A 57,671-nucleotide genomic window follows, 5' to 3' on the forward strand; every position below is an offset into this window, starting at 1 on the left:
AGAAACTGAAGCAAGGCACACCGTAGAGAGGAGGCCGAACCCATGGCCGAGAGTGCGAGAGAGAAGCGAATCCAGAACGAATTGCGTGTAGTCGCGAGGATCATCGAGACGCAACGTGTCCGCCTCGAACGGGGCGACGTGCTCAATATCCAGACGACGGATGGCTTTCTGACCGTCTATCAGGACGACACCTCAGACACCCCGAAAACTGTTACACTAATAGATAAGTTCGACTTCCGCGTCAACCTGAAGATCGCGGATCTACTGAAGGGGAAAATCGTCTGACGGAGGGGTAAACGTTATGAGGAAACTACTTGCGGGTACTTTAGGAATCAGCTTGTTTTTACTTGGAGCTTGCTCAAATTCCAATGAGTCTTTAGTTCAACGTGATATTGAACACATTGAGAAGGTCATGACAGCCGAAGAGGATGATTATTTGCTGATTGTAAAAGAAGAAGATGGTGAATTCGAAGAGTTTGTTGAATTCGTAAAAGAGGTAGCGAACGAAGAGAACCAACAAGTCACACTCTATAATACGTTTCAGCCAGATGGCGAGGAACTTGTCGATCGTGGTAACTTTGAATATACTGACGAACTAAAAGGTGCCGTTCTATACTCCATTCAAGATGGAAGCGTCACAGATGAAATCAATGTTGGAATGTTGACGGCGAACAATTACGAACAACAGTTAGCGGACTTCTTTACTAGGACTCAGTAGATTGGGGGTCTTTCAATGGCTGATTCCGATTTAATCACCAAATTACAGGAATACGAAGACGTACTCCAAATAAGTAGTATGGTCAATGACGCACTGCGCTCAATGGGATGGATTCTTGTCAGAGGACTATCAGTCTTGATTGACGGCCTTGAATCAATTACGGATCAAATCCTATTAACCAATACATTCTTCAATAATGAACAAGTGGTTGAATTCGTTCTTACGATTCAACCTTTTTTGTATGTTCTTTTAGCAGGAAGTTTCTTGTTCACTGGGTACTTGTTGATTTTTCAAAAGAAATTTGAACGTGAGAGTTTTTTGATCAACCTGTTCATCACACTATTGATCTTAGGTTTACTTTCACCAACTATGAGCCAAATTCAGGAGTTCTCTGATGAGGCAATCGCAGAAATCGGAACAGACTCGCTTTACGACGGGGAAGCCTCATTATCTGAGAGTATCTTAAAGCGGAATGTACATGATTTGATTGAGCACGATTCGAAGAATTTTGATGCTAATACAGGCGAATCATTAAATGCCATTCCGACTGAGTTGATTGATAATATCCGAATTAATGAGATTTTCGACAAGAACAACTATGACTTATCGGCAACCGGAAACAAATTGGCCGAGTCCTATATTCTATGGAACGGAAAAGAGACAAGTCTCGGTAAACTCGACCAAGGTGGCGTCGAATGGAACAACCAGTATTACTACCGCTATCAGCCGAACTGGTTGACCATCTTCGTGACACTCGGAATCATGGGCTTCACGCTGTTCTCGATTGCCTACAAACTGGCTCGTCTCTCGTTCGAGCTTGCCTTCAACTATGTCCTAGCGATCCTCGTTGCACCGTCCGATCTGCACAGTGGCCAAAAGACGAAGAAGGTCATCCAGAGCATTTTGAACACGTTCCTCGTGATCATTCTGATCTTCGTCTCCATCAAGCTGTACACGATCGGGACCGCCTATCTCGCGGAGACGTTGGACGGGTTCGCCTATCTGATCGCCCTCATCGCCTTCTCGGTCGCATTGATCGACGGGCCGAACATGGTAGAGCGGCTGTTCGGGATCGATGCCGGTCTCAAACGGGGCTGGGGTGTCGCCCTCGGCGCCTATGCTGCCGGTAAAGGCGCGACCTCGGCCGGTGCCCATGCGGTATCGAAGGTCGCGCGGGCCACACAAGGCGCACCAAAGATGCCCTCGCTCCATGAGGCCGCGACGACGCGGATGGATTCAAACGCCATACCGCAGAACGGTTCACCGCTTAGTGCAACAGGCCAATCTTCACAGCGGATGGACACCGAGAGACAAAACGATCCAGATGGTGTTGCTCAGACGAATCAAACCGCAAGTCGTACTCAACATGACCAAGATAAACCGACAAATCCGAAGGACGTTGCGCAACCAATCAGTGGTCAAGAATCAGAACCGGAAGCGCACAGTTCTCCACATGTCAAAGAAACGTTGGGTCGCACGTCTCCCGAATCAATCCATGCGACGAACCCTGAATCAAATGCCGAACGTGGGTCCGACCATCAAACAATATTATCGGAGACGCAAAGACCGGAATCGATTCACGATCAGTCGAGCTCTGGGCATTCTCCAATCCCGGCTTCGTCGACTCTTGAACCGGTCACTGGATCTATCGATACCACATCCGGATCAAGCAATCGTCACAATGAATCTCTAGCCCGAAACGACGGGACGTCACCGACAACTCATGAGGCAACACATTTAAACGATTCATCCTCGTCTTCGGCATCTGCGACAGACTCGAGTGATACGACAACAGAGAAACGCCAAGGACGCGCCCGCCGGACCATCCATCAGGAGACCGCGCTCGACGTCGAGACCGAGGTCATCGAACAGGTGCGTGAGAATCAGACGCACCGTCATAGCCGGCACCAGGAAGAGTCGCGACGGATCTATCCGACCTCGCCACCGAAACCTGACAACATGAAGAAAAAGGAGTGATGACCCATGCGCAAATACCGGATCCCGAACGAGGTCACGACCGAACTGAAGATCAACAAGATGCTCTATCTGCACGACTTCCTGTTCCTCGTCGGGCTCATCGTGCTCCGGCTCGTGACGCTCCCGTTCATCCCGTCGGTGCTGCACATCCCGTTCACGGTCTTCCTCGTCGTCTTCGGTCTATTCATGGTGCTCAGACCGGCGACGAACCCGCAGAAGCGGATGGTCCATGCGCTCTACTACGCGCTCATCAAACGGAAAGACACCTATCTCGCGCTCGACGCGCACACGAAAGGACGTGAGTGAGATGGCGTTCATCGAAGACACGCTACAGGGACCGAGACCTACGGGCACCTGGCTCGACGAACAGGACGTGGTCGAGAAACGGAAGGTCAAAGACAAGGTCGTCGTCAAACCGACGGTCGCCCAACTGATGCCGGTCGTCGACATCACCGGTACCGAGTCGTTCGAGATGCGCGACGGGACCTATCTCGACATGGTCCAGCTCACCTCGAAGGACATCTATTCACTGAACGAGGAGGAAAAAGACCATGACGTGTTCTCCCTCGCCTATCTCCTGCAGGCGTACACGCACCCGCTCAAGGTCGTGCCACTGAACACGCCACTCAGTCTCGAGCGGCAGAAGATCAGCATCGAGCGACAGATTCGACAAAATCAGACACCGGCCTACCTGCCCTTCTTGTTGAAGAAAAAGCAGGAGCTCGAATACCTCGAGGAGCATCGCACCAATCGCGATTATCTCCTCTTTTTTTATGCCGACGACGAGCGGACGCTACGCGAACGGAAGACACACCTCTATAAACTGCTCCGCCGCTCGAACCCGATGCGCGAGCTGACGCTCGACCAGAAAGTCCATGTGCTCTATCAACTGAACAACCCGAACACGAAACCGCAACTCGACGCCTGAAGAAAGGAGTGACGCGCATGTGGCAGCGCCTGCGTGACAAGTTATCCAAACAATCGGACCCGGAGACCGTCAAGATCGAGAAAGGTTACAATCCCGACGTCATCGCCAAGATCCAGCCACAGGGCGGCATTAAGTTCGACGCCAACTTCGTCCGGCTCGGGGACGGCTATCTGTCTTGCCTCCATGTCTACAAATATCAGTCGCTCGTCTATGACTACTGGCTCGAACCGATTCTGAACATGCCGGGCGTTCTGACGACGCTCGACATCGGGACGGCCGACAAGCGTGAAATCATCCAGACCATCAACAAGTCGATGGCCGAACAGAACACGCGCTTCGAGAACGCAAAGGACAACATCGACCGCATCGACGCCCGGGAGACATACAAGGAGCTGAACGAGCTCTATGAACAGATCACTCAGGGCGAGACGATGAAATATCTGCATCTGCGCCTCTATGTGAAGGCGAAGACGCTCGACGCGCTCGAGGTGAAGGTGCAGGAAGTGATGGAAGAGCTCGAGGCCCGGAACTTCCGCTCGACGATTTTTCTGAACGAACAGGAATGGGAATGGCAGAGCCTGTTCACGAGCTATGATCAACAACAAAAGCTCCCGAACCGGCGTCGTGGGAAAGAGATCCCGTCCCTCTCCATCGCCGGCGGCTATCCGTTCCACTTCACGTCGCTCCAGGACGCGACCGGCACGTATTACGGGACGACTGACACGAACGGTAGCGTCATCTTTGACCTGTTCCACAAAGACAAGCAACGCAAGTTCTACAACGCGCTCATGATCGGCAAGATGGGATCCGGGAAATCGACACTTCTCAAGAAGACGGTGCTCGACCAGGCGATCAAGGGAAACAAGATCCGCATCCTCGACGTCACGGGCGAGTTCTCCGACCTGGTGCGGCAGCTCGGCGGGAAAGAAATCGCGCTCGACGGGTCGGCCGGTCTCATCAATCCGCTCCATGTCTATAAGACCGTGACAAATAACGACGGCAGCGCCAACGAGGCGCTCTCGTTCATGCAGCACCTGTCAAAGATGGCCGTATTCTATCACTACACCAACCCGGCGGCGACACAGGAAGAGACGAACGAGTTCGAGATCCTGCTTCGTGATCTGTACGTCCGGCACGGACTCTGGGACGAACAGGGCGAACTGCCGATCACGACGCATCCGGCAAACCAGTATCCGACGTTCTCGGACTTCTTAAAACTCGTGCGTCTTGAGCTCTACACGGACGACACACGTACCTCGATCAAGGAGGCAATCAGCCCGAACCGGGTGCGGCGCCTCGAGAACATCGAGCTCGCCGTCACGAACCTCGTCCATAACTATGGCAACATCTTCGACGGCCACTCCTCCATCGACCGGTTCGACGAGGAGCTCATCGTCTCGTTCCCGCTCCGGAACCTGACGAGCCTACGCGACGAGGTGTTCCAGGCGCAGGTGTTCTCGCTGATGAACATGCTGTGGGACGGGATGATTGCCAACGGGTCGAGCCAACTGAAGGCGTATAACCAAGGCGTGCTCCGGACCGAGGAGGCATGCAAATATCTCATCGTCATCGACGAAGCGCACCACTTGATCAACACACGCGACATCGCCCAGCCGGCTATCCTGTATCTGCAACGCTGTATGCGTGAGGCGCGCAAATATTTCGGCGGCATCTTCTTCGTATCGCACTTGATCACCGACTTCGTGCCGGCCGGATCGAAGTCTGAGAACGCCGAGAACGTCAAGTCGCTCTTCCAGCTCACGCAATACAAGATCATCGGCGAACAGGACGCGGAAAGCATTCCAATCATCCAGACGGTGTTCGATGGCCAACTCTCGAATTCTGAGATGCGAATCATCCCCTCGCTCGAGACGGGCCGTGTCGTCCTCAGCATTTCCGGCGTGCAGAACCTCATCTTTGACGTCGATGTCGCACCCGAAGAACTCGTCTTGTTCGGTGGGGGTGCCTAATGTGGGCGGCCACGAAATGGACGGCCCGCTTCGCCGTCACAGCGAAATGGCAGCTCGCGACGCTCAAGTGGCGAATCCTCCTGCTCGGCATCGCGGTACTTGTCTTGTTCCTGGTCATCCTCGTCGTCGGCATCCTCGACACGCTCTCAGGTGTCCAGAACGAACAACCGACCGACGTCACGTTCGACACGGCCGGCGGTCTCCAAGTAAGCGACCAGGTGCTCCAATATCGGGGCCTGGTCGAATCGGAACTGTCGAAGCACGGACTGACCGAACAGACGAACCTCGTGCTCGCGCTTATGATGCAGGAGAGCGGCGGACGCGGGAACGACCCGATGCAGGCGAGCGAATCGAAGTGTGGACGAATCGGGTGCATCACCTCCCCCGAGGAGAGCATCGTCTACGGCGTCGAATATTTCGCCTCCGTCTTCGAACGGGCGAACCGGGACGTACAGCTCACATTACAGAGCTACAACTTCGGCGGCGGCTTCATCGATTATGTCCAGGAGAACGGCGGACGGTACTCGAAAGAGCTCGCCATCTCGTTCTCCCAAATGATGTACCAACGCGTGAAACACACCGGCATCTACCGCTGTCATCGTCCGAGCGCGGTTCAGCACGGTGCCTGTTATGGGGACATCGAATACGTCGACGCGGTGTTGAAATACCTCGCGCCGGTCGCCGTCGCCGACGGGGTCATCACGAAAGAACTGTTGTCGGGGTTATGTTCCCCGCTCGCCATCCCGCTCAACGTGACATCGCGTTTCGGGTGGCGTGTCGTCTTCGGACAACGGGACAACCACACCGGTATCGACTTCAGTTGCACCCCGTCCGACACGATCCACGCGGTCAAGAGCGGCACCGTCATCTATAGCGGGAACCGCGGGCCGTACGGAAATCTCGTCCAAGTCCGGCACGACAATTACATCACGGCGTACGCGCACCTGAGTCGTCTCGGCGTCCAAAGCGGGCAACAGATCGACGCTGGGCAAGCGCTCGGTTACTGCGGCACGACTGGCCGATCGAGCGGGAACCACTTGCATTTCGAGATCAAGACGAGCGAATGGTCCGGACACATCGACCCCGGCCCGGTCTTCGGTTTTTGAGTCATGCATGTATGGAAAGGAGGAGAAAGGATGAACTTCACCGCACGTCACCTCGCGTATCTGTTCGGGGTACTGTTTCTTATTTCACTCGCGGCGAACGCCTTTTTCTATCAACAAGCGACGGCTGTCACGAGTACTTCAGACGCGAGTGAGACGAAAAATGAGAGCGTCACTTCCCTTGAATCGGCAACCTCCGAGGATACGTCAGCGGACACCGAACAAGTCGTCGCTTCGAAGGAGACGGAACGAATGGAGGAGCTGACAACACGCGCGACGCGCTTCGTCGAGTACGCCTTCACCATCACGAAGGACAGTTATACGACCCAGAAGCGACAGGCGAAAGAGGTCATGTCGGATGATCTCGCGGCCACATTCTTCGACGCTGACGGCATTGATGTCGGCACGTTCGAGACGACCGTCCGCGACGTCGAGGTGTTCCCTTCTGTCTCCGGAGAAGATTGTCTCGTGCGATTCGAACAGGACCTGTTGATCACCGAGACGGGTTATGAAGAGACGACGCAAGAACTGTTGGCCTTGACGTTCGAGTCCATCAATGGACATCTGGTTGTCACCGAGATGGAAGACCTGACATCGGAAGGAGGGATCTAGATGCGGCGACAAACGCGACGACGTCTCACCCAGAACGTCTCCCGGTTCTACCTCGGGCTCGGCGTGTTCTTTGTCATCGGTTTCCTCTTCTTCGGCACCTCATCGTTTTTCTTTGCCGAAGAATCACTGGTCAATGAGACGCCGATTAACGAGCCAATCCGACTCTCAAACGGGGAGACCGTGACACTCCACGCGTCCAGTTACGATACGAAGACGAAGACAATGCGCATCCGACTCTCGCTCGATGACGCACCGGGCAACACAAACAATCATGTCTTCCGCTACGTCTATAAGGCACGTCCGGATTCCGAGAAGGAAGTTGATTTTCTCTACGACCGGAACGACCAATATGTTCTCGAGTTGAAGGACGTGCCGAGCGACTTCGACCAGCTCGCCGTCCGGATTTACGGATTGAATGAGTCACAATCAATATCAATCGACACACTCACATCCGAGGAACGGGAGAACGGTCTTTTGACGTCCCTCTATGCCGACCGTCGGACCATCGAACAGGCGAGCCACACATCATCTGACGAGACAACTTTCACGAAACTATTCGTCGAGGACGGGCTCGTAAAAACCGAGCGCCAGTTAGAAAAAGCGCAACAGGCGGTCGAGGCGCAGCGGCAACAGATCACACGGCTCGACCGTGACAAAAAGGAACTTGAGGACGAACTCCCCTATCTTTCGCTCGACGAACAGGTCGAACAGGAGAACGAAATCTTCGACCTCAGCCGGAAGCGCGACGAGCTCACACTCGAACTCGATAAACTCGAACAGTCGGTCCAAGCGCTCGAAGAAAAGCACGACAAACTGCGCGTGCGGCTCCGGGAACTGTCGATTTAAGTGGCACATTTCGTGCCAAATCGCTGGTTTTACTGGCACATTTCGTGCCATTTTTGGACTTTTGGTGATATCACGGAAACCCTAGGCTCTGCCTGGGCTATCACGGGAAGTGATAGCAGTTTCCCCTTATGCTCTTTGAACGAACTTTTAGGACCTCGGCAATATACAGCCTCCAGAAAGGTGGTCAGGCAAATGGATCTGTTACTCCGCGACATCGACCCCGTCACCGTGAAACAAATCGATGACTGGGCGAAGGAACACAACCGCTCCCGGCAACAATATTTGAAAGAACTGCTCGCCTCCTGGTGCGCGAACGGTATCCAATCGACGCAGTTCGAACGGCTTGAACGACAGCTTGAAGCGAACACACTCCACCTGAAACGTAGCGCGGATGAGCTCGCCGAAGTGACCCGATTGTTGAACGAGGTGATGCAGGATGCGTGAGACACCGGGCGTCGTCATCAAATCGAAGTTCAAGGTGCCGGGCACGAAAAAGAAGTCGCGTCGCTACACGACGTACCTCGACTACATCAATCGACCGGACGCCAAAGACAGCCGCGAACGGTTCGAGATGTATCATGACTACATGGAAGACGAGACGAAATCGAGCGGTCTGTTCACACGCGAGGACGACCGGTTGGACGACGAAAAGCGTCACGCCGTCCGCGACATCTTCAAGAACGCGCAAGAGAACGGGAGCATCCTCTGGCAGGACGTCATCTCGTTCGACAACGCCTGGCTACTAGAGACCGGTGTGCTCCACGACGACATCGTCGATGAGAAGCGGTTGGTCCAGGCGACACGGAACGCGGTCGATTCAATGCTCCAAAAAGAGAAGATGGTCCACGCCTACTGGACCGGTGCCGTCCATTACAACACCGACAACATCCATGTGCATGTCGCCATCGTCGAGACGAGCCATATGCGTGAGCGCGGAAAACGCAAACCAAAATCGATCGAGCTGATGAAGTCGAAGGTCATCCATTCCCTCGCTGACCGGACGAAAGAACAGGAGAAGCTGAACGCGTTCATAAGAGACGAACTGGTCGCCCATAAACGGAACCGGAAGATCCAAACGCTCCCGAACCGTGTCCTGCATCCCGAGCTCGTCCGTCAGTTCAAGGACATCTATGAACGCTTGCCGGAAGACAAACGACAGTGGCGCTACAACATGAACGGGATGCAACCGCTCCGTGAATCGCTCGACCGTCTGACTGACAGTTATATCGACATTCACTTCAAATCTGAGTTTCAAGCCTTCAACGAGCGGCTTGAACAGGAAGTGTCGTTCCATCGTCGCAGCTACGGCGACACGGAGAAGGCCGAGCGGTACCAGATGACAAAACGACAGAACCTCTACGCCCGGATGGGGAATGCCATCCTCTCCGAGATGCGAGACTTGTCAAAAGAACAAAAGACACTTGAAAAAAATGAAGCCCCTAAACATCCGGTCCGACGCGTATTCAATCAACAAAAGATTTTCAACGAATCACTCTACCGGATCGAGCGGCACATGAACGACGAGTTCGAACACTTGAAGAACCAACGCGCTTTCGAACAGCTGGAACGGGACATCGAATATGGAAAGTGAGGGAGGACGATGGAAGAGTTGAGACAGATCCGCCTCCGCTTGAAACCGGAGACGGTCGCGTATTTAGAAGAGTTCGCCGAGGACAAACGCTTCGGCCATCTCGGTCAGGTCATCGACCATATCATAGAAGAACATAACCAACTGGCCGACGAGAAGTGGGACATGCAGTTCCTTACCCGCTCGATCAGCGCACAGGTCTCTCATCATGTCGAGGAGTTGATGAACGAGCAGGTGTCGACGGAACTCGAGCGGATTCGCCTCGCCGCGAACCGTTCCGACCGCCACGGGCAGATCCTGACAGAGCTTCTGCAGGCGCTGATGCAGACCGAGGGCATCGAGGACATCATGACGACCGACCAATTCAAGCCGACGTTCCTCGCGACGGCGGAACGTGTCGTTCAGGAACGTATCGAGCAACAAAAACAGAAGAAGGACACACTAACTTTTGAGAGAGGATGAATCCTATGCGACCACTTGACCGTCCCTTCACGATGGGACAACTGTTGACGCTTCAACCCGATACCGTCACGGTCCTCATCTATGGAAAACGGTACGACATCCCGGTGTCCGTTTCCGAGCATCAACTTTTGACCGCCATCGCGCAAGACGAGATTATCTTGCTTCCCGTCAATTTCGAGCGGACACGGCTGTTACTCGACATCCCGGAAACGTCGCCACAACTCGAACGTGAACTGAACGAATTTGCGGGTAGTGATGAATCTGTCACCGACTTGTTGAAGGAAGGAGTCTGACACGATGGCCAACATCAAGACGAACGAAGAACGGAAAGCCGAGCTCGAAGCCTTGACCGAACAGATGGGACAACAGATCGACAGCTACTTCGAGAGCCCAGAGAAGATTCGAGAACATCTGCAGTTCCTCGGCAAGTTCCATCAATACTCGATGCGGAACGCGGTCTTGATCGAGTCACAGTTCCCTGGCGCGAGCGCGGTCGGTTCTTATTCGTTCTGGGAGAAGCAAGGCGCGCAGGTCCAAAAAGGTGAGCGTGGCATCAAAGTGTTCGTCCCGAACCCGGTGACGTACGCCTTACACAAAGATGAATGGGTACCGCTCAGCAAGGCGCCGAAGCCAGTCAAAGACGGCGTGAACCAAGGACGCATTCCGTCACGCAAGATGATGTACTTCAAAATCGGTCACGTCTTCGAATACACGCAGACCGACGCACGCGAGAAAGGAATCGAGGTCTCGGACATCTTCAAACGATATCATCGGGACGGCGGGCTCGAGAACGAACAAGACATCCGTGATGCCTTGAAGACGCTCGCGGATGCCCGGAATGTGACACTATTGGAGGAACCGCTCGACGAAATCGGGACGGCGAAGGGCTGTTACTATCCGGAGCTGCATGCGATTGCTTTGAACCCGCGGAACACATCGATCGAGGACATCAGCGTCCTGATTCACGAGCTCGCCCACGCGGAGCTGCACAACCAAGAGCGGAACCTCGAACGGGACAAACCGCTCACGGTACCCGAGAAGGAGTTCCAGGCCGAAATGGTCGCCTACGTCGTCTCGAATCAACTCGGGTTCCCGACGGACGACTTCTCGCTCTCTTACTTGGCCGGTTGGACGAAAGACAAGGAACTTTTAGACAAGGAACAATTGTTGCAGGAGGTCCATCAGACTTCCGCGACTTTCCTCGACCATATCGAATCACATTTAGAAAAGGTGCACACTTTAGAGCACGAGAAGGAACAGACTCCACTAGAATACTTCGAGCAACTGAATCAGCGTATGGGATGGAAAGACGCTGACCTCAGTCTCTATGAACGAGTGCATGCCGTACAAAGTGTGTTCCCAGAGGAGGTGGAGCCCTATTTGAACGCAAAAGCGACCCGCGAGACGAACCTGAAGATGGATCGTGTCGATGAGCCACTCATGTATATTCACGATAAAGGTTTCGGATTCCAGTCATTCGGTGTCGCAAACAATCACGATTTTAGTGAAGAAAAACTTGTCGCATACACTGTCGCACTACCCAATCAGTCATTGGTCAGCGGTCACTTTGATCCCGAGAGAACCGTACATCCCTTACACGATTTGGAAAAGGGCAATCGATTAGAGAAACCAATTCTAAAGTCCCTCGAAGAACGTTGGCATGATGTACTTCTAGACGAAGAAAAAAAATCTTTATCAAGAATAGCCATGTTAAACATTGAACGTCTAATTGAGTTTTAGACGTATGAGTTTCAAACCTCATACGTCTATTTAAGCTTTAAAAAATGGGGTTAATTACTTTAAAAGATTTCCTGTAAACACCCATCCTGTGCACTCTACTCCTTGACTATTCATGTAGACTATCAGAGACCAGTTTCTCTTTTTCACTAGAATCATAACCGGACGATTGAAGGGAATAGAATCGATTCTTCCACTTTCTTTAAAGTAAGAACGATACACTTGTGTTTCACGATTTGTTACACGTATCATGTCTAAATATTGTTCATGTTCCTCAAACTCACTGGATACTTCTTTTTTCAAATCTTTGATATTTTGTTTAGGATTTTCAGTAGAGTATTCAAATTGATTTAAAACGAAGTTTTTAGTAATTTCTAATGCTGCAGGCTCAATGAAAATTCTAAATATAAGATAAAAGAAGACCCACAGAAACGCTTGTTTTTTCTTAAAACCATCGAATAGTTCTGATAAGTTATTTATTTTTACATTTAAAATCGTCAGGATATTTTTTAGAACATCATTTAATTGACTTTCAGAATCTGAAGATTTTTCATTATCCAGTGTTGAATATTCATTTATAATCTTGTTCAAGTTTTGATCATCGATGTTTTGTAAACTATCTTCAGTAATAATTGTCTTAATCAGACTCGATATATCCACTTTTTGAAAGTCTAATATTCGGGCGTTTATCGTTTTCATGATACGTTGACTTTCAATGATGCTCGTGACCATTCTCGATGTATCGAGTTTGCTCAAGGCACGTTGCGTATTCACCATGGTCTCTATTATTCGGGCGTCTATCAATTTCATGGTACGTTGACTTTCAATGATGTTCGTGACCATTCTCGATGTATAGAGCTTACTCAAGACATGCTGAAGATCGTAAAAAGTTTGTCCGATTTGTCCAACTTGGTATATATTTTTTTGAGTCATTAGATTCTCTCCTTATCCCCACTCCATTTCAATTGCTGAAGCACCAAAATCTGTTTTTTATTTTTTATTCTTACAAGTAAACTTCATTCATTCTTTGTATATATGTTCCACCCATGCATTCAGGACTCTCATCCTTTTTAAAGATTCGTGCATGGATTATTCATAGAATGATTCACGTGATAAAAACATGAAACCTTCGCTCTCAATACATTGATCACATTTTAAATATCACTAAATTAAGTAAAAAAATACATAAAATAATTCATAAAAAATAAATTTGTTAATTGATGCTATTTTTTATATATAATAATCTAAGAGGTGATTGAATGAATAAGTTTGATAGAGAAAATATAGGGTTATGGTATTTACCATCAAACCCAGAAGAAAAGTTAACAGGTACATTAACCATTGAAGATAATAAAGAATGTGAGTTGAAAATGGCTCATAATTTTAATGGTTTATCTGGATTAGGAATAAATAAACTACCAATAATTCATGGCGTGTTGTCGAATGGAAGTAAAGTAACACTTGTAGATTCGTTTAAATCTAGCGAACAATGGGGATTTCCCGGGTTTCCTGTATCTGTTTGGAGGTCTAGTCTTGCTGTTATTGGCGGGCATTACGATAGTATTGATGAATTAGTTATTTCGGAAATTCAAACTGATTATACAGCATTAAATTTTTGGCTTAACAACAGGCCGTTTCAAATACACCCACTGTCAGAATCAAACGAGTTATCAATGCATTATAGAATGCCTGAAGTAATTAGAATTGAAGGTTCTAACTCAAATATAGAGTTCACATACAAAACTGATTTCTCTGGAGATCAATTTAGTGAATTCGCCGTTAAACAAACGGAATTTGTAAAATTTTCATTTAACAAGGGTGTTCTCTATAATGAAGCTCTAGATGTAGTAAATGATTTTTCCAATTTTTTAACTCTCTGCATTGGCGAATCAATAGATTCTAATAACTATTTCTCTAAGGATGCTGACGGGAATCCAATTACTCTATTATTTCAAAAACGCGAAGAAGAACATAATACAATCAAAGATCATGAGATAATTATTAAATTTTCTTACATTAAAGATTCATTTGAAGAGTGTCTTAAAGCATGGAATACAAAAAAAGAATTATTAGAGCCAATTATTTACTATTTCGTCGAAGCACATGAAAAAGCCTTTCACGTACCGACATCGTTTCTTAAAGTTGTACAGGCTTTAGAGGCATTCTCAAGAAGAATGCGAAATAATAAAATATGGACAGACGAAGAATTTCAAGAATTAATCACAAGAATAACTTCCGACTTACAAGAGGATGATCAAGCACTTGTTTCAGGTGCAATTTCAAACGAACCTCGACTAAGAAAAAGATTACAATCAATTTTTTCAGAAGTGAATAGTATCTTTGAAATTCCCTCAAATAAAAGAAGTTCTTATATTAACAAGATTGTTGATACCCGAAACTATTACACTCATTTTGATGAACGATTAAAAGACCGCACTCTTGATGTCGAGAAAATGTACTATGTATCACAGTACATGAAGTTTGTATTAAGAATCCTTTTGCTAAGGGAATTAGGAATAAATGAAGAATTAATTAAGCAGAGATTGATGCAAAACCATGAATTTCTAAATATTAAAGAAAATTTAGTACCTCCACAGCCTGTAGAAATTGTTTTAGATAATACAATGGAAAACTAACAATCTAAATTCTTTAATTTAAAAGAATACCATTATATGAAAAGACATTCTCTACCCTAAGAGAATGTCTTTTCATATTCACTTGTGTCTTCTCTTCACTTTATCGAGCCGAATCTTCTCAATCAAGGCTTGGATGATCTGTTCATCTCTCCCCGCAAAATCTTTGTTGAAGGGAATCCGCTCCCCTTCGAACATGAAGTAGTCAAGCAGGTATGGGACTCGCGGTGTCGCGTATCTGTGTAGTGCAAAATACAGCCGGCTTCAGCCAATCATGAGCTACCACTGACTATACCCGTATCTTCGGGGCCATGACAATGACAGGTTGGTGGGAGAATGACTTTCCCATGCTTGATAACATCATTTTGCTTCAAATATGGCAGAAGCGTCTCTCTGTCCATTGAAGAACAATTCCTCTCCCCTCCTACAGTCTACTTCGTTGTAACATTTTTTTGATTAACACTTGGTTATCTGTTCGGATTATAAAAATCGTAAAAAGGCTTGTATACATTTCGATATCGAAATGTATACAAGCCTTTTTATTTGATAACCAGCTTTTACACCCTTGTCCTATTGGTCTAATGGGATAGTTCGATCAAAGAATCAAAATTTCACGGTGTGATTAACAGTGTTACCGAATTGAAATCTTCGTGATTATTGCATTTAAAATGAGCCACTTGTGCATTCTTCTGAGCCACCGAGTGCGGACACTATTCCACTTATACTCTTGATGCCTTTTCTCCCCTATACTTGAGATGCATGCCGTCGGCATGACATTGAAGTATGGGGGTTTTGTTTTGATAGATGGTCGCAAGATACTGGAACTTCATTTTGATGGGATCAGTCAACGCACGATCAGTGCGAGCACGGGACATTCGAGGAACACGGTGAGCGATGTGATTCAACGCGCCACTGAACGTGGCATCGACAGCTTAGAAGATAGGATGACAAAAAAATGGCTGTATGAGTTCTTGTTCCCTGAGCGTGAACCGATAGAAAAGGGTTACCACCCTGTCGATTTTGAGATGATCCATAAGGAGCTACAGAAGAAGAACGTGACATTGAAGCTGCTTCACCATGAATACTGCAGCACGGCGAGAGACGCAGGTAGAATCCCGTATGCCTATCGCTCCTTCACAGAGAAGTATGGATCATGCGCAAAGAAGTACAAGCTGACCATGCCCATCCGTCGTAAGCCGGGCGAGGTCTTGGAGGTCGACTGGGCCGGAGCGACGCTGAAAATCATGGACAGTGCCGCCGGCGAGGAGATTGAGGCCTATGTCTTTGTCGCTGCGCTTCCGTACAGCCAATATTTTTACGCCGAGGCCTTCCTCGACATGAAGTCGCAATCGTGGCTGACTGCGCACGTACACGCCTTTGAATACTTCGGCGGCGTCACCGAGACGCTGGTCCCGGACAACCTCAAGACCGGAATCACGAAGCATCGTCGAGGCGACTCACAGGTGAATGAGGCTTACCGTGAGCTGGCGGACCATTATCGGACGGTCGTCGTGCCTAGCCGTATCCGCCAATTTACCAAACGGTGCCAAAGCCCCGACCAACCTTCATATTGCCTCCCTATGATTAATGTGCACACCTAATGGTGTGACATCGTTACATGGGAGGTTTTTTATGCTTCGGTATTTAGCTATTCTAAGACTCAGGGAGCAAGGGCTGAGCCTGAGAAGTATCGCGGCTAGCACTGGAAACTCGCGTCAGAAAGTGACGGAGGTGATTGACCGGGCGACAGACAAGGGCTTGATGGGACCTTTCGATGATGACATGACCGACAAGTGGATTGAAGAGTTCTTATTCCCTGAGAAGACGCTTGAATCTTCCGGTAGACATCCGATCGATTTTGACTATGTACACAAGGAATTGGCAAAGCCGAACGTCACCCTGTCGCTCCTGCATCACGAGTACGAGATGGAGTGCCGCACAAACAAGCGCATTCCTTACTCCTATCGGAGTTTCGTCCGACATTACAGCGCCTATGCGAACAAGCATAGGGCTACGCTCCGGATTCGTCGCAAACCAGGGGAAGTGATGGAAGTCGACTGGGCCGGTTCAACCACGTTCATCATCGATCGGGACACAGGAGAAAAAGTAAAAGTATACATATTCGTAGCGACATTGCCCTGTAGCCAATTGTCTTATGCCGAGGCGAGTCTCTCGATGGACTTGTCTGCATGGATTACGTGCCATAACCATGCCTACAGCTATTTCGGTGGGAGCACCCAGATTCTCATCCCTGACAATCTGAAGACCGGTGTCACGAGAAACACGTCACGTGAACTCATCCTCAACCCGACATACCGAGAGATGGCTGAACATTATGGGACGGTCGTCATGCCCGCGCGTGTGAGCGCACCTAAAGACAAGCCGAGTGTCGAGGGTTCCGTCGGTGTCATCTCCACTTGGATCATCGCCGCCTTGAGGAACTCCCACTGTTTCAGCCTAGAGGAGTTGAACCGCGAGGTCCATGAAAAACTAGAAGAGTTCAACCGTCGTCCGTTCACCCGGAAACCCGGCAGCCGTTTTTCCGCATTCGAGGAAGAGGAAAAGTTCGCGTTAGCACCACTGCCGAAGCATTCGTACAAACAATCGAGTTGGCGGGACGCGAAGGTCCGCCCGGACTACCACATATCCGTCGAGAGCATGTTTTATTCGGTGCCCTATGAATATATCAACTGTCAGGTCGCGGTGCGACTGACCGAGCAATTGGTCGAGGTGTATTTCAACGAGATGCGGATTACCTCCCACAAACTGCTGGTTGGACGCTTCGGACAATTATCGACCAACCGCGATCACATGCCCGACAACCATAAGCTCTACATCGACCAGACCCCGGAGAACGCAAAAGACTGGGCAGACGAGATCGGTCCGAACACATTAAAAGTGATCGATTTCCTTCTTGGCACTGCTCAGACCGAGCGATTGGCACTCCAATCTATCTTCACGCTGAAGAAACTGGAGCGACGTTATTCCAAGTATGAGATCGAGCGCGCCTGTAAGATGGTCGTCTCCATAACCAACAGACCGACGGTCAAGGGCATCCAGAGCATCCTGTCGAACAACAAGAAGAGCGACGCCGAGCAGGAGTTGAAACGCAAGACGGAAACTGCCAACAATCACTATAGCTTCATGCGTGGTGCGGCATACTATGGGGGAGCTGATAAAGATGAATGAACAGACGATTGCCAAACTGATTGAGATGAAGATGAACGGGATGGCCGAAGCCTATGGGGAACAGTCATCCAATCGCGATTTTCAACGCATGGACTTTGATGAACGACTGGCACTACTCGTCGATTTTGAGCATTCCAGACGAAAGAACGGCAAGCTGCACCGGCTGATTCAGGCTGCCTCGTTCATCAACTCGAATGCCTGCATCGAGGACATCGAGTACCATGCCGACCGTCGATTGAACAAAGAGCAAATCCTTAAGTTGGCAAGCGGAACTTACATCTTGGACGGCCACAATTTGATTCTGAAGGGACCGACAGGATCCGGGAAGACCTATCTCGCGACCGCCTTCGGGGTCTCGGCCTGTCGCCAGTCGTTCAAAGTGAGATACATTCGTCTGCCTGAACTGTTGGACGAACTGACACTGGCGAAGCTCGCGGCCGATGGGAGCTACCGACGACTCCTCAAAAAGTATACAAAAGTCGACCTACTCATCCTCAATGAATGGCTATTGACCGACTTGACGACTGACGAGGCGACGATCCTCCTCGAGATTTCGGAGTCGCGCCATAAGACCCTCTCCACCATCTACTGTTCTCAGATCGACCCAAGCGGATGGCATCTTCGATTAGGAACCGAGACCATCGCAGAGGCAATCCTTGATCGGATCATCCATGACTCTTATCAAATCATGATCGACGGTGAAATATCGATGAGGGAACGCCATGGGATATCAGCACGCTGACCGTCCGAGCCATCCAAGTGATGGCTCTTTTCTTCGCACTAGGTGGCTCAGTCGTCCGCAATCGATGGCTCACAATGCCACAATCCCTTGTCCAACGGACTTTGAGTCACATGATGGTCGACATATGTCACTGAGTGGTACCGAACATGGCATTTGATGGTAAATAAAATGTCAGAGGCGGTAAAAACTCGTGGCCGTAATCAACCAGGAGACGTTAAGAAAGTTGACCGAGATGAAAATGACCGGGATGGCAGAGCAATATGAACTACAGCATGAGATGAAGGAGTACGCTGAGTTGGACTTCGATGATCGTTTCAACCTGTTGGTCGACCAGGAATACTCAAGACGCCGGTCGAACAAGCTCGAACGGCTCATCAAGCAGGCGACCTTCTCCGACCCGTCCGCGTCGATCGAGCATATCGAATACCATCCGGACCGGAGGTTGGACAAAAAACTTATTTTGGAACTCGCTGTAATCAACACTGTTAAAATCCCTTATATCAACGTATTAAAAATCCCTCAAATTAACGGATAATGATTCTGACAACCTGAAAATGGAGTGTGAGACATGATCCGAAGTGAGGGATTTTTTATGATTCGTGAATTAAGAAGCAAAGGATGGACAATCAGAGCTATCTCTGACGAGACGGGATATGATCCTAAGACAATCCGAAAGTATTTGAAGATGGAAAATGCACCTATGAAAGTGAAGCGGAGAAAGAGGAAAGGAAAACTCGACCCCTACAAAGACTACATAAACGAACGTATCAAAGAAGGTACAACCAATTGCGAGGTTCTGTTCGATGAGATTCAAAAGCTAGGCTATGAGGGGAAAATGACGATTCTGAGAGAGTACGTGAGACCTTACAGACTTCAGCCTAAAAAGCAGGCTACCATCAGGTTTGAAACGCCGCCTGGACGACAGGGACAGATGGACTGGAGTGATGTCGGGACGTATGAAGTAGACGGTGAAATGCGTATGGTGTATGCCTTCTCCATCATCCTCGGATATTCAAGGATGCGATACATCGAGTTCACGACCGACATGACCCTGGAAACTCTGATGAAGTGTCATATGAATGCGTTCGCCTTCTTCAATGGCGTACCGCAACAGATTCTCTATGACAACATGAAAACTGCGGTCATCAGTCACAATCCAAACGGTATCAAGTTCAATCAGAAGTTCGAAGATTTCTTGGCCTATTATGGGATTACTCCGAAGGCGTGCAAGCCCAGACGGGCACAGACGAAAGGGAAGATTGAGCGCTCATTCGGCTATATGAAACAGAACTTTTTCAAACGACGTATCGGAAAGACATTGGAACAATTGAATCGTGACGTCCTCGAATGGCTACAAAACACGGCCAATAAAAAGAAAAACGATACGACAAAAGAGTCACCTGAGAAACGCTTCGAGGTTGAACAAGGTTTTCTAGCACCAGGACATTTGAAGCCGCATTATCCGGTCCATCGCTGGGAAACACGTCAAGTAAGCAAAGACTGTTTTGTGTCCTACCAAGGACGACAGTATTCAGTTCCGTTCCGGTTCGTCGGACAGCATGTACGAATTAGAATCACCCTCGACCATCATCTCGAGGTCTACGCTGATGGCGAACAAATCGCCCAACATCCGATTGCCTCCGGGAACTTGAAGTATCAATTAAATTTAGAGCATTACAAAGGGCTAGAAACGACTCAAAAAGGTTTGCCGACCCGTCGTCTCCAGCCCGATATTCCTGAAGTGGAACGTCGTTCCCTTCAAGTGTACGAACAGTTCGAAAGGAGCGATCACGAATGAACACGGACCTTCTCACTGAACGCTTAGAAAAAGTTGGATGGCAATTGTCGGCCAACCAGCTTGAAGGAATCCTTGAAGATGCCTCCAAGGATAATGTAGCATATTCGGACTTTCTAAACAGTATTCTGATGACGGAAATCGAACACCGTGAATCAACAGAGCTATCGAAACGAATAAAACGTGCCAGACTCCCCTATTTTAAGACGCTAGAAGACTTCGACTTTGCGTTTCAGCCGAGCATCAATGAAAAGCGCGTCAGGGAGGTGATGACCTGTCGGTTCATCGATAACGGCTTCAATGTATTATTATTGGGCCCGCCAGGGGTGGGAAAGACACACTTGGCAATTTCAATCGCTGCGGAAGCTGTCACGAAAGGTTATCGGACTTCGTTCATTACCGCGAACGATTTTGTCGAGGAGTGTCAAAAAGCCGAGAAATCTGGCTTTCTTCCTCGTATCATCAAAAGGTACTGTCGATCCGAGCTACTCATTCTAGATGAAATCGGTTATTTTCCGTTCGACCCCATCAGTGCGAATGCGCTGTTTCAAATCATCTCAAAGAGATATGAGAGAGGCTCGATCATCTTGACTTCAAACAAGTCATATATTGAATGGGGAAAAATATTTGGTGACGAGGTTTTGGCAACCGCAATTTTAGATCGCCTTCTTCATCATGCGACCACTTTTAACATTCGGGGAGATTCATATCGGATGAGGGAAAAGAAACGGGCCGGCATCCAGCCGACCCATGTCGATAGTTTCCAAGAGTAACGTGTAAAAAGGGGATTTTTAATCCGTTATTAAGAAGGAATTTTAAACCGCTGTTGACACTCGCCTCGGGCAACTACATCAAGAAGCATCATAACGTCATCCTGATGGGGGCGTCGGGTAACGGGAAGACGTGGCTGGCGAACGCATTGGCTGTTCAGGCCTGTCGCCAATTCCATAAGGTGAAGTATATCCGGTTGCCTGAACTATTGGACGAGCTCGCGGTGGCGAAATATGAGGCGGACGGCAGCTTCAGAAAGTTGATCCATAAGTATCGGACGATTGATCTCCTGATTCTTGACGAATGGCTCCTCACCGAGCTCCCGCAGGAGCATGTGATGCATCTGTTAGAAATCGTTGAGGCACGGCTGAAGCGTTCCTCGACCATCTTCTGTTCTCAGTTCGCACCCGAGGGGTGGCATTCGAAGCTGGGACAGGCCCAAATCGCGGACGCGATTCTAGACAGGATCGTACACGACTCCTATAAAATCCTGGTCGACGGCGAAACCTCAATGAGGGAACGCCATGGGTTAGGGATAAGCTAAAATTTTGGCCATCGATGAGTCGATGGCCCTTTTCTTCATAATTGACTGGCTCAGTACCGCATTTGGTGGCTCAGTTGTCCGCACTAGTGGCTCTCTGTCTCCGCAATACTCATCTTCGTGGGAAGGTAGGCTTTCACGTAAGAAAAGAACACTATCATTCATAGGATAGCTTCCTGACAGACAAGGTAAAAAAACACTAAAAAGTTATAAAATTAGTCTGATTAATTACTACTTCGTCTGGATGCTCTGTTAGCTCTTGCTGACATTCAAACGACTAATACTAGAAGCAAAGCGTATCACGTACAGCAGTTTGGATTGGAAAGAGGTCTCAGATTGGGCAGGGCAGTTAATATCACCACAGCTGCTTGAGTAATCTAGTAAGCGTAAGCGATAACAGTTACTGCCATAAGAACCATTCTTACTTAGAATGTGTGGTGCCACACAATTCCACATAAAGGAAGTCCTATTTGAACACAAAAGCGGCCCTCGAGACGAACCAACAGTTGGATCGATTCATGGGACCGCTCTTATGTATCCAGAAAAAAGGAGTTGAATGCTAGTCATTAGATGTCGCCAACAATAACAATTTCACGGAGAAGTCAATTACCGTCTCTACAATCCTGCCACTAAACCCGAGTTTGATCAACCGACACGTGAAAAGCACGACATGATTGAAATCACTCCTGGATAATCCTTATATGACCGTTGACATGGTCATATCCTTTTTCGAACTATTTGGTGAATACAAATTACAGCTGGCGCTCCATCTCGATGAAGGTATAAACGGAGTTGTTTGTCTCTTGAGAATACTCCTTCGTTTTTGAGAAACCTAGTCTACTATACACCTTTTGAGCTCTCACATTGAAATCTACCACACTCAGACGGATTATTGAGATATTATAATTTTTTTTAATAAATTCGATTATCAGACCAAGGAATTCCTCACCTAGACCTCTACCCGTATACTCTGGTTTAATTCCGATACCCATTTCAATCACATCTTCAGATGGATACAAGGCAAAAAAGCCAAAAAGTTCATCATTATTCAGCACCTGAAAATAATTGTCTGCCCTTAATTCAGGATTTGTAATTTCTTCATAGTCATCCGGATCCTCTGTCATATTATAAAAGGAGTATCGATCCGGATACTTCCAATTATCAGCAATTTCCTTAGCATTTTCATGGTTCAATTTTTCTATCATGAATTGCATGTTCATCCTCCTAGACTCATCACGCCAGAATAAAAATCTTTAATTAGAATCAACTTTTGAAATATGGTCTACTAATTCTTCAATGGTTTGGTTAGAGAAAATAGCTGTCGGTGAAATATTGATATTACTTTTCTTTAATCTTAGAGCAATTCTCAAACTAGAAATTGAATCTCCACCTAGATCAAAGAAATTATCACTCAACTTTAAATCATCTCTCTGTAAGATGTCTTTCCAAGCAGTCATGACAATATTTTCAATGCTATTTTCATCCTCACTTAAAATCTCCAAATTTAATTTATTCTCTAGCATTTTATCAATGTTCTCCTGAAACCTTTTTAGGAACGATTGGATTTTATATCGTTTCGTTTCATCGTTGAACATAAAGCCTATTTCAGTTTTGTCATTCAGCGAAACGATAAAGCTGCTATTAAAATTACTACCAGCTCTGTAATCGATATCAGAAACCCCCATGTTACTGAAAAGCTCATTGTTGATTGGGTAATCCTGAAAAACAAAGATATTTGAAAACATTTCACTGTTCTCTCTCAAGGTCCTCTTAGTAGATTTCAAGACCCTATTCAAGGAAACATCTCCATGCTTCACTAGATTTTTTAGGTATTCATGTACCTCATCGAGTAATTCATCAAAAGTCGAAAGCTTTCCGAAGTTCACTTTCATAGGTAAGGTATTCAGCAGACAACCTATAACGTTCAGCTCATCCAGTTCTAAATTTTGTCTACCTGAATTCGTGACCCCCACCACCGTCAACTCTTCCAGGTTCTCCTCATGAGTAATCTTAGCATAAAGGGATAGGAAGACCGCATTAGGTGAGACATTCTTTTGTTTCGCATATTTCAAAACCTTATCCGTGATATCGGTGCTCAGATATACACTTTCTGTTCTTGCCATATCAAGAATCTGATTCTCTGCCTTAGGCTTTTCAGGAATTTCCATAAGATAATCTTTCCAGAACTCTAGGCTTTTTTCGTTAGTTCGATTTTTAATAAGATATTCTCTAAATTGATCATTGACACCGGTATGGATATCTTCACCTTGAACGAGATTATCATAGTGACTAAAAATTCGGTTCAATAAGAACGAACTGCTCCACCCGTCTAGTAGCATATGATGGTAACTGATGACTAGATTAGTAGCTGCTCGTTCTTTAATAATATAAAACCTGATTAAATATGAGCTTGGGAACGTGAAAGAATCATTCAAATCTTTCTCAAGAATTTCTTCTAGAGATAAAGAACCATCCTCATATACTTCAATAACCTTATCATCATCTACGACTGGTTTCTGCACCGGAACCTCGTTCTCATCAAAATAAACCTTGTTGTTCAGCACACGATATTCATTCAAAGTGGTCAAGATACTATTTACTAAAGTATCTTTATTAATTCTATTATCAATTTTAACCACCATTTGTTGATGGTATATACCTTTAGAATTACTGGTTAGAGTTTCCCACAGCATGCCTTGTTGAATGTCACTTAATGGGTACTCCTCAGCGTCTTCTATTTGGATGTTCTCAACAGTCCCTGAATCTTCCTTCTTCAATGTTTGAAGTGTATCAATAAGGTCAAAGATAATTGGAGTCTCGAATATCGCACTCGTTTTCATATCTAATCCCATTTTCTTAACTTCCACCGAGACTTTAATTGCCCTAATCGAATCTCCCCCAAGGCCGAAGAAGTTATCTGTCGGGCTTATGTGATTAACTTTTAAAATCTTCTTGAATATATCAATTATTTGGTTTCTTTTATCTTCATATTCATCACCAATTAGTGATTTACTGTCAAATTTCCCATTTGAAGTAATCTGATAATCGGTCAGAAAATTAATCTCTGAAGGGACCATATACTTAGGTAATCTTCTTCTGAGTTCTTTGATGATCATTGACTCATCAAAATCTTTTTCTTTACCTAATACTACAAACGCAGATAGATAATCTAATTGAGAATCATCCAGTTGCTTTACTAGTACCTTACACTGAATCGCTTTGGTTATATCGTATATTTCTTTTTCAATCTCTGATAACTCTATCCGATAGCCATGATATTTAATCTGGTTATCTTCTCGACCAATGAATAAATAATCACCCGACTCGAGTCTCTGTACAAAGTCACCTGTTTTGTAATATAGAACCCCTTCTATTCTAACAAAGCGCTTATTAGTCTCTAAAGGATTGTTCTTGTACCCTTCAGAAACCCCATCTCCTGTAATATACAACTCTCCCTTGTTCGCCTCTTTGACATTCTCATCGAAAATCTTAAACTCAAAATTAGATGTCGGTTTACCTATAGGGACAGCCTCAGTACTGACCTTGTCGTCGTACTCAAATATCGAACTTGAGATTGTAGCTTCTGTAGGTCCATATTCATTAAAAATTTTACATTCATCCGAGACGACATTTTTTATCCTTTTTGCAAGATTTGTCGTAAGTTGTTCCCCTCCTAAGACTATTGTACGTAAGGAGGTAAGATCTTTGTCAAAGGCCTCGATATAATCAATCATATGCATTATTTGAGAAGGTGTCAGATTGACAACGGTTATTCTGTTCTCAGAGATGAAGTTCAGAAAGTCCTCAGCATTCACAGCTGTTTTATCATCCATCACATATAATCTTCCCCCTGTTAATAGGGTTTCGAAAATTTCCCATATAGAGAAGTCAAAACTTAAATTATGGTATTGGATGTTTCGATCTTGATTCGAGAATTTGAAAAAGTCTTTATTCCATTCTATGAATGGGGAGATATTATAATTAGTAATAGTGATACCCTTCGGTTTTCCCGTCGAGCCAGATGTATACATCAAATAAAGCTTATCCGAAGGCTCGTATCGGAAATTCAATTCACCGACAGAAACATCTTTTTCCCATACATGATTAATATCAATAGTATTTAAAGATTTATCGAGCTCATCCTCGAAGTCAATTAGACCATCTGTAATGATCGAAGACATACCGCTGTTCTGACATATATAAATAACTCTGTCCCTAGGCAACTTTTTATCTAATGGAACGTATACACATTTTAATTTCAGTAAAGCCAAAAGAGATACTATACTCTGTGGACCTCTATCCATGTAAAGACCGACGTAAGAGGATTCTTGAATACCATATGAAAGGAGATTTTTACTCAACTTATCTACTTGATTAGCTAATTCTTCATAAGTATACTCTAACTCTTTATGGCTAATTGCAATATCATTTGCATATAACTTAGCTGCGGTTTCAAATTCTTGAATGAGGATTTTTTCATTACTATATTCAGTCTGCCGACCAAAAGATTCAACCGAAGATTCCGATTTTATTTTATTGTCCTGTGATAATTCATCGAGAGCATCCAGAAAATGGTTTTGTATAGAGCGAATGCTAGTCTCGTCAAACCTAGTATTATCGATTTCAAATGAGAATACTATTCCTTTCGAGGTAAATTCATAAAAGAAGGATAAATCAAACTTATTCGTATTCGGAAACAACCCCAATTTTTCTATGCCGTATTTAGAGAAGTTAATTTTAGATTTCACTTCAGTGAATATAATATTATACAATGATGATTCCACATGCCTATCCAAGATGCTCAATTCGTTTACTAACTCTTGTGAGGAAACATCTCTGTTCTCTAAAATGAAATAATATTCTTCTGAAACCTTATCAATCAGCTGATTGATATATTCTATATTGTCGAGATCAATACAGATAGGTAAGGTATTGCTAAAGGGTCCAATACTCTTGAATTGGGCATCGGATGACCTGCCCGAAACAGGTGTCCCGATTGTGAAGTTAGACTGTCCTGTATAATTTTTAATACTGATGATAAATGCTGAGAGCAGGATGATATAAGGTGGTCTCTTTCTTCCCACACTTAACTCAATGACCTTCTCTTTAACCTCATCCCCCACATGAAATTGAAGGATTTTTTCATTCAAGTTTTGTGTTTCGATAACCGGCCACTCAATATTGTGATTTACTTTCTTGAGCTTATCAATCCAGACCTCGTTATTTCGCTTTTTGGGGGAATCGTGCCCTTTTATGATTTCAAAATAAGAGGTTTTGGTATCGGTCTCATAGCCACTCTCAAAGTCTGAATAAGAATCAAATAGTTCCTGCAAGTAAACACTAAAACCATCTTCATCTATTAAAATATGATGAAACTTAAAATATAATATCGTTTCATTCTGCGAGTATTTGTAAATAATCACTTTATATAAAACATCTTTTTCTAAATCGAATGGAATCACATTTTCTTGAGCTATCTCTTCAAGAATATCTTCAGTTGTGGCGAAAGGATCCTCTACGATTTTTAAGTGGATCTTATTCTCAAACTCTTTTTTTACGTAAATCTCCTCATCAATCTCGATGAATTTCATTTGCAATATATCGTTATTATTATGTACTTTTCTTAAAGAACTGATAAATTTTTCTTGATTGAATTCTTTGTTCATTTTATAGGCTTCATAGACATTATATGCTGAACTTTTTGGATTTATCATCTGCAAGGTCCACATTTGTTTCTGGAAATCAGAAGACCTATTCAATGTACTGTCGATTGTATGCAAATCTTTTCCCCTGCTATACAAGAGATTGCCCCCTTTAATTTAATTTGTAACTTCCGACTATCGAGTATATTATTTAATAACTAAAGTTGTTCCATTATTTATCTTCTCTATATCTTCTAATACATCTAAATATTTTGTTTTGTTCGTAATAATAAACCCTACCCGATCTCCAGCATTTTCTGGTATTCGAACGTTAGAGTTTTTATTTTTATATCCAAAATAGTCCATTGACTCCACTTCTTTTGAAAAATGGATATCCTTTAAAACCCCATCACTGTCTGCAGTGATGAAAGTGATTTGAGAGAAGCTTTCGTGTTTCTTTTCCAGTCTCTTTTCCTTTCCTATAGTTGCGTATAAATAGTTTCTAAGAGTGTCTACACCCTCAGACTGTTTAATTAATTCAGGAATCATCCCACCAGCTAATCTGGGATTGATTTCGATGATATAACATTTATTGTTTCTGATTTTGACTTCCACATGTGCAGGACCAAAAGTATAGCCTATATGATTCAGACAATGCTTTACCGTACCTATAATCTCATTTTTCACATCTTCCTTGATAGCAGCTGGATATATATGAGATTTTTCTACAAAGTAAGGTTCACCTATCACAAATTTTTTTGTGACTCCGATAACTTCGATTGATTTATCGAAGAATGTTTCAACACTATACTCCTCCCCTCCTATAAACTCTTCAACGAGTACTTTTCTCTCTAATTCAAACCCACGGGAATTGTGTGTGATATTCAATAATGAACTACAATGATTTATCGCTTCTACGAGATTTGAACATAGTTTGACCCCGTTTGATCCTGATTCATTATACGGCTTCACAATAACCGGAAAATCGAATGGGTGCAAAGCCTCTTTTAAATCTTCATCTTTTGAAATAACGGTATAACGTGGTTGTGGTAGTCTTAATTCCGTCAATATCTTTCTGGTTCGAATTTTATTCCTGCAAATATTCACAAACTCCAATGTATTGCTCGGGAACTTAAACCGCTCACACAATCTCGATACTATCGGAATATAAAATTCACTCGTCGTCATAATTCCTTCCACTTGGTCACTATCCACTAGTTTTTGTACAGTTTCTTCGACTGTTTTGTAATTGTTCGTGTCAACTTCTATAATTTTTATATATTCGGGGATACATGTGTATAACTCAATCTTACGGGTCAATAGGATACAATTTAACCCTTCCTCACGAGCCAATTGGAACGCATGCATTCCTGTGCCCGTGGTATTGGACTCGACAAATATAATCGTTGGATTCTTCATTTACCTACCTCCACTCCATGTAATTCCATGTATCATCACACTCATTTGAATTATTGACCTTTTTTGGATTCACGTCTTCAAAATTAATTTTTTCAATCTCATTTTTTACCCAATACTCATTATTGTATATGGTATCAAAATACCTATCTCCTCTATCAGCCATTATCGAAAAAATATTAGCGTCTTTATTCTGTTCAGCTAAGAATTTTGAAACCCAGTACACAGAACCTGAAGAGTTTCCGGCAAAGATTTGTTCTTTCTTTACTAAATCTAAAGTTGCAGAGAAAGCCTCATTATCATTCAACCAATGAACCATATCAATTATTTCATAGTCGATATTTGCTGGTATCAAACTATTTCCGAGCCCTCCTTGCAATCTGGTTGGCTTATCGTCTTGTCCAAAGAGGATACTACCTACACAATCTACCGCTACTACTTTACATTCAGGAAATACTTTTTTTACATACTTGGCCGTCCCTGATAAAGATCCCCCACTACCTGTGGCGGCCACCAAAAAATCAATGGGTTTATTTAATTTCATTAAATCATCTGCCAAGCTAGCATAAGATTCTCTATTTTCAAGATTTGTATATTGTTTTGGCCAAAAAGCCTTGTCTCCAAATATATCCAGTAACTCATACAATTTTTGAAGACGAGCACCTTGCCAACCTTGATCATTCATCGATTCAACTATATGAACTTTAGTGCCTAGGGCATTCAATTTTGCTAATGTGATTTTGTCTATCCGCGGGTCAGAAATAATATGAGTTTCGATACCGTAAAAATTTCCAACTAGCGCCAAGCCTAAAGCAAAGGTTCCCGATGAGCTCTCGACTATCACACCGTCTCTTTCCAAATCTCCCTCTCTTAATGCTTTCTCAATTACATTTTTAGCAAACCTGTCCTTCATACCAAAAGGATTGGTGAATTCCAGTTTGCTGAATATTCTAGGGTTTTTCAATTTAACTATATGTGTCTTGCCCACCGTCTCAATCAAACTATCTACCATCGCTATCTCCACCTTCAACGAACGTATAATTATTGGATTTATTAATATCCTTAAGAAATTCTTTATATTTTCTCAAATACTCAATATGAACCCTCTGTTGTTCTTTAACAGACTCTGGAGATGTAGATCCACTTGTCAACTTCCTCTTTAATAGCTCCTCTGGATTAAGAAATGAGTTAAACTCTTTTTCTTTTAAAGGGCCGAAACCTCTTTCGTCTTCGATGATTGAATTGAGGGTGAAAAGTGAATTCGAGGTGACCACCTTTTCTCCAGATAAAAATTTCCCTAGTATTTTTTGGGCCTCCCTATAAGGTATTCCATATTCATCACATAAATAATTAGCCAATGAATACCCACCAAAAAAGTCCTCCGTGCATGAATTATAAGCCTTCTCTTCGTCAATGCTCATGTTATCTATATAAATTTTGAAAAGGATAATTGAACGTGAGAAATCATTGAACATATCTTCCAAATATCTTGTACCTTCTTTGTTCACTTCCACAAGATTGGTATAAGGGGTATTTTGAGATGAACTCATAAAATCTGTTAAGAATGAGTTCAAATGATTTACCCCTCCCCTGATTCTCTCTAAAATAGTATGATTCTTCTTTTGAGGCATTGCTGATGAAATACCAACCAGCTCATCCGGTAAATGTATAAATCCATTCTCGTGGCTACTCCACTTCATAAAATCAGTAACGAATCGACTGACTTTATTTCCAAATAATGAGAATTCGAAAGAGATTTTTGTTAGCCAGTCTCTTTCCGCAACAGACACCAGAGCAGTGTGCAAAGGCATATCAAACCCCAAAGACTTGCTCATTTTTTCTCTATCCCAAGAAAATTCCAATCCGGACATTGCTCCTGACCCCAAGGGACAGGCATTGATATCTCTATACAGAAATTCCATCCTATGGAGAGTGGTTCTGATTGCTTCTCCGATAGTGACAAAATAAAACGCAGGACTAACAATCTGTGCTGGTTGATTATGAGTGTAGCCAGGCATTACTACCATGGTGTATTTGTCTACTTTCGCGATAACCACCTCATACAGACTGGTCAATAGATTGATAGCTTCAACAAGTTTTTTTCTCCCATACATTCTCATCGCGGTGGCTTGAAAATCATTTCTACTTTTATCAATATGCCACTTTGGAATAGCGTGCTCAGAATTTTTATAAATGTATTCTTCAAACGCAAATGAAATATCAGACATATTAGCCTCGACGTCAGAAAATAAATTTGTCTCATCTATATCGTCAATGATTTTTATTAGATTTAAGTATTCATCTTCATTTAGCATGTGTAGTCTTCTTTGTTCATCCAAAATCGTTAATTCGATTTCTTTGTAATAAGGCAATAGTTTGTCTTTCTCAAATTCGAATTGAGGTGTAAGCAATAGTCTATCCAGAATTTTATTCGGTGATTGATTGACCCTTCCAGAAAATGTAGATGTTTTCTTCATAACCCCTCCACGGTATCCCCAATATATTGTGTAAAAATAATCCTAGATAATTTTTTTGTATTGTCTGTATCATTCAAAAACATATGCCCCCCAGGAAATTTTATAATATCTATCTCTTTGAAATATTTCTTCCAATGTGATACCGTAATAGAATTCACTTTGGAATCTTCTTCTCCGAAGATTATCTGTGCTTTGACATCTATCTTCTTATTTTTGGCGGATACAGAATAATAGAGGTGTGTGTCCGCGTAAAATATGGGAAATAAGTATTCATACATTGATTCGAAAATCTCTGTTTGACAATCTTTCAGGTCTGCTTTTGAAATAAGATCATAGATGTTTTTTTTCAGCTGATGCTCAACGATCTCCATGTTTATTTTTTCTTTAGTTATCAGGTTTGGCGGATTGGCAGCAGCTATGACTACTTTTTCAAGATGCTTTAGTGAGTTTAATTGGTTACATAACTCATATACCACAGTCCCGCCCATGCTGTATCCGAATAAAATTGTCGGCATCGTTAACATATCCTCAACCATGGGAGTAATTTTATTGCACAGTTCTTCAACATCATAATAAAGATTATTCCTATTCAAATCATGACCAGGCATATTGAGCATAATAATTCGGAAATCCTGTTGGAACAACTCTGAACTCTTCAAAGAATCGAACGAATTGCTCATTCCGCCTGCATAGGGGAAAAATATGATTTGTTTGGAAGTACCTTCTTTCAAGGTTTTAAACCAGTCATTGTTATTCATTATTAACCTCTTCAAGAAACTTAGTTATTATCTCTTGGAGTACTATATCCTTAAGATTACTTTCAATCTGAAAATGAATATGATCCAAACTTTCAATTACATTTACAAAAATGACCTTTTCGGAATTTAAATCCCTTTCGATTTTGTCGATTACGTCTCCAAAAATCAAATCACTGACCTCGGTAGATGATTTTTCGTTGTCATCAAGATACAAGTCCACCTCATAGTTAAATTGAATTGGCGGTGAAGTATAATTGGGAGACGATATGTTTCCACCTTTGAATTCATGTAAAGATGTTTCAAAATCAGTAAAGCATGTTTGATTTTGTTTATAGATGAAAGCAAATTCATCATGAAGATCCCTCACGTATTCAAAATTTTTGCCTCTCAAGTATCTCAAATTCACCAGAACACTAAATAAGATTTCTTTGTTAAAATAGTCAGAAATCGACTTTGCAAAAAGAAAGATAATCTTGTTCTTTCTATACGTTTTCTTTAAGGGGAGAGAAAAGCTTTCTTCTTGAAAGCTTTCTCCCAGAAAGTTATCAAAGGTAGAGATATTGATGTCACTTCCGGTATAGGTTTCACCCTTAGTTTCTTCTATATATAAAGCATCGACTTTTTTCACAGGATATCTTGTTGTATCCATGTCAGTGAGTAACTTTGAACATTCCTCTTCAATCAAATTTAGACTGTGCCCGTCTGCGATTAGATGGGAGAAAACCCAGAAGAGATAATGTTTATCTTTATAAGTCACAAGATAGGGTATATGAAGGTGAACCCCTTTCCAAGAAACGAAATACTCTTCAATGTCCTTTTTCAGTGTTTCTTCCAAATCTTGTTTATTTTTAAAGGAGAAGTATTTAAGTTCGATTTCGGCCCTGTTTTCTATACTCCAATATAGCTGGTCCTCCCCCTCGATTTTTGCTGCTAGAACACTAAACTTATTACTGACTTCATTTATAAGATTGGGCAATACTGCTGAATTATCATTTTCTAACTCTATTTTCAAATAAGTTAGATTTTTCTTTTGCGTGCCCCACTCTTCCAGGTATTTATTTTCAAGTTTGGTTAACTTGCTTTTTTTTTTATGACATCACTCAGTTTCGCCACGGTAGGATTGGCCAATAATTCCGGTAGTGAAATTTCAATACCATACCGATCTGTTAGTAACTTTTGTACTCTAAACAGTAATATTGAGTTCCCGCCGACATCAAAAAATGAAAGACCGTTATCTTCAATGATTATGGGACTCCCGATAACTTCTTGCCAACATTCCTTAATGATTTTTTCAGTACTTGAAACACCAGCTGAACTTTGAAGGTCTGAAACAGTGATTGAACGAATCAATTCGATCCACTTATTTATAATTTCTTCGGCCGCATGTTCTATTTCTTTGTTGAAAGAAATATCTAAATCAAAAGTCTTCAATTGCTCATGAACATTTATATTAAGTGGAATTCCAATGTTTTCTGATCCATTGATAGAAATGATGCTATCTTCATAACTATCAACTTGCGACTGATTGTTTTGAACTTCGTACGAGTAAGCGATATCAAAAAGTACTCTATCATTCTCAGCCATAATATTTGTAACTTGACCTAGCGAAATATCATCGTTCGATAGGAAATCAAAGATTGAATCTTGCACTTTTTTGATGGAGTTTACGGATATCGTTTTAACTTCGGCAGAGAATGGAAGCATTCTTATCAGATTACCAACAATCGGTTCACCCGACTCATTGATCATTGTTCTTCCAGAAGATATCAGCCCTATCCGAGGCTTATTTATCCCTATCTGCTCGATAGAATTGAACAATAGAGCAAGGAGAATACTGTTAGTGGTTGCCCCTATTTCTGAGCTCACACCATTGATATTAAGAGAGTCTTTCTGAAACTGAATTTTCTTATTGACTATTTTCTCTGGATAGTTTTTATCAAAAGACTTGAAGACATTAGATGCACTATCTTTTAGAAAATCACTCCAAAAAATCTCCTTATCACTTTCTACATTCTGATTTTGATGGTCTTTTAAGTATTGAATGTACGCCTTGTTCTCTTCTAACAGTCTTTTATCGTCAAAATAGTAATCGAAGATTTCGTGGAGCACGACGTCACAACTAAACCCATCCAATATCAAATGATTGAATGTGACTACAAAATGATTGGATTTCTCTTCCTCCTCAAAAATTGCTACTGAGAACAGAGATCCTCTTTCAAAATCAGAAACTAATTTTTTTTCTCTGCTACACACATCTTCCAATTTCTCACCATTTAATTTCTTGCTATATATTTTGAACGAGTCCCTATTTCCTTCATTAAAGAAGGTTTGACTAGGCACCCCGTCATGAATTTCTATAGTCGATCTCAAAGTAGGATTTCTTCCAATACAATGTTCAACCGCCTGCTTAATCAATTCATGATTGAATTTGTCAGAAAAAGTATAGACAGCCTGTTGGCAATACAAATCCTTTTCATTGGACGTATTGATTTGAAAGAGCATTTCTTGCTGTGTATCAGTCATTTCTACACGCTCCACAATTTCTCTTCTTTGTAGCGTGCCAATCGGTTGAGCTGTCATACCATTATTTTTTTTTTGGACGAAACCAATTAAATCTCCGATTTTTTGATGTTCCATTATCTCAGAGAATGTTAGATTTATATCCTTATTCTTTAATTTTCTAATTAAGATTGCTAACGATATAGAGTTCATGCCTACTTCAAAAAAGGTTTGATTGAATTCAATGTTTTGACTTCCGGTAATCTCTTCAATGATAGGGATTAAGTTAAATTCATCGAGACCTGCCCCTTCGACATTAGGTTTCATCAGCTCTTTAACTTCATTTAAAATCTGATTGAAAGTCTCATTAAGATTCAACGATTTATCATATGAAACTCGAATCGTCATTCCGTCTAAAGTAGGCATCACATTGAAATTGATGAGATAGGGAACAAAGTCGCTACTGCTCAACTCTGTCACATTGAACTTTTCCATTGCCGTATCTTTTACATTGTAATTGTAAAAAGAGTACATGGAGTCTATAACTGAGGAGTTCAAGTTCTTCGACTTCAAACTAATGTTATAGTCATACGAATCAGATATCAGATTTTGTAACTTAGTATTCGTGGAGATGAATGCATGTTTATCAATCATTTTCTCAAATTCAATCGCGTCATTTTCATAAAGTAAGGTTTGGGTCAAACATCCAACAGTATCGTAAATCCCTTCAATCTCAGGATTTCTGCCATCTACTGAGAATCCGACAGAGACATCATTGCTCTTGCCCTTTCTTGTTATTAGAAGAACATACATGGTAAAAAAGAATGAATTAATAGTTATCTTGTTTTCAGAACAAAATCTCTCGATTTGTAAGTAATCATCGCCCATAAACTCCACTGTGAGTTCTTCAGTTCTATCCACCAATTCAAAGTCTTTAAACAGAGACATGTTAGGTAAATAGATTATTTTTTCAGGTCTTTTTTCCAATATGTCCGAAACCTCAAAAGCATTAATCTGTTCTTCTTCAAGCTGGAATGCCGCGTTCTGCTCTATATTGTAATAGGCATAAAATATCTCGTTTACAATGTTGTTAAGACTCGTCCCATCTAATAAGACATGATGATAACTCATTTCAAAAGTAGTGCTATAATCGTTTACCATAATCTTGAGATTAAACAGCGGAGAGGAAAAAATATCAAAAGTATTTTCATTGTATTTTTTTCCGTTAGGAGTTTTGTCAAATGACTCACTCGACTGAAACTCTACTACATCGGTCATATCAAAAGTTGGGGTGAAGACAAAGTAAGTGTTTTCCAACTCCACTTGCGAGATAAGTGTCTTGTATTTATTAAAAATTTGATTAAGACTCTTTTCTAAGATGGCTTCTTTCATGGGATGATCGACTGAAAAGATAATTTGTTGAAAGTAGGCATTTTTTTCACTCTTCATGGAATCAACTAGAATGCCAGATTGCATCTTATTTAATTTCATCGCTCTTGGTTTTCTCACTAAAAATTGTCCTGTCGCTTTGACAGTTTTATTATTATTTAGACTTTTATGAATAATATCGTTGATACTCTTTGAATGAATAATCGAGCTAAAGTCTATCGAATAACCTTGGTTCTTGAGTCTGGCGACTAATTTCGCACACTTTAATGAGTCTCCGCCTAATTCATAGAAATTGAGAGAGCTATCAGTAATCTTTTTTTGAATGACTTCTTCAATGGTATTTAAAATTTTGATTTCATCATCCACGACTGTTACCACTTCTTGGTCGGATAATCCCTTCACACATTTATGTAAGTAATCAGTGCTGGATAATAATTTTCTATCAACTTTTTTATTATGGTTTAGGGGAATATGATTTAATTGTTGAAAAGTAGTAGGGACCATATAATCTGGTAAAATTTGATTTAGCTGTTTCCGTATGTCGATTATGTTTTTTTGGTCGTATTTAATCTTAGATGATGTGAAATAGCATACCAGCATTCTTGTGGAGATATTTTTATCATCGACAGCAACCACAACTACATCATCAAAAAGATCTAGTTTTCTTAAAGCTTTCTCTACTTCACCTAACTCAACCCTATATCCTCTAATCTTTACTTGGTCATCAGTTCTCTCGATAAAAATATAACTACCATCATTCAATCTCTTTACTACGTCACCTGTTTTATAGTATTTACCTGGATAAGTGACGTCACTAAGGTTGACAAAGCTCGATGCATTCTTCTTTTCATCATTATAATAACCAATTGCAACACAGTCCCCACCTATGTACAATTCACCTTCCCCGTCACCATAGTCACCTTCATTAATTATTTCAAAAACATTTGAAGCTGTAGGTACTCCTATTGGCAAACTTGGAAGATCTAAAAATTCTTGAATAGTATCTTGGCCCACCTCTAACATCGCGGACGTTATAGTGACCTCAGTCGGACCATACTCATTGAACACCCGACATCCTGTGTTCAAGAATGAAAATGCTCTTTTTACGATTTCTGTGGGAACTTTTTCAGACCCGACGAATAAGTACTTTAGAGAGCTCAAGGGTTTTTCGTTAAGAATATCGCAATATTCAATTAAAATTGTCAACTGCGATGGAGTAATGCTCAAACTAGTGATACCGTGCTGTTTTATATTTTCAATTAACGATTCCAAATTTTTATTCTCTTGGATTATGACAAGCTCCGCACCTGCAATTAAAGAACTGAATATTTCCCAAACTGAATTATCAAAACTTAATGAATGGTTTTGCGCTATGACATCTTTAGGTGTATAATTCATCTCTTTCTGGTTCCAAATCAAAAATTTAGTTATATTTTTCTGACTTATTACAACTCCTTTGGGATTCCCAGTCGACCCTGAGGTATAAATCATATAAGCCTCATCAAGAGAAGTTACATTAATCGAAGGGTAACTGGAGGGGTACATACTCACTTCATGGTTTTCTATCTGCACCTCACCGTTGATGTCAAACTCAATGTTAATTTCGACTTTTGATAATGCTTTATCTGTTATTAAGCTCTTTGAATCGCCTGTTTTTCTATTTCTCATTTCAGAAGTCAATAACATAGTTAAATCACTATTGTTAATAATATATTCCACTTTTTGATCTGGTAATGTAGTGTCGATTGGCACATAGGCTTTTCCTGCTTTAACAATAGAAATAATAGCTATAACAGCTTCTATCGAGGCATTGATATACACACCCACAAACTTGTCCTCGCACTTATCAATCAAATAGTTGGCATATTTATTCGTTACTTCATTTAATTGTTTGTAAGTGATTACTTCATTCTCGGACCTTATGGCAACATTCTTATTATTACTAGAAAAAACAGAGAACATCAAGTCAACTAATGTCATAATTTTTAATTTCCTTCCTTAGCTTAATATAGGTTTTTGCTAAATTCTTCTGAGATCAGTTCAAACATCAGCGTCTGATAGGTGATTAAGTCATTGCTAAAATGTGAATGTACTTGAAACTCTATCTCAATATTCTGATTATCGTAATAATAATAGGTGACCGAGGGAAAACCGTTTTTATCTACAGCATAGTTATCTAACAAGGAGAAGGTTTTGAAGTCCTTTGCTTCTAATGGATAATTTTCATATAGATACAATTCGCTAAATAATTGTTCGTTGTATTCAGTTTTATTGATGAGGTGGTTATAAGAGGTTAAGTTATTGTTCGAATGGTATATTGACATTAACACTGTATCCTGCAACTCGATAGCAAGGGATTCTAGATCTTTTTTGTCGATGTCTTTTATTCGAATCGGAATGATTTTTATCATGCATCCAACAGCATTTTCAATATCCATTATTTCATCAAATTCTCTACCCGAAGTTACTATTCCGATGGTAATGTCATTCGTGTTTCTTATTGCAGACAAGAATTTAAAGTGAAACGCTAAACATAACGTGCTCACTGTGAGTCTCTTGACCTTTGAAAATTCAATGACTTTTTTTGAAAGCGCAGTAGATATCATGAAGTTTCTTTGAAATGTATCAAGATTCTGATTTACTTTATAATTAGACAGGCTGTTTATTTCATAAGGTTTGTAACCATCCAACATGTCTTCCCAGTATGTGATATCACTTTCGAGGCTTTGATTGGATAAGTGACAGTACTTAAGAAAGACTTCATTGATTGGCTCATCTTTGAGAGGTAGACCCTGATTTAATAAGTCATATGTTTCCAAAAACTGATTACGAACTAGTCCAGCAGACCAACCATCAATCAATATATGATGATATGAGATAATGATTTTGAAGTTAGGTTCAGTATTATTTTTTAGAATAATACCGCGAATTAACTCCGGTTTACTTAAGTCAAAACCCTCCTTCAAATCTTCTGTTAGTACCCTCTGCAATGATCGATTGTCCTTCAGTTCAGCAGAATCTATAATCTTATATTGAACATCTACGTCTTCATGTACTTTTTGAACTACATTCCCCTCATCATTAATGTAAAAAGATGTGCGGAAAATTGGATTGTTATGCATGACTCTTTTTGCTGAGTTCAGCAAATTCTCCAGATTAAACTCTCCGCCTAGTTCATATATGCTTTGAATATGGTAGAAGGGTTGGTCAGGATTAGCTATACTTTCAAAAAAAATTCCTCTTTGAACGGGTGTCAATTCTATCTCTTCATGTAATAAATTCATAATTCCTCCATATAAGATTTAATTCTTCAAATCAGCTGCGGATTTCCTCAAATAATTCATCTAATGATTCACTCTCAAAAATTCTTCTAATCAGGATTTCTTTGGAATATTCTTTCCTTACTTGATCTTGTAACTGTATAGCCGCTAAAGAATGCCCTCCCAATTCAAAGAAGCTTTTACTAACATCCAATTCGGTTATTGCCAGAGTCTCCATGAAAATCTTATATAATTTGTCTTCATTTTTGTTTTTTTCTTTTTTGTAGGCATACCGTTCATTATATAAATTAATTAGGGACCTGTTATCAGCCTTACCATTCAAATTCCTTGGGATTTCATTGATCTGAATAAATAGATTTGGTATCATATAATCGTTTAATGATTGTTTACACCAGAGTCTTAATTCTTCAAATTCTACATCTTCATTACAACTTGTTACAATAAACGCCAGTAACTTTTGTTCCGAGATGTTCTCACTATCATTAAAAATAACAACGCTATCATTTACCAAAGGATTTTTCAGCAAGACATTTTTGATTTCATCTAGTTCCACACGATATCCATGGATTTTAACTTGTGTATCTTCTCTCTCTACAAAATAAAAATCCTCACCTATCTTCTCAATAATGTCTCCAGTATTGTACTCATTATTCTCGGCTCCATAAGAGAAAACTTTATCCGTCTGCTCAGGTAGTCCTAAGTATCCTAATCCAGACACTGCTTTTCCGCTTAGATATACTAATCCCTTATCAGGAATGCTTTCATCGCCCTTCTTTATCGTAGCTTTTAGTCCCTGGAACTCAATCCCAATAGGAACATTACCTAACCGTTCGTACAATCCTACTTCAACTGTGCTTAACTCTTTTATGAATGAACAGACCGTGCACTCCGTGGGTCCATAAGCGTTATAAAAAGAGATATCTTCGCCGAAGTGTCCATACACTCTCTTCACAAGATTTGGTGTAAGCTTTTCCCCACCCAAAAGCATCATATTGAGTGTGTTTTTCACCTCTACTTCAAATAAATCAGCAGTATTCAGTAAAGATGCACAATGTGAAGGGGTCATATTTAAATAAGTTAATCTTTTTTCCTTCACAAAATTTATTAACTTAAATTGATCTAGCCGGGTGTCATCATCAATCATGTAGAGGGCACTACCTGTACAGATTGAAATAACGGTCTCCCATATAGAAAAGTCAAAGCTTAAGGAATTCATCAGAATAGATTTGCCATTCTTAAAATGATTAAAATATTTTTCTGTTTCTACTATCAAGTTACTTAGGTTGGAATACGATATCTGGACACCTTTAGGTCTTCCGGTAGATCCAGAAGTGTAAATCAAGTATGCCGGAGATTGATTTGAGACATTGATTTCTTCCAAAGACTCGTATTTCACCGTATCTTTATTTAGCAACATCTCAATATCAATGATTTTCGCTTTTTCAGAAATTTTATCAGGAATATTCTTGATTAAATCTTTGTTAGAAATGATTAGTTTGCAGTTGGAATCATCTATGATGTATTCCAACCTTTCTGGAGACATGCCTTTCTCTAAAGGCACATAAGTATTACCAGACAAGAATATCCCATACATTAAGGCAACCTGATTCATCGAAGGGGGTAAAAATACCCCAACCTTGGAATCGCCCTCGATTAAAGATAGAAGCAACTGACCTAATTTATAGGACCTCTCATAAAAGCCGTGGTAGTTTAAAGATTCATCCTTGTCTATTAACGCCTCGTAGGAGCCATTGCAATCCATTAATCTCTTCAATTCTTTTAAAACTTGGTTCTTCATTATCCCTTCACCTTCCAATAAACGTCTATTTAAACATTGCTTTCCTGTTCTGCAAGAACGACCTCATTATTCTTATTACCGTTAATCCCAGTCAACTGAAAAATTATTATCCCGATAATAACAATAATCCCCATTATGAAGAATAATATAGAAGTATTAAAATTATTCATCAAGAAACCGAATAAAGCACTTCCTATCGGAAGCGATATTGCAAAAAGTGCTGTCAACATATTAATTACAGATCCTCTAATTTCTTCGGGGATTATTCTAAGTAACCAAGAGTCTACCGAACTGTCTATTAATGCCATGAAAAAGCCGATTCCGAAAGTAAAAAGAATCCCCAACAACCATACATTTATTATCCCTAGAAGAATAAGAAAAATTCCGCAAGAAACAAACCCGATTAACAATATATTTGAAACAGAGAGTTTCAACTTAGTAGTTATTACCCCTATTAATATGGAGCCGACTATCATGCCCACCATCAGAGACCCACTCATAATCCCGTATACTTGCGCTCCTTGTTCTAATGTATTACGTACGTGGACTGTGAGTACAATGTCAAATGCTGCGAAAGAGATATTGACAATCAAAGCAACTAAAATAATGCGTAATAATAAAGCGTTTGTAAGGATATATGTGACTGTTTTTTTCAGACCTATTTCGGGTTCTACTTTTATGGGATTGTTCTCAACATTTTCTTTAGCTTTAGAACGGGCTATTTGAATCCTTAATCCAATAACTGTTGATACAAAGAATAGAATTGAAGCTATAACAAACAACGAAATCGCACCATAATTTTCATATACCACTCCACCAATCGCTACACCAGCAAGACCAGATATAGCAAGAATGGCATTTGAAACCCCCACACCTTGCTCTATCTTCTTTTCATCCACAATAGACGGTATGATGTTGGTGGAAGAAGAGGTATGTAATAATTCAGCAAATTCTACCATCATATTCAATGCAATAATTATTACAATAGAGTCAAATGTGAATATGTTTACAAGGATTAAAATGGTTATAATCCCTCTTAAAAATTCACTGAATATCATTATTACTTTGGCATTATATTTGTCAGCAAATTTTGAAACAAGCATGGAGAAAATCGCTGGCAATGATTGGACAAACCCGGTCACAGCTAAAGCTGTGACCGATTGAGTTGTCTCTAAAACATACCAGTATATTGATAAAGTAATCAGCCTCGATGCTAATGTTCCTAGACCGATAGACATTCCATAGAGCCTATAGTTTTTTAAGGATAAAACCTTCATATCTCTCCGACCAGTTCTTTCTTTAAAATAGATTTTGTTTTAAAAATAGTGAATTCATACTGTTTCTCTACTAATAAGGAAGTCACTTTGTTAACAATGTTTAAATAATTCGAATCATGTTCGATAATAAGCCCGATGTATGTACCAGTGTGCGAAGTCACAATACCTGGAAGGTTAAATCTATCTTTAATTACCAGTAAGTCCTCTAGACATTTTTTATGAATCACATCTTGATTGAGTAATGCGCTTTCTGTGCTTACCTTCCCTACATCTGCAAGACTGCCTCTGTTTGCAGCATCAATGAGGTCCGTTAACAGCTTTTCTTGTCTTTTAAGGGTTTCAAGACTTCTCTTTTCTGCATTCTTATAGCAGTCCAATGTGTTGACAGTACCTCCATCATCGACACCTATGATTGTAAATTCAGGAATGCTTTCAATTTCAGGGCCGCAGCCCCCCTCCAGATTATAGTAGACGACTGTCGAATCATACATCACACCATCTGAGGGTTCGATTTTCGCCATAATTTTTCCTAGAAGGTGATTATCTGCAATGAGGTTGAGACTATCTGCAAATGCTCGCATACTTGCTACCAAATCAGCCGATGAACTGGAAAGTCCTTTTCCTTCCGGGATCTCACTCTCAATATATAAGGTGCCTCCGATTGGAGAGTTGATATGTTCTCTAAATAAATCCACTGCTTTCTTAGCCTTGGATTTATATTCCGGAAAAACTGAAATGTCGCGTTTCTCTGAATCTGGGTAAAAAAATGCCTTTGCAAATTTATCAACAGGTAGTGTAACTAAGAAACTCTTTTTGTCACTAAGAAATCTTCCTTGTAGAATTTCTCCAAATGATGCATGTGATATCCCTACTCCATGTTTATGTCTCATGGTCATTTTCCACCTCGAATTTATCAATATTATCTTCAATAACATTTAAAAAAGCAGTTGCATCTTCAGTCGTTATATATGAAGTATCAAAATCAAAATTAATCGTGTATTGATTTTCATCCTCAACCAAGTAAAAGCTCAATGGAAACATTGGGGTAGGATGCTTCAATTCCTCATATGAAACTTCTTTCATTTCCCTCCCATCTTTCTTTAACTCGATTTGCTTCTCATATATAAAGACATTATTGATAAAGTGTTGTCTATGGGAAGGGGTTTTAAAATCGATTTCATTCAATATCAGTTCATAAGGATAATTTTGATTTTCAAAAGTCTCTTCATTTTTTTGTCTTACATAGTAGAAATAATCATTTTTTGAAATAAATGAAAATTCAACTTTGAATGGTACCATGTTCACAAAAAAACCTTGGCAATTGGCCGAGTTTTTTCCCAATCTATTTGCATAAGGGATTCCTACTACAAATTCCTTATTTTCGCTTCCTTCAAAAAAATGACTTGAAACACTTTTTAAATAAATCGTCAAAAATGCCGTATTATTATCAATACTCTTATTTAAAAGATTTGGCCTTTTTTTACTTCTAACTCGCTTCATCCTTACATACTCACTATTGATTTTTTTCTGCACGAATTTATTGAACTTTTCAACTTCCTGATTCCTGAACTGACCCTGCCAATATTCTTTCTGCTTAGCCAACACCCCTGAACTTAATGCTTCTGATGATTCTAAAATGCATTCTTTGAAGCTCGACGGGTTTTGATATTCTGTTCGAAAAACGTAGGTTTCGTATATTGCATTCCATAAGAGCGGAACTGAGTATTGATCAATGATTATGTGATGAAATAGGAAGAAAACCTTGACTGTATCTTTTTCGTTGACAAGTTTGTGAATCTCTATTTCAAAAAGTGGCCCATCCTCTAGAGGGAACTTCTTGATTTTCACACTTTCTTGCAAATAGTTTTCGAGTTCAGCTCCGCTTACATTCTCACGAATGATGATGTCTGGTTCAAAATGCTTCGTTTCACAAACCAATCTTCCAGATTCCATAAAGAATTTAAGATTATAATTCTCCTCTTTCATGATTACCTGCTCAATGGATTCTTTCAGCCTATTGATGTCGATATTTCCTCTGATTGTAAATGTGAAACCGACATTGTAGGGTGCTTCTAATGATGATAGTTTTTCTGATAACCATACATGTCTTTGTGGATAAGACATGTCAAGAGATGTTCTATTTATTTTGGTACTCGATAGAGGTTTCAACTTAGAGGGTATATATTTTTTCCTTCGAGTTTTTTCTTCAATTAATGAAGATATTTTTTTAATACTTCTAGTCGCAAAGATATCTCTGGCTTCAAGATGAATCCCTGTATTAACCCAAATATTGTGAATCAGTTGCGGCAATAATAATGAACTCCCTCCTAAAACAAAGAAGTCATCATCTGGATTTACTTCATTCAAACTAAAGGTTTCCAAAAAATATTCATTCAAAAAGGTATTCTTCATCACATTCTCCATTAAAATAAAATTCTTGTAGCTTTTCTTTTGTCTTATACTCTCGACAAACAGAGATAATATAATCATTTGTTAGTTCTAATTGATTAAAATAGAAGTTTTTATCATAAGCCAACAAATCAGAATCGATTACATGAGCAATTTTTGATTTAGTAATATAAAATTCTATAGTCTTTAAATCAAGTGATAATCCCTTTCCCATGTATTTAAGGAAACTTTCCTTCAAGGTCCAAACACGAAAAAATCTTTCTAAGTCAAATGTGCTCCCATCACTTTTTATGAAATCAATTTCATTTTGAGAAAACATGTCTACTATGCCCTCTACAGGAAGATTATCAATTCTTTCTATATCCACACCTACGTTCGTCTCATCTATACAAACCACAACGAAATCCCCGGAATGAGAGAGATTAAAGTGTGTTTTCAAATCATTTACTAAATAAGGTTTCCCAAACTCAGTTTTAGCGAAGTCTAGCTCTTCGAAAGGGATTCCTAATCGTTTACTGATTGCAGATCTAACCATTATTTTCCCCGCTAAACAGCGCAACCTGTCGGAGGGTCTTTGAAACTTTAAAACATATTTTTGTTCATCTTCAGGTAAAAGATGTAATCCATTCAGAAACTGGGATTGACTGAATTTTCTAATATCATAGAACAGAATTTCTTTTGTTTCGATACTTAAATCATCCTTTTCCCAATCGAATTCTTCTTAGCATGTTTATAAAACAACTCACCTATCTTTATATCAAAGCTAGCCATTCCCATTGGGTTAAAAAATGTTGTTTTATTCTTATAATCAATAAACTTGACGTCGGGAATTTCTATTACATTTTCTTTCGATAATCCATTGTATTGTGACATCAATTCAATATCCGTATTCGCCCTACACACCTCGTCCCAGAGGTCCACAATTATAACATCAAAGTATTTTTGCATACTCGTGTCATAATCTCTCAAAGAAACGTTTAAGTGAAAGCTTCCTTTTTTCGGAGCTGTTTTTATGTATCCTTTGGAGGACGTGGTACATGTGATTACAACGTCACTCAGTTCGAAACCATCTTCATAATTACTTACTATTCTTACTTTTGATTTGATGTTTTCGGGTATTTTCTCTTCGTCAACACGATATTTATCATATATATAAATCCTATCAAAGCGCTCACTGAACATTTCACTGATCATGCTTAAATGTCGCTGACCAATCGGTCCATATCCAATAATCAAACCTGTTAACCCTGTCGATTCTTCTTTTCCAAAGTAGTCCTTCATTACGGACCCTGTAACACTAGCAGTTCGAATCGAACTGATTACCGAAGTATTGATAATACTTAGCACCTGTCCCGTATCAGTATCATTCAACACTGTCAAAGAGTTTGCCCTAGGAATACCCTTGTTTAAGTTATCTGGAAAACTAGCAATCCATTTGATTCCCGCAATACCGTCTCGGTCGTTACCTACACGTGCAGGCATGGCAATTATTCTATTTTGAGGATTGTTAAAGTCTAAATATGGTTTTATGGGTTGTGAAAAATCATCCTCTCTAATATAATTAATCGCTTCGTCAATAGTTTTAATACATTCGCTCCAAGCTATGTTGCAATTCTCGATATCTAGTTGATTTAGATAAAGCATCTTGTCCTACCTCCTCAAATTTAGTTAATATCCATTCCTCATCATAAATCGTGTCTATGTAAGGGAAACCTCCATCCGGAAACACCATTAGAATATTTTTACCTGTAAGATTTTCAATATTCGCGTCAATATACTCTGAGGCAGCTTGATAGACACATCCTGAAGATCCCCCTACAAAGATGGCCTCCTCTCTTAATAATTTCCAACACGCAAAGATTCCATCAATTTCTTTGACATGTTTAATCACGTCGATATTTGAGTACTGTAATAGTTCTGGTTTTATACTCGAACCAATCCCCGGGATGTTTCTTTTTTGCGGTTCCGAATCAAAAATATTACTACCATTTACGTCAACCGCTACTACTTTACAATCAGGAGAGAATTCTTTTATTTTTTTTGAAATTCCAGAAATAGTACCTGCTGTGCTCACAGCTATAAATACATAATCAAATTTGATGCCTGATTCTTTTATTTCTTCGCCTATTCCATGATAATGAGCATTCAAATTATCCTGATTTCCATATTGATTTGTCCAATAAGAGTCCGATATTTCATTTCTTAGGGACGCCACCCGTGCCAAACGTTTTTTCAGATAACCTCCGGTCTCATCTCTTTGATGTACTTTTTCAACTCTTTGACAAAGCATATTCAATAGTCTTTCATATACCGGATTAATATTAGGATCAATAACTGGTATAAACCGAATACCTAACGAACTACAAATTACAGCCAAAGACAGTCCAAGGTTCCCAGAGGAAGACTCAATTATTGTAGTACCTTTGTTAATTTCCCCACTCTCTATCGCTTTTCTTAATATGTAATACGCGGGTCTCATTTTGACGTTATTCATCAAATTGAAACTCTCTAGTTTTGTGTATAAATTAACAGTCTCTTCTTTTAATTTAAGGAAAGGTGTACCACCTATCAATGGCTCGATTGAGTCAAGCCCTTTGATCAAAGTCTCATTGGAATCAACAGTTGCATTACCTTGCTTGGGTTCCCTTGAATTTTCATTTCCATTTGTTCCAAACAATGGAGCAATAACATTATTATCTCTCATATATAACCTACCCATTTTATGACCCCCATCCCTTTTTTTAGTAATATAACATAATTGTTTCCATAAATCTCACCCTTTTTTGCATAAAATACACATATAGCGCCTTTAATCCTTCATCAATATAATATTATTGGTATAATGATGAAATTGTATTTTATGGATTTTCATTAATATGTGTTTAGAACCGATATTTCAAATGAGAGGAGTAAAAATACGGTTATATCCCTGAAAATTGTCGGCGACGTACTCAGTAAATGAGTCTTTTTTATTTTGCTATTAATGTAGACTTTACTCACATTTAGCAAAATAGTATAGCTTCCAAATCAACTTCATAAAAATCCCTTACAAACATGAGTTGAGCCTGACTCATCCTATAAATAACTGACCTGAAAAGGGGGTGTATACGTTTCGACCTCGAAATGTATACACCCCCTTTTCAGGTTTAATCTCGTCCATATTTTACATTGAAAACATTATTATTCCATTGAGTGTTATAGTATATCTACCTTAATGTCTTAGTCATCAAATAAGGACAGCTTAATATCTAGACAATCAATAGGATGTTGTCTCAAGCTGCTTAAATCCATTGTTTTCAGGCCATCTCATTAGGGTCTGTTGTTGTATATGCAAATTTGTTGTTGATAAAGCGATCTTGAGTTCATGTCATTCTCCCCCGTGAGAACTTTTCTCTATCATTTCAAATCACCCGGGAGGAGATTAGACAAAAAAACATAAAAGTTGGATTATCATGTCCGACTTTTATGGGGCAGTCCAGCTCATACAGACCTGTCCTTTTGCATCGTATATTGAATTTCTTGTCATCTCCCGCATCTCATCTGCCATGTTTGACAGCTCCAGTGCTCAAGCCGTGATTCCTTCCATCGACACCATCCTACAACTGTGTTATAGCCTTCTCACACGCTGTTGATTCTCCTCAGTCTGTTCACTTGATTTCTTATCTGGCAATCCGTTCAACGATGGGAACGAACCAGCATGACACCCTTCTCTGGGTCAATCGTCTGCTCAGTACCAATTTGGCTGCTTATAAAGAACTAGAAGATTCTATTGGTCTCTTAAATAAAACAAGATAGACCGTATCAAGCAATTCATCGAGAATAAGCTTAGCACTTTCACGAAATCCGATATTCGCCAAGCTTGCCCGGACATGAGTGAAGCGACAATCAACCGTGCCCTCCAAGAGATGTGAGATGAAGGAGACATCACCCCATCAGGGCTTGGTCGAAGTTCCAAGTGGACAAAAACCTTTGTTGCACGATTAAAATAGATTTGTTGTCAACTTTCTTGTATACAGACCATAGAAAGAGGAGTGAATACGTCAGAGAAGTAAAGCAGGACATCCACTAAACTTTCTTCAAACCTGCACCATGAAGAGTATTTGAAAGAAAGAAGGCGAACCGGACAGATGATTCATTTGCGGTCGGCAAACGAATGGACGCGTGTCTTCCTTGTTTCGCCCGAGTACGCATCAATCACCGTATGATCGGGACATAATATGCATCTGTATGGTTCACTATTTTTTCAATACCTAGAAAATCAATATCATGGAAACGATATCAGTACGACTTGATGAGGATGACTCGACTTGAAACTCTATCATGATGCAAGGACGACACGCCGGCAAAATTCTGAAGTTATCACATTCAATGATTTGAGAAATGAACCGAATTTGGAATGAACGTATATCAAGTCACGTTTGAGTGCAGCGTCCAAAAGACATTGAAGAAGTTGGACTTGCAATAGATGAGGTTCTCCATAAGTTGAATCAGGAAGAATTTGGTCGGTACAAACTATTCTCCTCCTCATAGGTGCTGACCATAAAATTGGTCTTATATATCACGAGAGTCGAATTTTGATTTAACTTATAGAAAGTACCTAAAAGAAGCTTGTAGACATTTTAACATCGAATGTCTACAAGCTTCTTTCAAGTCAATCCATCTAACACCGGACAGTTTTTTAATAGAACCACCTCAATTATGAACAAGCATGTTCAAATCAATGTTCTTCAGTATTAAATTCATGAAAATGATAAAAAACGTCCTATGCTATACTTATAAAAAACAGATAGAAGTGGTGAACTGCATGCAATCAAATGAATTGAAAGTCAAATCGTTTCGTGTCTCCCAAGAAGTGACCGAGCAGCTCGGCCGAATGATCGAAGAGCGGCAAATTACGACCAATCAACTGTTCGAAGAGTTGATTCAACTGGCGGACCAGAAATCGCCAGACCCTTTACTCAATGAAGAAAACGCAGCGCTCGAGGCGGTACTTCAACATGTTACGACGCTCTTCCAAGAACGGGCGACCCGCCTTGAGATGCTACGACAAGAGAATGAACGGATCAAGTCCAAACATTGAAATACGGTAGAGTCCCTTGAAACACAGGTGACAGAGGAGCAGGCCAGGCTTGAGGCGGAGTATCAAGAAAAGACGTCCATCCATCAACTCGAGTTGGAGCGTCTTCAGAAGTCTTTAGAGGGTATTAAAAGTGCAAAAGAAAGACAAGAGCTAAGTTTTAAAGAAGAGCAAACCACCTTCAAAGAAGAAACGAAGCAACTAAAGAAGGCTTTCTTCGACTTGGAAGGACAGGTTAAGAAATCAGAAGATGAGCGAGACCAGCTGTACCGCCAAAACCAAAGCCTGATTGATATGATGGAGGACTTCAAGGCGCGAGCCCGTCGTGCGGACCAACTCAAGGAAGAGAATCAAAAGCTTCATCTGGAGGTACAGATTTTACGCCGCGAGAAGGCTGCCTTTGAAAATCGATTGAAGGAACAGGTTGAGCTTGCCTTACTCAGAGAACGTAATAAATAAAAGGTTGGTCGATGATATCTTTCGAAAATCTAAAAATGAATTCTCATGAAGATGATCACGGGTTAGAGATTGTCAAGGTATTTGGAGACACGGCAATCAAAGGAAAGGTTCATTGCCTCTTATTCACAAGCCGAAAAAAAAAAATAAATTTACCAACAATCAGGGATAAATCCCTGGGTACTTCCTCACTCCATGGGGGAAAATCGACGAAGTTTGTATAAAAGAAAGTCTTATTAAATTCGAAGAACATCCAAGGTGATGAGTGAAAAATCGTATACAGACACCAAGGCACAATTAGACATGCACTCAAAGAATGGCCCAGGACACTCCTCAATCTCCATACTCCATATGAATGTCTATTATGATTATCTTCTAGAACAAAAGACCAATGTCAGAGAGTCACTACCAGCATTCAAAAAAATCATGTTGAAAGTACTGTGATATGCTCCCCAATAGGTAGACAGATGAAATAACAAATCTGTTTATTTGATTGGGGAGTGTTTTTTATGGCGAGAAGTCGGCATTCAATCGAACAAAAACTGGCTGCACTGCGCATGATGGAAGAAGAAACGCATACATGGAAGGAAATCATGGAGACTCATCACGTTTCTGAGAATACCCTCCGGGTGTGGAAAGTGAAATTCGATACCGGCGGGAGTGACGCATTGAAGGAATCGAAGACATGGAAACTGTACACCAAGGAACAGAAAATCGCGGCCGTCCGTGACTACCTCGACGGGGCCACCACGATGGAAGTCCTCTCCAACTATCAAATCAGTGATGGATCTGTTCTTCGAAAATGGATTAAGAAGTATACTAGTCATAGCGAGTTAACAGATTCGAGAAAAGGGATGGATCGAGCTATGACAAAAGGGAGAAAGACCACATTCGAGGAACGCATGGAGATCGTCAGGTATTGCCTGGACAACGGACGGAACTATCAACGGACGGCCGAAGTATTCGCCGTGTCGTACCAACAGGTCTATGGGTGGACGAAAAAATATGACACCGACGGTGTGCACGGGCTCGAGGACCGGCGCGGACGAGAAATTCGCTCGAGCGTCGACTCGCTAAGACGGCATATGAGCACAGGACGATGCCACACCGTTTGAACTGTCAGTCTAATTTGAACGAGCTAGTCAATGTTTTCGTGAGGGACATTATCTATCTCCTCTCTCTTATGTGAAGGAAGTAGTGAGACATGCGTTCGCGGCATATTATCTGTCAACGAGCCTTCAAATGGACCTCGTTCGAACGAGGTCAACCAAGAGAACTACATTCTGAGACGACAATCTAGTGGGACCAAGACTTTTACTATATCCATTCGGCCTATCAGTCAAAGATTCATGGGTTGAGACTGGTCCAGTTCATGTCACATCGTGGAAACTGCCTAGACAACGTACCAATCGAGTCCTTATAGGCATCTGAAAGGTCATATCTATTACTACAACAGCTACACAAGTAATAGAACGAAAAAAGATGACCAAGGGGCCATCCAATCACCGCATAGAAATCGAGGCACTTTTTATTACATCGTTCGTACAACAGGACTCAGCTCAGAATAGTACAGATTTTTAAACTACAAACGTTTAAATTTAACATATTTAGCATTCTGCATCTGATGAAAACAGGCTTCTTCAACAGGCTTCTTCAAATATATATTTTTTTATGATTAATATATTTAATAAAATATTACTTAATTATAATTCATATTCAATAGTGCGTACTTTCGCTCTAAATTATCGCTTACATTTCACTTTTTGATTGATAATATTTTCTGCTATATTTTTAGTTTAACGAAAGAATCAAAACTAGTGTCCTTTAGCGACAAACACTTATTAAATAGCATCACGACTGAATGAGAATGAGTCCATCGTACAGCTCACAAAAGACATAGAGTTCTTTTTAAAGTATTAATAGATATAACGGTAACTATTTTTATTATGATTTTTCTCTAGATAAGTTGAGAAGTTTGTAGAATCTAAGATCAAAATGTAAGATACTGTAGTGTGAATTACATCAGACATATAAAGTTAACAAGATAAAGTATGATTACGAACTGAAGTAAGTACTTTTTTAATATTCATAAAGATTTGCAAAATAAATAATATGGAGTGGATAGGATATGGCCTCAAACGAAACAAAAGTAAAATCATTTCGTGTCTCTGAAGAAGTGACAGAACATATTCAACGTTTAATGCAAGAAAGACAACTAACGACGAATCAATTGTTTGAGGAATTCATTCAATTAGCTGATAAACAATCACCAGACCTATTAATCGACGAAGAAAATGGTGTACTTGAAACTACACTTAATCAGATTACTTCACTCTTTCAAGAACGAGCGCTTCGCTTAGAGCGGCAACAAAAAGAAACTCAACGCATGACACTTCAATATACTGAAACGATACGTGAACTTGAAGACAGTGTTGTGAAGGAAAGTGAAGAACTTCATCGAGAATATGAAGCTAAAGTCATGCAACATCAGGAAGAGTTAGAACAACTTCAACAGCAGTTGGAACAACTACATACAGATAAACAAAACTTATTAAACACACTAGAGTTGGAGAAACAATCAGCAAAAGAGGAGTTAAAGGTTCATAAAAAGACGATCTTTGATTTGGAAGGAACCATTCGAAAATTAGAAGAGAGTCAAAAACAATTAAATCGCCAAAATCAAAGTTTAATGGATTCAGTGGATGAATTAAAAAGTAAAACACGTCGGAGTGAACAACTCGAAGAAGAGAATCAAAAACTTCACTTAGAAGTGCAACTTCTTCGACGTGAAAAAGAAGCGTTTGAACATCGACTACAAGAACAGGTAGAGCTTGCTGTTCTTCGGGAACGAAACCTTCAACAGAATAATTCTTAATAAAAAAGGGGCGAAGAGAAGTCGCATATTGACGACTTCTTCGTCCCTTTCCATCTATACAGTTATTCGAAATATTGTTCCCACCCTTGAGGAATACCTAACTGTTTATAATCAATAAAGGCTGCGTATGAGTTTAAAAGGTGAGCAAGCTTGTCTACAAATACGCTCCGCTCGTTTGAGGACAACAGTTTGGAAATGATAAAGAACACAATAAAGATTCGTTCATTTGAAAGTTCTTTTTTAACGTTCGCAAATACTTGAGGTCGAATCGTTAAGATTTTGCCATATAACCGCCCATGGTGTGCACAGATATTCCGAATCATTGTCAATGTATATAACCAGCTTTCAATGTATTTAAAATCCATTGAGTAGTGTTCTTTAGAAATCGTTTGCTTGTCTTGATTATGTAAGTTCTTAAACATCATGGAGAGTGTTGAAAAGGACAGGACCTCGACAGCTACCCATATCGGGAAATTACTTTGATATTTTGTATGATGATGCTTCACAAAGAGTTCCCGCTCATTCTCTTTAAGTGAACGTTCAAGATTAGTCAAAAACTTAGCATGATACGTTCCATTTTTAAAGTGCGTAGGGTCTTTGTAAGCATCTGCACCATACGTATGCGCATGATAATAAGCGATATGAGCACGAAACGCAGTTTCAATACTTTCAATTGCATCTAGCAACAAAAGTCTCAATTCTTTATCGAATTCGTAGAGCTTTAAAATATGTTCAAATGAAATTCCAGACTTAAATTGATCTGCTTTATCACTCGTCTTTAGTGTTAATCCGTATGCGGTCAAACGATAGTAATTGATCCGTTTAAGTACTTCTATAGCTTTTTGCTCATTTTCAATATGTAGACCACGCTCTTTTAGAATGGATACTTGTTCTTCGTAAGTTTTTGGTACTTTTAACTGGTTAGGCTCCATAGAATCCATGTCCTTGCCCCCATTTGTATAAAAAAAATGACCCACCGTGGTCCGCATTGTGAAGAGGCGTGGTGGGTTCTGTTACAAATAATATAACAAATCCACAGTATATTGTCTATTTCTTAGGATGTCTCAGGATTCATTCAAATACTTATTTAAGGCTCGACGAATAATTTCATCTTCAGACACATGTTCTTTTTTAGCAGCTTGTGTTAATCCGACATATAATGGATCCGTTAAATCTGAAAATCGAATGTGGACCTTCATAGGTTTCACTGTGGTAGAATCAGCTTCAATAACGCGCTGCTCTTGACGCTCGATCAACATACGCTTCACTTCACGCAATTCTTCACGTGTCATTTCATAAACTGTTTTGTCCCCATTTGCTGTATAGTATTTCTTACTCTCAAGTAATGCGAGCTTTGGGTCTTCCGGCCATGACAAGAGTTCCGCTAACTTGGTCGCACTAAAATCTTGTTCAATCGTTTTTTCTAAAATATTCGGACCAAACGTATTCCAAAAAGAAATGAAACGATTCACTTGAGAATGAGACATCCCAATCTTCGCTAAGAAATCTTTCCAATTTCCTTCTTCTTGTTTAAATTCCTTTTTTGTTTCCGGATCACGGAACAAGCTATTTGCATGCGCAAGAATACGACATTTTTCGACAAAACTCGTCGCCTGAATCGCATCAATGTGATTATAGTATTGAACAATGCCTTCCATGTCTTCAGGTAATTTTTTTGTAATAATACGAGAAAGTCCGGTTGCTGGTAAGGATTGATACGGATTCGTGATAGTCCTCGTTGCAGAAAATTCTTTGACAGCTTCCACTTGATCCGTACGATTTTCATTTGATTGTGTTCCTTGTTTCACCGGTAAATTGGCACTGAATGTCGAAATTTTTGGTGTATGTTTTTTACGAGAGCGACTCATAAAGAAAGTACCTCCTGGGCAAGTTGTAAATAAGCATCCGTTGCGGGACTTTTATGATCGATCACAGGTCTAGATTCCCGTTGTAGGGTTTGTACCTTAACGGCATACGGGATTGTTGTAAGGACAGGAATCCCGACCTCTTTTCCGAGTTCCTCAAGTTCTTCTACCGTCGTCGTATCCCCTTTAGAACGTGCACTGACCATTGTCGGGATAAACGCTGCGATATGAATATCTTCTCGGAATCGTTTCATTTCTTCTAACTCTTCAGGAGCCGAATATACCGCATCCATCGAAAACTTTTGCATCTGTACAGGCATGATAATTCGATCTTGTGCGACAAGAGCGCAGCGCGCATAAGGATTCAATGCTGACGTCGAACCAGGACAATCAATTAAACAAATATCAAATAGTTCATCTAGTTTGGCCAACTCTTCACTGAGTCGGTACTCATAACCAATTTGACTCGTTAAATCACTCGGTGAAGCAGACCGTCTTGTCGGAACTAAGTAAATAGTTCCAGTCTCATATTCACAAGTGACGACGACTTGTTCAATCGGTGTATAAAATGGATCGTTGTCTTCGAGTAGACAATCCAATAGCACTTTCCCTTCATAATCGTTCGTCAGACCTAATCCATTCGTTGAAGACGCCTGATCATCGGCATCAATCACGAGTACACGTAAGCCATCCCGTGCGTAGGCATGCGCTAAATTGATGGTTGTCGTTGATTTTCCAACTCCACCTTTACGATTGTACAATGCGATTTTCTTCATGACTGTTCTCCTTGTTCATCTGTGGCTTCAATTATATTGTCTGATACAGTTCGCTCAATCATTTCAGCTAGTAACTCACTGACACTACGATTATGTGCATGGGCATACTGTTGAAATTGTTCCGAAAGATCACTTGGAATACGCGCGGACAAGATCGAAGATGACTTTTTTTCTTGTTGAAATGGTTTCACTTTAAGGGGTGTATGAGTGTTCCCTTTTCGAAGATCACGGATCTGTTTGACCGTGAGTTCTTCTACCTGTCTTCTTTCACCATTGATATATAATCCTTGCTCGACAACCTCATCGACATTATCGAGATACATGAGTTCAAAAATTTTGGATGCTGGTAGACTGGTTAGCGATGACTCGAGTGGATGCAGCGTCTCATAGGCTTTTATATATCGTGAGGCAAGTGAGGCGGACATGGAGACCGCTTCTAAAAACGTCCCCCACTCTTTTTTATCATGCATCTCAGAACGGGCGATCACTAGACGTTTGCCAATCTCAAATACGGAAATGGTTTGTACTTTGGCGAGTTCATTGATTTCATGAACGAGGTCTTCAACTTCCTTTGAAATTGGCAGCTTTTGAACCAGTGAACTGATATTCGTTAAACCGCTCTGATAAGGGTGTTGCTCACTCGGTTTGATTTTATGAATGTTACGATTTCTGGCCTTCATACAGAATCACCTCTGGCTGTTCGGATCATGTTTGCCAACTCTCGAAACGGTTCAGATAACTGTTTTGATTCTCTGGAGCGGTATTGAATGACACTTTTTCCGCTATCCGCTGCTTTTTCAATAAATGTCGATCGTTTGATAACAGGTAAAATAGGCAACGATTCAGTCAACGCAATTTGTTCCATTGCTTCGAAGTATTCTTTATCGGCTTTTAACGTATGGTCCATCGCCACAGGCAAGACCCCGGCAATCTCTAAATCAGGATTATAGAATTTTTTCACCTTTTGTACGGTGCGAATGGTACTTCCTAGCTGATCAAAGACAAGCTTTTTCGGCATAAATGGAATAATGGTGGTATTGGCAGTCGACAAGACAACTTTTGAGAGTTCGTTGATCGAAGGAACTGAATCTAAAATGACCCAATCAAATTCATCTTCGAGCGGTGCAATCATATCTTTTAATAAGAAGAGCTTATCTTGCTCAGAGAGTAAGTTGATTAACCTTGCATTTCGTTCATTTGAAGGAAGAAGACTGACATGATACGTTTCGTCATCAAATAGAATGTCTTTGATATCTAAATTTCGTGTATGTACATCAAACATAGTCATGTATTTGATCGTATCGGATTCTTTTAACATTAGTTTGCTAAGAGAACCCTGGGGATCTAAATCAATGAGAAGAACACGTTCCCCTAACTCTCCTAATGCATAGGCCATGTTCAAGGAACAGGTGGTTTTACCCGATCCACCTTTCGAAATGTAAAACGTTAATATATTCATGTCCTCTCCCCTTTCTAGTTCTTATGATGCCACACTCTATTTTATGGAACAACTAAAAATAATGAACAACTGACATATTTAAATAAATAATTTGTATACAACCTAAAAATAGTTTGTATACATGTTTTATACTCTTAAATTTATCATCTAATTTGTATACATTTCGATGTCGAAATGTATACTTTCGACTCTCACCTCAAGAGTGTTTTACTATTTGAAACAGAAAAAAGACTACAACCTTGGGTTATAGTCTTCGAATTTGAAATTAGTAAATGAATAATACATAGAAACTTGAGCTAAGCCCTTATCAGGATATGTGAATACTAAAGGAGCATACAGTTTCTGGCCATACATATTTAAAGTTAAAAATACCGAACATGGAAACATAGATAAGATGAGATCAAATAAAAGCGAAGACAATCGTGTAGCTCTAATGATGTATACATTACATGTCAAATTGATAGGTTGGTTCCATCAGCGAAACAGAGAGTGATCCTAGTGTATAGACACCGTCATCTTCGTTGTGTAAATGTTCAAATATTGCATTGGTTGTGACACAAGGGGAACCGATTAGTTGTGTCACGTACTGATAGAAAATTTCAGTT

47 protein-coding genes and 2 pseudogenes (1 of these 49 running past the window's edge) are annotated in these 57,671 nt (G+C 41.0%); 26 read left to right on the top strand and 23 right to left on the bottom strand.

The annotated features are described in order from the left end of the window. Positions 1-42: 42 nt before the first annotated feature. From KNO99_RS12970 to KNO99_RS13035, 14 genes are all read left to right on the top strand, one after another. Positions 43-285 (top strand): hypothetical protein, encoded by a 243-nt coding sequence (locus KNO99_RS12970; protein WP_024127790.1) that lies wholly within the window; start codon positions 43-45, stop codon positions 283-285. Positions 286-301: 16 nt separating this feature from the next. Next, positions 302-718 (top strand): hypothetical protein, encoded by a 417-nt coding sequence (locus KNO99_RS12975; protein ID WP_214749341.1) that lies wholly within the window; start codon positions 302-304, stop codon positions 716-718. A gap of 15 nt (positions 719-733) precedes the next feature. Further along, a complete protein-coding gene (locus tag KNO99_RS12980) occupies positions 734-2,695 on the top strand; it encodes a pLS20_p028 family conjugation system transmembrane protein (RefSeq protein WP_214749344.1) in 1,962 nt (653 codons plus the stop codon). 6 nt (positions 2,696-2,701) lie between these two features. Next, positions 2,702-3,001: a DUF5592 family protein gene (locus KNO99_RS12985; RefSeq protein WP_214749347.1), complete on the top strand. Its 300-nt coding sequence runs from the start codon at positions 2,702-2,704 to the stop codon at positions 2,999-3,001. Continuing rightward, positions 2,925-3,623 (top strand): hypothetical protein, encoded by a 699-nt coding sequence (locus tag KNO99_RS12990; RefSeq protein WP_214749350.1) that lies wholly within the window; start codon positions 2,925-2,927, stop codon positions 3,621-3,623. The genes KNO99_RS12985 and KNO99_RS12990 overlap by 77 nt, the downstream gene beginning before the upstream one ends. 17 nt (positions 3,624-3,640) lie before the next feature. Further along, a complete protein-coding gene (locus KNO99_RS12995) occupies positions 3,641-5,593 on the top strand; it encodes a VirB4 family type IV secretion system protein (RefSeq protein WP_214749353.1) in 1,953 nt (650 codons plus the stop codon). Next, complete coding sequence (locus KNO99_RS13000; protein ID WP_214749356.1) at positions 5,593-6,699, top strand: lysozyme family protein; 1,107 nt, start codon at positions 5,593-5,595, stop codon at positions 6,697-6,699. Before KNO99_RS12995 ends, KNO99_RS13000 begins: the two co-directional genes overlap by 1 nt. Positions 6,700-6,729: 30 nt before the next feature. Beyond that, entirely contained in the window at positions 6,730-7,308 is a 579-nt protein-coding gene (locus tag KNO99_RS13005; protein WP_214749359.1) for a hypothetical protein, read from the top strand. Beyond that, a complete protein-coding gene (locus tag KNO99_RS13010; protein WP_214749362.1) occupies positions 7,309-8,154 on the top strand; it encodes a hypothetical protein in 846 nt (281 codons plus the stop codon). Positions 8,155-8,346: 192 nt separating this feature from the next. Continuing rightward, on the top strand, positions 8,347-8,598 hold the full coding sequence (locus KNO99_RS13015; protein WP_214749365.1) for a hypothetical protein: 252 nt from the start codon (positions 8,347-8,349) through the stop codon (positions 8,596-8,598). Next, positions 8,591-9,745, top strand: coding sequence for a MobP2 family relaxase (gene mobP2 / locus KNO99_RS13020; RefSeq protein WP_214749368.1), 1,155 nt, complete (start codon positions 8,591-8,593; stop codon positions 9,743-9,745). Before KNO99_RS13015 ends, mobP2 begins: the two co-directional genes overlap by 8 nt. Positions 9,746-9,754: 9 nt before the next feature. Beyond that, entirely contained in the window at positions 9,755-10,204 is a 450-nt protein-coding gene (locus tag KNO99_RS13025; protein ID WP_214749371.1) for a hypothetical protein, read from the top strand. A gap of 5 nt (positions 10,205-10,209) precedes the next feature. Next, positions 10,210-10,497 carry a hypothetical protein gene (locus tag KNO99_RS13030; RefSeq protein WP_214749374.1) on the top strand — a complete coding sequence of 96 codons (288 nt, stop codon included), beginning with the start codon at positions 10,210-10,212 and terminating at the stop codon, positions 10,495-10,497. A gap of 4 nt (positions 10,498-10,501) precedes the next feature. After that, on the top strand, positions 10,502-11,944 hold the full coding sequence (locus tag KNO99_RS13035; RefSeq protein ID WP_214749377.1) for an ArdC-like ssDNA-binding domain-containing protein: 1,443 nt from the start codon (positions 10,502-10,504) through the stop codon (positions 11,942-11,944). A 54-nt stretch (positions 11,945-11,998) separates the two neighbouring features. On the opposite strand, the gene KNO99_RS13040 is transcribed toward KNO99_RS13035, so the two are convergent. Continuing rightward, positions 11,999-12,874 (bottom strand): hypothetical protein, encoded by an 876-nt coding sequence (locus KNO99_RS13040; protein ID WP_214749380.1) that lies wholly within the window; start codon positions 12,872-12,874, stop codon positions 11,999-12,001. Positions 12,875-13,200: 326 nt separating this feature from the next. Here KNO99_RS13040 and KNO99_RS13045 point away from each other — a divergent pair, with 326 nt between their 5' ends. The 8 genes and pseudogenes from KNO99_RS13045 to KNO99_RS13080 form a co-directional block, all read left to right on the top strand. Then, positions 13,201-14,577, top strand: coding sequence for an ApeA N-terminal domain 1-containing protein (locus KNO99_RS13045; protein ID WP_214749383.1), 1,377 nt, complete (start codon positions 13,201-13,203; stop codon positions 14,575-14,577). 794 nt (positions 14,578-15,371) lie between these two features. After that, on the top strand, positions 15,372-16,175 hold the full coding sequence (istA, locus tag KNO99_RS13050) for an IS21 family transposase (RefSeq protein WP_251131064.1): 804 nt from the start codon (positions 15,372-15,374) through the stop codon (positions 16,173-16,175). 31 nt (positions 16,176-16,206) lie between these two features. Next, positions 16,207-17,763, top strand: a complete 1,557-nt coding sequence (istA, locus tag KNO99_RS13055; RefSeq protein ID WP_214749386.1) for an IS21 family transposase — start codon at positions 16,207-16,209, stop codon at positions 17,761-17,763. Beyond that, positions 17,756-18,505 carry an IS21-like element helper ATPase IstB gene (gene istB / locus KNO99_RS13060; protein ID WP_214749388.1) on the top strand — a complete coding sequence of 250 codons (750 nt, stop codon included), beginning with the start codon at positions 17,756-17,758 and terminating at the stop codon, positions 18,503-18,505. The genes istA (KNO99_RS13055) and istB (KNO99_RS13060) overlap by 8 nt, the downstream gene beginning before the upstream one ends. Before the next feature lie 190 nt (positions 18,506-18,695). Next, positions 18,696-19,040 carry an ATP-binding protein gene (locus tag KNO99_RS13065; protein ID WP_371743095.1) on the top strand — a complete coding sequence of 115 codons (345 nt, stop codon included), beginning with the start codon at positions 18,696-18,698 and terminating at the stop codon, positions 19,038-19,040. 33 nt (positions 19,041-19,073) lie between these two features. Continuing rightward, entirely contained in the window at positions 19,074-20,303 is a 1,230-nt protein-coding gene (gene istA, locus KNO99_RS13070; RefSeq protein WP_214749391.1) for an IS21 family transposase, read from the top strand. Further along, positions 20,300-21,073: an IS21-like element helper ATPase IstB gene (gene istB, locus KNO99_RS13075; protein ID WP_214749393.1), complete on the top strand. Its 774-nt coding sequence runs from the start codon at positions 20,300-20,302 to the stop codon at positions 21,071-21,073. The genes istA (KNO99_RS13070) and istB (KNO99_RS13075) overlap by 4 nt, the downstream gene beginning before the upstream one ends. A gap of 50 nt (positions 21,074-21,123) precedes the next feature. Continuing rightward, positions 21,124-21,615 (top strand): annotated as a pseudogene (locus KNO99_RS13080) (ATP-binding protein); the annotation flags it as partial. A 749-nt stretch (positions 21,616-22,364) separates the two neighbouring features. On the opposite strand, the gene KNO99_RS13085 reads toward KNO99_RS13080, so the two are convergent. The 16 genes from KNO99_RS13085 to sbnA form a co-directional block, all read right to left on the bottom strand. Next, positions 22,365-22,826: a GNAT family N-acetyltransferase gene (locus KNO99_RS13085; protein ID WP_214749396.1), complete on the bottom strand. Its 462-nt coding sequence runs from the start codon at positions 22,824-22,826 to the stop codon at positions 22,365-22,367. Positions 22,827-22,865: 39 nt separating this feature from the next. Then, the gene (locus KNO99_RS13090) at positions 22,866-27,392 is read right to left on the bottom strand and encodes a non-ribosomal peptide synthetase (protein ID WP_214749399.1); all 4,527 of its coding nucleotides are present in this window, start codon (positions 27,390-27,392) and stop codon (positions 22,866-22,868) included. A 69-nt stretch (positions 27,393-27,461) separates the two neighbouring features. Next, complete coding sequence (locus KNO99_RS13095) at positions 27,462-28,673, bottom strand: ATP-grasp domain-containing protein (protein WP_214749402.1); 1,212 nt, start codon at positions 28,671-28,673, stop codon at positions 27,462-27,464. A gap of 4 nt (positions 28,674-28,677) precedes the next feature. Further along, the gene (locus KNO99_RS13100) at positions 28,678-29,682 is read right to left on the bottom strand and encodes a cysteine synthase family protein (RefSeq protein WP_251131065.1); all 1,005 of its coding nucleotides are present in this window, start codon (positions 29,680-29,682) and stop codon (positions 28,678-28,680) included. Further along, complete coding sequence (locus KNO99_RS13105; RefSeq protein WP_214749404.1) at positions 29,672-31,147, bottom strand: lyase family protein; 1,476 nt, start codon at positions 31,145-31,147, stop codon at positions 29,672-29,674. The genes KNO99_RS13100 and KNO99_RS13105 overlap by 11 nt, the downstream gene beginning before the upstream one ends. Then, on the bottom strand, positions 31,144-31,905 hold the full coding sequence (locus KNO99_RS13110) for a thioesterase II family protein (RefSeq protein ID WP_214749407.1): 762 nt from the start codon (positions 31,903-31,905) through the stop codon (positions 31,144-31,146). Before KNO99_RS13110 ends, KNO99_RS13105 begins: the two co-directional genes overlap by 4 nt. Beyond that, positions 31,898-32,917, bottom strand: a complete 1,020-nt coding sequence (locus KNO99_RS13115; RefSeq protein ID WP_214749409.1) for a hypothetical protein — start codon at positions 32,915-32,917, stop codon at positions 31,898-31,900. Before KNO99_RS13115 ends, KNO99_RS13110 begins: the two co-directional genes overlap by 8 nt. A 59-nt stretch (positions 32,918-32,976) precedes the next feature. Continuing rightward, entirely contained in the window at positions 32,977-37,773 is a 4,797-nt protein-coding gene (locus KNO99_RS13120) for a non-ribosomal peptide synthetase (RefSeq protein ID WP_214749412.1), read from the bottom strand. 23 nt (positions 37,774-37,796) lie between these two features. Continuing rightward, positions 37,797-39,077, bottom strand: a complete 1,281-nt coding sequence (locus KNO99_RS13125) for a condensation domain-containing protein (RefSeq protein ID WP_214749415.1) — start codon at positions 39,075-39,077, stop codon at positions 37,797-37,799. 31 nt (positions 39,078-39,108) lie between these two features. Then, positions 39,109-40,872, bottom strand: coding sequence for a non-ribosomal peptide synthetase (locus KNO99_RS13130; RefSeq protein ID WP_214749418.1), 1,764 nt, complete (start codon positions 40,870-40,872; stop codon positions 39,109-39,111). A 29-nt stretch (positions 40,873-40,901) separates the two neighbouring features. After that, a complete protein-coding gene (locus KNO99_RS13135) occupies positions 40,902-42,149 on the bottom strand; it encodes an MFS transporter (RefSeq protein WP_214749421.1) in 1,248 nt (415 codons plus the stop codon). Further along, positions 42,146-43,039, bottom strand: coding sequence for a GHMP family kinase ATP-binding protein (locus KNO99_RS13140; protein ID WP_214749424.1), 894 nt, complete (start codon positions 43,037-43,039; stop codon positions 42,146-42,148). The genes KNO99_RS13135 and KNO99_RS13140 overlap by 4 nt, the downstream gene beginning before the upstream one ends. After that, positions 43,029-44,561, bottom strand: coding sequence for a condensation domain-containing protein (locus tag KNO99_RS13145; protein ID WP_214749427.1), 1,533 nt, complete (start codon positions 44,559-44,561; stop codon positions 43,029-43,031). Before KNO99_RS13145 ends, KNO99_RS13140 begins: the two co-directional genes overlap by 11 nt. Further along, positions 44,539-45,246, bottom strand: a complete 708-nt coding sequence (locus KNO99_RS13150) for a 4'-phosphopantetheinyl transferase family protein (RefSeq protein ID WP_371743096.1) — start codon at positions 45,244-45,246, stop codon at positions 44,539-44,541. The genes KNO99_RS13145 and KNO99_RS13150 overlap by 23 nt, the downstream gene beginning before the upstream one ends. A gap of 2 nt (positions 45,247-45,248) precedes the next feature. Further along, a complete protein-coding gene (locus KNO99_RS13155) occupies positions 45,249-46,202 on the bottom strand; it encodes a 2,3-diaminopropionate biosynthesis protein SbnB (RefSeq protein ID WP_214749433.1) in 954 nt (317 codons plus the stop codon). Then, on the bottom strand, positions 46,141-47,277 hold the full coding sequence (gene sbnA / locus KNO99_RS13160) for a 2,3-diaminopropionate biosynthesis protein SbnA (RefSeq protein WP_251131066.1): 1,137 nt from the start codon (positions 47,275-47,277) through the stop codon (positions 46,141-46,143). Before sbnA ends, KNO99_RS13155 begins: the two co-directional genes overlap by 62 nt. Before the next feature lie 2,085 nt (positions 47,278-49,362). Here sbnA and KNO99_RS13165 point away from each other — a divergent pair. The 4 genes and pseudogenes from KNO99_RS13165 to KNO99_RS13180 all read left to right on the top strand — a co-directional run bounded on the left by KNO99_RS13165 (position 49,363) and on the right by KNO99_RS13180 (position 52,966). Beyond that, a complete protein-coding gene (locus tag KNO99_RS13165; protein ID WP_214749435.1) occupies positions 49,363-49,638 on the top strand; it encodes a hypothetical protein in 276 nt (91 codons plus the stop codon). Positions 49,639-49,665: 27 nt separating this feature from the next. Continuing rightward, positions 49,666-50,094, top strand: coding sequence for a hypothetical protein (locus KNO99_RS13170; RefSeq protein WP_214749438.1), 429 nt, complete (start codon positions 49,666-49,668; stop codon positions 50,092-50,094). A gap of 506 nt (positions 50,095-50,600) precedes the next feature. Next, positions 50,601-51,140: pseudogene (locus tag KNO99_RS13175) on the top strand (helix-turn-helix domain-containing protein); the annotation flags it as partial. A 1,079-nt stretch (positions 51,141-52,219) separates the two neighbouring features. After that, a complete protein-coding gene (locus KNO99_RS13180) occupies positions 52,220-52,966 on the top strand; it encodes a hypothetical protein (RefSeq protein WP_214749441.1) in 747 nt (248 codons plus the stop codon). Between the two features lie 62 nt (positions 52,967-53,028). Here the strand turns inward: KNO99_RS13180 and KNO99_RS13185 are convergent, their stop codons facing one another. The 6 genes from KNO99_RS13185 to KNO99_RS13210 all read right to left on the bottom strand — a co-directional run. Next, the gene (locus KNO99_RS13185) at positions 53,029-53,907 is read right to left on the bottom strand and encodes an Abi family protein (protein ID WP_214749444.1); all 879 of its coding nucleotides are present in this window, start codon (positions 53,905-53,907) and stop codon (positions 53,029-53,031) included. Positions 53,908-54,030: 123 nt separating this feature from the next. Then, a complete protein-coding gene (locus tag KNO99_RS13190; RefSeq protein ID WP_214749447.1) occupies positions 54,031-54,834 on the bottom strand; it encodes a hypothetical protein in 804 nt (267 codons plus the stop codon). Beyond that, positions 54,831-55,607: a ParA family protein gene (locus KNO99_RS13195; protein ID WP_214749450.1), complete on the bottom strand. Its 777-nt coding sequence runs from the start codon at positions 55,605-55,607 to the stop codon at positions 54,831-54,833. Before KNO99_RS13195 ends, KNO99_RS13190 begins: the two co-directional genes overlap by 4 nt. Further along, on the bottom strand, positions 55,604-56,287 hold the full coding sequence (locus KNO99_RS13200; RefSeq protein ID WP_214704228.1) for a DUF3102 domain-containing protein: 684 nt from the start codon (positions 56,285-56,287) through the stop codon (positions 55,604-55,606). The genes KNO99_RS13195 and KNO99_RS13200 overlap by 4 nt, the downstream gene beginning before the upstream one ends. After that, positions 56,284-57,066 carry a ParA family protein gene (locus KNO99_RS13205; RefSeq protein WP_214749452.1) on the bottom strand — a complete coding sequence of 261 codons (783 nt, stop codon included), beginning with the start codon at positions 57,064-57,066 and terminating at the stop codon, positions 56,284-56,286. Before KNO99_RS13205 ends, KNO99_RS13200 begins: the two co-directional genes overlap by 4 nt. 445 nt (positions 57,067-57,511) lie before the next feature. Beyond that, positions 57,512-57,671 carry the 3' end of a hypothetical protein gene (locus KNO99_RS13210; RefSeq protein WP_214749454.1) on the bottom strand. 173 nt of this gene lie beyond the right edge of the window, so 160 of the gene's 333 nt are visible here — the last part of the coding sequence; its start codon lies off the right edge, out of view; the stop codon is at positions 57,512-57,514.

Source organism: Exiguobacterium sp. s189 (assembly GCF_018617615.1).
Lineage (GTDB): Bacteria > Bacillota > Bacilli > Exiguobacteriales > Exiguobacteriaceae > Exiguobacterium > Exiguobacterium aestuarii_A.

What these genes read in the sequence shown, in the direction of transcription:
- KNO99_RS13135 (WP_214749421.1), bottom strand. Translation starts at nt 42,149, where the DNA reads ATGAAGGTTTTATCCTTAAAAAACTATAGGCTCTATGGAATGTCTATC.
- KNO99_RS13010 (WP_214749362.1), top strand. Translation starts at nt 7,309, where the DNA reads ATGCGGCGACAAACGCGACGACGTCTCACCCAGAACGTCTCCCGGTTC.
- KNO99_RS13185 (WP_214749444.1), bottom strand. Translation starts at nt 53,907, where the DNA reads ATGGATTCTATGGAGCCTAACCAGTTAAAAGTACCAAAAACTTACGAA.
- KNO99_RS13155 (WP_214749433.1), bottom strand. Translation starts at nt 46,202, where the DNA reads ATGCTTTATCTAAATCAACTAGATATCGAGAATTGCAACATAGCTTGG.
- istB (WP_214749388.1), top strand. Translation starts at nt 17,756, where the DNA reads ATGAATGAACAGACGATTGCCAAACTGATTGAGATGAAGATGAACGGG.
- KNO99_RS13125 (WP_214749415.1), bottom strand. Translation starts at nt 39,077, where the DNA reads ATGAATTTATTACATGAAGAGATAGAATTGACACCCGTTCAAAGAGGA.
- KNO99_RS13130 (WP_214749418.1), bottom strand. Translation starts at nt 40,872, where the DNA reads ATGAAGAACCAAGTTTTAAAAGAATTGAAGAGATTAATGGATTGCAAT.
- KNO99_RS12980 (WP_214749344.1), top strand. Translation starts at nt 734, where the DNA reads ATGGCTGATTCCGATTTAATCACCAAATTACAGGAATACGAAGACGTA.
- KNO99_RS13045 (WP_214749383.1), top strand. Translation starts at nt 13,201, where the DNA reads ATGAATAAGTTTGATAGAGAAAATATAGGGTTATGGTATTTACCATCA.
- KNO99_RS13190 (WP_214749447.1), bottom strand. Translation starts at nt 54,834, where the DNA reads ATGAGTCGCTCTCGTAAAAAACATACACCAAAAATTTCGACATTCAGT.
- KNO99_RS13005 (WP_214749359.1), top strand. Translation starts at nt 6,730, where the DNA reads ATGAACTTCACCGCACGTCACCTCGCGTATCTGTTCGGGGTACTGTTT.
- KNO99_RS13035 (WP_214749377.1), top strand. Translation starts at nt 10,502, where the DNA reads ATGGCCAACATCAAGACGAACGAAGAACGGAAAGCCGAGCTCGAAGCC.
- KNO99_RS12985 (WP_214749347.1), top strand. Translation starts at nt 2,702, where the DNA reads ATGCGCAAATACCGGATCCCGAACGAGGTCACGACCGAACTGAAGATC.
- KNO99_RS13110 (WP_214749407.1), bottom strand. Translation starts at nt 31,905, where the DNA reads ATGAATAACAATGACTGGTTTAAAACCTTGAAAGAAGGTACTTCCAAA.
- mobP2 (WP_214749368.1), top strand. Translation starts at nt 8,591, where the DNA reads ATGCGTGAGACACCGGGCGTCGTCATCAAATCGAAGTTCAAGGTGCCG.
- KNO99_RS13165 (WP_214749435.1), top strand. Translation starts at nt 49,363, where the DNA reads ATGCAATCAAATGAATTGAAAGTCAAATCGTTTCGTGTCTCCCAAGAA.
- KNO99_RS13100 (WP_251131065.1), bottom strand. Translation starts at nt 29,682, where the DNA reads ATGGTAGATAGTTTGATTGAGACGGTGGGCAAGACACATATAGTTAAA.
- KNO99_RS12975 (WP_214749341.1), top strand. Translation starts at nt 302, where the DNA reads ATGAGGAAACTACTTGCGGGTACTTTAGGAATCAGCTTGTTTTTACTT.
- KNO99_RS13205 (WP_214749452.1), bottom strand. Translation starts at nt 57,066, where the DNA reads ATGAATATATTAACGTTTTACATTTCGAAAGGTGGATCGGGTAAAACC.
- istA (WP_214749391.1), top strand. Translation starts at nt 19,074, where the DNA reads ATGATCCGAAGTGAGGGATTTTTTATGATTCGTGAATTAAGAAGCAAA.
- KNO99_RS12970 (WP_024127790.1), top strand. Translation starts at nt 43, where the DNA reads ATGGCCGAGAGTGCGAGAGAGAAGCGAATCCAGAACGAATTGCGTGTA.
- KNO99_RS13200 (WP_214704228.1), bottom strand. Translation starts at nt 56,287, where the DNA reads ATGAAGGCCAGAAATCGTAACATTCATAAAATCAAACCGAGTGAGCAA.
- KNO99_RS13000 (WP_214749356.1), top strand. Translation starts at nt 5,593, where the DNA reads ATGTGGGCGGCCACGAAATGGACGGCCCGCTTCGCCGTCACAGCGAAA.
- KNO99_RS12990 (WP_214749350.1), top strand. Translation starts at nt 2,925, where the DNA reads ATGCGCTCTACTACGCGCTCATCAAACGGAAAGACACCTATCTCGCGC.
- KNO99_RS13025 (WP_214749371.1), top strand. Translation starts at nt 9,755, where the DNA reads ATGGAAGAGTTGAGACAGATCCGCCTCCGCTTGAAACCGGAGACGGTC.
- istB (WP_214749393.1), top strand. Translation starts at nt 20,300, where the DNA reads ATGAACACGGACCTTCTCACTGAACGCTTAGAAAAAGTTGGATGGCAA.
- KNO99_RS13095 (WP_214749402.1), bottom strand. Translation starts at nt 28,673, where the DNA reads ATGAAGAATCCAACGATTATATTTGTCGAGTCCAATACCACGGGCACA.
- KNO99_RS13195 (WP_214749450.1), bottom strand. Translation starts at nt 55,607, where the DNA reads ATGAAGAAAATCGCATTGTACAATCGTAAAGGTGGAGTTGGAAAATCA.
- KNO99_RS13105 (WP_214749404.1), bottom strand. Translation starts at nt 31,147, where the DNA reads ATGAAGAAAACATCTACATTTTCTGGAAGGGTCAATCAATCACCGAAT.
- KNO99_RS13085 (WP_214749396.1), bottom strand. Translation starts at nt 22,826, where the DNA reads ATGCAATTCATGATAGAAAAATTGAACCATGAAAATGCTAAGGAAATT.
- KNO99_RS13180 (WP_214749441.1), top strand. Translation starts at nt 52,220, where the DNA reads ATGGCCTCAAACGAAACAAAAGTAAAATCATTTCGTGTCTCTGAAGAA.
- KNO99_RS12995 (WP_214749353.1), top strand. Translation starts at nt 3,641, where the DNA reads ATGTGGCAGCGCCTGCGTGACAAGTTATCCAAACAATCGGACCCGGAG.
- KNO99_RS13040 (WP_214749380.1), bottom strand. Translation starts at nt 12,874, where the DNA reads ATGACTCAAAAAAATATATACCAAGTTGGACAAATCGGACAAACTTTT.
- KNO99_RS13145 (WP_214749427.1), bottom strand. Translation starts at nt 44,561, where the DNA reads ATGAAGAATACCTTTTTGAATGAATATTTTTTGGAAACCTTTAGTTTG.
- KNO99_RS13140 (WP_214749424.1), bottom strand. Translation starts at nt 43,039, where the DNA reads ATGAGACATAAACATGGAGTAGGGATATCACATGCATCATTTGGAGAA.
- istA (WP_214749386.1), top strand. Translation starts at nt 16,207, where the DNA reads ATGCTTCGGTATTTAGCTATTCTAAGACTCAGGGAGCAAGGGCTGAGC.
- KNO99_RS13120 (WP_214749412.1), bottom strand. Translation starts at nt 37,773, where the DNA reads ATGACATTAGTTGACTTGATGTTCTCTGTTTTTTCTAGTAATAATAAG.
- KNO99_RS13015 (WP_214749365.1), top strand. Translation starts at nt 8,347, where the DNA reads ATGGATCTGTTACTCCGCGACATCGACCCCGTCACCGTGAAACAAATC.
- KNO99_RS13030 (WP_214749374.1), top strand. Translation starts at nt 10,210, where the DNA reads ATGCGACCACTTGACCGTCCCTTCACGATGGGACAACTGTTGACGCTT.
- sbnA (WP_251131066.1), bottom strand. Translation starts at nt 47,277, where the DNA reads ATGGGTAGGTTATATATGAGAGATAATAATGTTATTGCTCCATTGTTT.